The sequence below is a fragment of the Sphingomonas sp. genome (assembly GCF_013816785.1).
Lineage (GTDB): Bacteria > Pseudomonadota > Alphaproteobacteria > Sphingomonadales > Sphingomonadaceae > Sphingomicrobium.
The window spans coordinates 1-51,401 of sequence record NZ_JACDDV010000008.1 but is presented as its reverse complement, the minus strand read 5'-3'; the positions used below and the strand labels follow the sequence as shown (position 1 = coordinate 51,401).

At 63.9% G+C, this 51,401-nt stretch carries 51 protein-coding genes and 1 tRNA gene; 24 read left to right on the top strand and 28 right to left on the bottom strand.

The features are described from left to right. Positions 1-8 precede the first annotated feature (8 nt). The 4 genes from H0W65_RS03500 to yajC all read right to left on the bottom strand — a co-directional run bounded on the left by H0W65_RS03500 (position 9) and on the right by yajC (position 3,772). On the bottom strand, positions 9-797 hold the full coding sequence (locus tag H0W65_RS03500) for an outer membrane protein assembly factor BamD (protein ID WP_294003878.1): 789 nt from the start codon (positions 795-797) through the stop codon (positions 9-11). A gap of 80 nt (positions 798-877) precedes the next feature. Further along, positions 878-1,834, bottom strand: a complete 957-nt coding sequence (gene secF, locus H0W65_RS03495) for a protein translocase subunit SecF (protein WP_294003869.1) — start codon at positions 1,832-1,834, stop codon at positions 878-880. 13 nt (positions 1,835-1,847) lie between these two features. Next, positions 1,848-3,440: a protein translocase subunit SecD gene (gene secD / locus H0W65_RS03490; RefSeq protein WP_294003866.1), complete on the bottom strand. Its 1,593-nt coding sequence runs from the start codon at positions 3,438-3,440 to the stop codon at positions 1,848-1,850. Continuing rightward, entirely contained in the window at positions 3,440-3,772 is a 333-nt protein-coding gene (gene yajC / locus H0W65_RS03485) for a preprotein translocase subunit YajC (RefSeq protein ID WP_294003863.1), read from the bottom strand. Before yajC ends, secD begins: the two co-directional genes overlap by 1 nt. 177 nt (positions 3,773-3,949) lie before the next feature. Here yajC and H0W65_RS03480 point away from each other — a divergent pair. Both H0W65_RS03480 and H0W65_RS03475 read left to right on the top strand, forming a co-directional pair. Beyond that, positions 3,950-4,026 (top strand) — tRNA-Pro (locus H0W65_RS03480). A gap of 60 nt (positions 4,027-4,086) precedes the next feature. Beyond that, positions 4,087-4,779, top strand: coding sequence for a TIGR02117 family protein (locus H0W65_RS03475; RefSeq protein ID WP_294003859.1), 693 nt, complete (start codon positions 4,087-4,089; stop codon positions 4,777-4,779). Here the strand turns inward: H0W65_RS03475 and hslU are convergent. From hslU to H0W65_RS03440, 7 genes are all read right to left on the bottom strand, one after another. Further along, positions 4,767-6,065 (bottom strand): ATP-dependent protease ATPase subunit HslU, encoded by a 1,299-nt coding sequence (gene hslU / locus H0W65_RS03470; protein ID WP_294003856.1) that lies wholly within the window; start codon positions 6,063-6,065, stop codon positions 4,767-4,769. The two genes, H0W65_RS03475 and hslU, sit on opposite strands and share 13 nt — an antisense overlap. After that, positions 6,062-6,616: an ATP-dependent protease subunit HslV gene (hslV, locus tag H0W65_RS03465; RefSeq protein WP_294003853.1), complete on the bottom strand. Its 555-nt coding sequence runs from the start codon at positions 6,614-6,616 to the stop codon at positions 6,062-6,064. Before hslV ends, hslU begins: the two co-directional genes overlap by 4 nt. 59 nt (positions 6,617-6,675) lie before the next feature. Continuing rightward, the gene (locus H0W65_RS03460) at positions 6,676-7,572 is read right to left on the bottom strand and encodes an alpha/beta hydrolase (RefSeq protein WP_294003850.1); all 897 of its coding nucleotides are present in this window, start codon (positions 7,570-7,572) and stop codon (positions 6,676-6,678) included. An 83-nt stretch (positions 7,573-7,655) separates the two neighbouring features. Continuing rightward, entirely contained in the window at positions 7,656-7,850 is a 195-nt protein-coding gene (locus H0W65_RS03455; protein WP_294003847.1) for a type II toxin-antitoxin system HicA family toxin, read from the bottom strand. 2 nt (positions 7,851-7,852) lie between these two features. After that, positions 7,853-8,119 carry a DUF1902 domain-containing protein gene (locus H0W65_RS03450; RefSeq protein WP_294003844.1) on the bottom strand — a complete coding sequence of 89 codons (267 nt, stop codon included), beginning with the start codon at positions 8,117-8,119 and terminating at the stop codon, positions 7,853-7,855. A 241-nt stretch (positions 8,120-8,360) separates the two neighbouring features. Beyond that, positions 8,361-8,774 (bottom strand): holin family protein, encoded by a 414-nt coding sequence (locus tag H0W65_RS03445; RefSeq protein WP_294003841.1) that lies wholly within the window; start codon positions 8,772-8,774, stop codon positions 8,361-8,363. Between the two features lie 45 nt (positions 8,775-8,819). Next, complete coding sequence (locus tag H0W65_RS03440) at positions 8,820-9,383, bottom strand: glycosyl hydrolase 108 family protein (RefSeq protein ID WP_294003838.1); 564 nt, start codon at positions 9,381-9,383, stop codon at positions 8,820-8,822. Between the two features lie 265 nt (positions 9,384-9,648). On the opposite strand from H0W65_RS03440, the gene H0W65_RS03435 reads away from it, so the two are divergent. Further along, a complete protein-coding gene (locus H0W65_RS03435; RefSeq protein WP_294003835.1) occupies positions 9,649-11,493 on the top strand; it encodes an autotransporter domain-containing protein in 1,845 nt (614 codons plus the stop codon). Positions 11,494-11,508: 15 nt separating this feature from the next. On the opposite strand, the gene H0W65_RS03430 is transcribed toward H0W65_RS03435, so the two are convergent. The 5 genes from H0W65_RS03430 to H0W65_RS03410 all read right to left on the bottom strand — a co-directional run bounded on the left by H0W65_RS03430 (position 11,509) and on the right by H0W65_RS03410 (position 18,250). Next, positions 11,509-12,117 (bottom strand): hypothetical protein, encoded by a 609-nt coding sequence (locus H0W65_RS03430; protein ID WP_294003832.1) that lies wholly within the window; start codon positions 12,115-12,117, stop codon positions 11,509-11,511. Between the two features lie 56 nt (positions 12,118-12,173). Next, positions 12,174-13,244, bottom strand: coding sequence for a L,D-transpeptidase family protein (locus H0W65_RS03425; RefSeq protein WP_294003829.1), 1,071 nt, complete (start codon positions 13,242-13,244; stop codon positions 12,174-12,176). 412 nt (positions 13,245-13,656) lie between these two features. Continuing rightward, entirely contained in the window at positions 13,657-13,983 is a 327-nt protein-coding gene (locus H0W65_RS03420) for a hypothetical protein (protein WP_294003826.1), read from the bottom strand. Positions 13,984-14,020: 37 nt separating this feature from the next. Beyond that, entirely contained in the window at positions 14,021-16,216 is a 2,196-nt protein-coding gene (gene uvrB, locus H0W65_RS03415; protein ID WP_294003823.1) for an excinuclease ABC subunit UvrB, read from the bottom strand. An 87-nt stretch (positions 16,217-16,303) separates the two neighbouring features. Continuing rightward, complete coding sequence (locus H0W65_RS03410) at positions 16,304-18,250, bottom strand: TonB-dependent receptor (protein WP_294003820.1); 1,947 nt, start codon at positions 18,248-18,250, stop codon at positions 16,304-16,306. 237 nt (positions 18,251-18,487) lie between these two features. Between H0W65_RS03410 and H0W65_RS03405 the strand changes: the two genes are divergently transcribed. The 3 genes from H0W65_RS03405 to H0W65_RS03395 are packed head-to-tail and all read left to right on the top strand — an operon-like array spanning position 18,488 to position 21,136. Continuing rightward, positions 18,488-18,976 carry a DUF3617 family protein gene (locus H0W65_RS03405; protein WP_294003817.1) on the top strand — a complete coding sequence of 163 codons (489 nt, stop codon included), beginning with the start codon at positions 18,488-18,490 and terminating at the stop codon, positions 18,974-18,976. Positions 18,977-19,020: 44 nt separating this feature from the next. Continuing rightward, positions 19,021-19,902 (top strand): diacylglycerol kinase family protein, encoded by an 882-nt coding sequence (locus H0W65_RS03400; protein WP_294003815.1) that lies wholly within the window; start codon positions 19,021-19,023, stop codon positions 19,900-19,902. A 31-nt stretch (positions 19,903-19,933) separates the two neighbouring features. Then, entirely contained in the window at positions 19,934-21,136 is a 1,203-nt protein-coding gene (locus H0W65_RS03395) for a serine hydrolase (RefSeq protein WP_294003812.1), read from the top strand. Here the strand turns inward: H0W65_RS03395 and H0W65_RS03390 are convergent, their stop codons facing one another. Next, complete coding sequence (locus tag H0W65_RS03390) at positions 21,137-21,799, bottom strand: dihydrofolate reductase family protein (protein WP_294003809.1); 663 nt, start codon at positions 21,797-21,799, stop codon at positions 21,137-21,139. It lies immediately after the preceding gene. A 98-nt stretch (positions 21,800-21,897) separates the two neighbouring features. Here H0W65_RS03390 and H0W65_RS03385 point away from each other — a divergent pair, with 98 nt between their 5' ends. From H0W65_RS03385 to H0W65_RS03350, 8 genes are all read left to right on the top strand, one after another. After that, a complete protein-coding gene (locus H0W65_RS03385; RefSeq protein WP_294003806.1) occupies positions 21,898-22,377 on the top strand; it encodes a helix-turn-helix domain-containing protein in 480 nt (159 codons plus the stop codon). 370 nt (positions 22,378-22,747) lie between these two features. Continuing rightward, on the top strand, positions 22,748-24,580 hold the full coding sequence (locus tag H0W65_RS03380) for a ribonucleoside-diphosphate reductase subunit alpha (protein WP_294003875.1): 1,833 nt from the start codon (positions 22,748-22,750) through the stop codon (positions 24,578-24,580). An 88-nt stretch (positions 24,581-24,668) separates the two neighbouring features. Further along, complete coding sequence (locus tag H0W65_RS03375) at positions 24,669-25,067, top strand: endonuclease domain-containing protein (protein WP_367120116.1); 399 nt, start codon at positions 24,669-24,671, stop codon at positions 25,065-25,067. After that, entirely contained in the window at positions 25,064-25,267 is a 204-nt protein-coding gene (locus H0W65_RS03370; RefSeq protein ID WP_294003800.1) for a hypothetical protein, read from the top strand. The genes H0W65_RS03375 and H0W65_RS03370 overlap by 4 nt, the downstream gene beginning before the upstream one ends. Further along, positions 25,260-25,532: a hypothetical protein gene (locus H0W65_RS03365; protein WP_294003797.1), complete on the top strand. Its 273-nt coding sequence runs from the start codon at positions 25,260-25,262 to the stop codon at positions 25,530-25,532. The genes H0W65_RS03370 and H0W65_RS03365 overlap by 8 nt, the downstream gene beginning before the upstream one ends. Next, positions 25,529-25,660, top strand: a complete 132-nt coding sequence (locus tag H0W65_RS03360; RefSeq protein WP_294003794.1) for a hypothetical protein — start codon at positions 25,529-25,531, stop codon at positions 25,658-25,660. Before H0W65_RS03365 ends, H0W65_RS03360 begins: the two co-directional genes overlap by 4 nt. 3 nt (positions 25,661-25,663) lie before the next feature. Then, positions 25,664-26,719, top strand: coding sequence for a ribonucleotide-diphosphate reductase subunit beta (locus H0W65_RS03355; protein WP_294003791.1), 1,056 nt, complete (start codon positions 25,664-25,666; stop codon positions 26,717-26,719). A gap of 48 nt (positions 26,720-26,767) precedes the next feature. Then, positions 26,768-28,525, top strand: a complete 1,758-nt coding sequence (locus H0W65_RS03350) for an ATP-binding protein (protein WP_294003788.1) — start codon at positions 26,768-26,770, stop codon at positions 28,523-28,525. A 43-nt stretch (positions 28,526-28,568) separates the two neighbouring features. Here the strand turns inward: H0W65_RS03350 and H0W65_RS03345 are convergent, their stop codons facing one another. The 3 genes from H0W65_RS03345 to H0W65_RS03335 form a co-directional block, all read right to left on the bottom strand. Then, positions 28,569-29,189: a thermonuclease family protein gene (locus H0W65_RS03345; RefSeq protein ID WP_294003785.1), complete on the bottom strand. Its 621-nt coding sequence runs from the start codon at positions 29,187-29,189 to the stop codon at positions 28,569-28,571. A 176-nt stretch (positions 29,190-29,365) separates the two neighbouring features. Beyond that, complete coding sequence (locus H0W65_RS03340; RefSeq protein WP_294003782.1) at positions 29,366-29,623, bottom strand: hypothetical protein; 258 nt, start codon at positions 29,621-29,623, stop codon at positions 29,366-29,368. Between the two features lie 261 nt (positions 29,624-29,884). Further along, positions 29,885-30,037 carry a hypothetical protein gene (locus H0W65_RS03335; RefSeq protein ID WP_294003779.1) on the bottom strand — a complete coding sequence of 51 codons (153 nt, stop codon included), beginning with the start codon at positions 30,035-30,037 and terminating at the stop codon, positions 29,885-29,887. Positions 30,038-30,305: 268 nt separating this feature from the next. On the opposite strand from H0W65_RS03335, the gene H0W65_RS03330 reads away from it, so the two are divergent. Both H0W65_RS03330 and H0W65_RS03325 read left to right on the top strand, forming a co-directional pair. Beyond that, a complete protein-coding gene (locus tag H0W65_RS03330; RefSeq protein ID WP_294003776.1) occupies positions 30,306-30,980 on the top strand; it encodes a hypothetical protein in 675 nt (224 codons plus the stop codon). Positions 30,981-31,251: 271 nt separating this feature from the next. Then, complete coding sequence (locus tag H0W65_RS03325) at positions 31,252-31,449, top strand: KTSC domain-containing protein (protein ID WP_294003773.1); 198 nt, start codon at positions 31,252-31,254, stop codon at positions 31,447-31,449. A 7-nt stretch (positions 31,450-31,456) separates the two neighbouring features. Here H0W65_RS03325 and H0W65_RS03320 read toward each other — a convergent pair whose 3' ends face one another. The 4 genes from H0W65_RS03320 to H0W65_RS03305 form a co-directional block, all read right to left on the bottom strand. Further along, positions 31,457-32,104 (bottom strand): MOSC domain-containing protein, encoded by a 648-nt coding sequence (locus H0W65_RS03320; protein WP_294003770.1) that lies wholly within the window; start codon positions 32,102-32,104, stop codon positions 31,457-31,459. A 4-nt stretch (positions 32,105-32,108) separates the two neighbouring features. Beyond that, complete coding sequence (gene ppk2 / locus H0W65_RS03315; RefSeq protein ID WP_294003872.1) at positions 32,109-32,906, bottom strand: polyphosphate kinase 2; 798 nt, start codon at positions 32,904-32,906, stop codon at positions 32,109-32,111. Positions 32,907-33,037: 131 nt separating this feature from the next. Beyond that, a complete protein-coding gene (locus tag H0W65_RS03310; protein ID WP_294003767.1) occupies positions 33,038-33,289 on the bottom strand; it encodes a DUF2171 domain-containing protein in 252 nt (83 codons plus the stop codon). Positions 33,290-33,342: 53 nt separating this feature from the next. Further along, complete coding sequence (locus H0W65_RS03305; protein ID WP_294003764.1) at positions 33,343-33,957, bottom strand: hypothetical protein; 615 nt, start codon at positions 33,955-33,957, stop codon at positions 33,343-33,345. 135 nt (positions 33,958-34,092) lie between these two features. Here H0W65_RS03305 and H0W65_RS03300 point away from each other — a divergent pair, with 135 nt between their 5' ends. The 3 genes from H0W65_RS03300 (at position 34,093) to fahA (ending at position 36,963) form a co-directional block, all read left to right on the top strand. Beyond that, positions 34,093-34,296, top strand: a complete 204-nt coding sequence (locus tag H0W65_RS03300) for a hypothetical protein (RefSeq protein ID WP_294003761.1) — start codon at positions 34,093-34,095, stop codon at positions 34,294-34,296. 88 nt (positions 34,297-34,384) lie between these two features. Continuing rightward, positions 34,385-35,671 carry a homogentisate 1,2-dioxygenase gene (gene hmgA, locus H0W65_RS03295; RefSeq protein ID WP_294003758.1) on the top strand — a complete coding sequence of 429 codons (1,287 nt, stop codon included), beginning with the start codon at positions 34,385-34,387 and terminating at the stop codon, positions 35,669-35,671. Next, positions 35,668-36,963, top strand: coding sequence for a fumarylacetoacetase (fahA, locus tag H0W65_RS03290; RefSeq protein WP_294003755.1), 1,296 nt, complete (start codon positions 35,668-35,670; stop codon positions 36,961-36,963). The genes hmgA and fahA overlap by 4 nt, the downstream gene beginning before the upstream one ends. 69 nt (positions 36,964-37,032) lie before the next feature. Here fahA and H0W65_RS03285 read toward each other — a convergent pair whose 3' ends face one another. The 4 genes from H0W65_RS03285 to H0W65_RS03270 all read right to left on the bottom strand — a co-directional run bounded on the left by H0W65_RS03285 (position 37,033) and on the right by H0W65_RS03270 (position 45,236). Continuing rightward, a complete protein-coding gene (locus H0W65_RS03285; RefSeq protein WP_294003752.1) occupies positions 37,033-39,048 on the bottom strand; it encodes a response regulator in 2,016 nt (671 codons plus the stop codon). 4 nt (positions 39,049-39,052) lie between these two features. Beyond that, on the bottom strand, positions 39,053-40,555 hold the full coding sequence (locus H0W65_RS03280) for a response regulator (RefSeq protein WP_294003750.1): 1,503 nt from the start codon (positions 40,553-40,555) through the stop codon (positions 39,053-39,055). An 87-nt stretch (positions 40,556-40,642) separates the two neighbouring features. Further along, positions 40,643-43,072, bottom strand: a complete 2,430-nt coding sequence (locus H0W65_RS03275; protein WP_294003748.1) for a HAMP domain-containing protein — start codon at positions 43,070-43,072, stop codon at positions 40,643-40,645. A 133-nt stretch (positions 43,073-43,205) separates the two neighbouring features. Beyond that, positions 43,206-45,236 (bottom strand): TonB-dependent receptor, encoded by a 2,031-nt coding sequence (locus H0W65_RS03270; protein ID WP_294003746.1) that lies wholly within the window; start codon positions 45,234-45,236, stop codon positions 43,206-43,208. 63 nt (positions 45,237-45,299) lie between these two features. On the opposite strand from H0W65_RS03270, the gene H0W65_RS03265 reads away from it, so the two are divergent. The 5 genes from H0W65_RS03265 (at position 45,300) to H0W65_RS03245 (ending at position 51,350) form a co-directional block, all read left to right on the top strand. Then, positions 45,300-46,478, top strand: a complete 1,179-nt coding sequence (locus tag H0W65_RS03265; RefSeq protein ID WP_294003744.1) for an acetyl-CoA C-acetyltransferase — start codon at positions 45,300-45,302, stop codon at positions 46,476-46,478. Between the two features lie 253 nt (positions 46,479-46,731). Further along, a complete protein-coding gene (locus H0W65_RS03260; protein WP_294003742.1) occupies positions 46,732-48,159 on the top strand; it encodes a S41 family peptidase in 1,428 nt (475 codons plus the stop codon). Between the two features lie 664 nt (positions 48,160-48,823). Further along, positions 48,824-49,678 (top strand): sterol desaturase family protein, encoded by an 855-nt coding sequence (locus tag H0W65_RS03255; protein WP_294003740.1) that lies wholly within the window; start codon positions 48,824-48,826, stop codon positions 49,676-49,678. Continuing rightward, positions 49,675-50,463 (top strand): DUF1499 domain-containing protein, encoded by a 789-nt coding sequence (locus H0W65_RS03250; protein ID WP_294003739.1) that lies wholly within the window; start codon positions 49,675-49,677, stop codon positions 50,461-50,463. The genes H0W65_RS03255 and H0W65_RS03250 overlap by 4 nt, the downstream gene beginning before the upstream one ends. 11 nt (positions 50,464-50,474) lie before the next feature. Continuing rightward, the gene (locus tag H0W65_RS03245; protein ID WP_294003738.1) at positions 50,475-51,350 is read left to right on the top strand and encodes an S-methyl-5'-thioadenosine phosphorylase; all 876 of its coding nucleotides are present in this window, start codon (positions 50,475-50,477) and stop codon (positions 51,348-51,350) included. The last annotated feature ends 51 nt before the right edge of the window (positions 51,351-51,401 follow it).

Below are 51,401 nucleotides of genomic sequence, written 5' to 3'. Positions count from 1 at the left end.
CGCTCGGGTCAGCTTTGCGGCGCCGCCGGCGCGTGCCGCGAAATCAGACTGTAGCTGCGCTTGTACCATTTGCTGCCAGGATAGTTGGCGCCGAGCACTGCGGCCGACTTCTTCGCCTCATCGGGCAAACCGAGGTTCAAATAGGTTTCGACCAGCCGCTCGAGCGCTTCGGGCGTGTGGCTCGTGGTCTGATATTTTTCGACCACTTCGCGGAAGCGCGTTGCCGCAGCGAGCCAGTTTCCCGAGCGCTGGTAAAAACGTCCGACCTCCATCTCCTTGCCGGCGAGATGGTCGTTGATGAGGTCGAGCTTCAACCGCGCGTCGCTGGCGTAACGGCTTTGCGGATAGCGGCGGATCAGCTCGTTGAAGCTGTCGGACGCCTGTTGAGTGATCTTCTGGTCTCGCGAAACATCCTCAATCTGCTGATAATAGCTCATCGCGATCAGATAGTTTGCGTAGGGCGCGTCCTTGTTGCCGGGGTGGATCGTCAGGAAACGCTGTGCCGAGCTCGTCGCGTCGGGATATTTCTGCGCCATATAATAGCCGAAGGAACTCATCAGCTGCGCGCGCCGCGCCCACACCGAATAGGGATGCTGCCGCTCGACCTCGTCGAACAGCTTGGCTGCCTCTTCGTACTGGCCACTGTCGAGCCGCTGCTTGGCAAGGCTGTAGAGCGTGTTGACGTCGCGCGCGACGTAGGCAGTGTCTCCCTTGACCTTGTTGCGTGCGCAACCGGCGGCGGGAAGCAGGATGACGGGCAGCAGCATCAGCGCCGCGAGACGGGTCTTGTTCACCATGGTCACGTTCCTAGCGCGGGGCGGGAGCGAGGCCAAGCGGGCAATCGCCCGGCCTAGCCCCGCATTCGCCGAAAATGCATTTATGCAGGATGAGCGACGGCCTCGTCGTCTTTCTCATCGCCGGTCCGAAGGAAACTATCGGGTTTTAGGCCCATCCAGACGAGCGCCGGCGCCGAAATATAGATCGACGAATAGGTACCGATGAAGGTGCCGAGCAGGATGGCGATGGTCAGGCCGAACAGCACTGGCGGGCCGAGAACCAGCAGCACCGCCAACGCCAGCATGATCGACAGCGAGGTGACGATCGTCCGCGACAGCGTCTCGTTCAGCGAGAAATTGAGCAGCGAGACGATCTCCATCTTGCGATATTTTCGAAGGTTTTCACGAATGCGGTCATAGATGACCACCGTGTCGTTGAGCGAATAGCCGACGATCGCCAGGAACGCCGCGACGATGTTCAAATCGACCTGCAACTGCGTCAATGCGAAGAATCCGAGAACCATCGACACGTCGTGGAACAGGGTAATAAGCGCGCCAACCCCGAACTGCCATTCGAACCGGAACCAGATGTAGATGGCGATGCCGATCATGGCGAAGGTGATCGCCAGCGCACCGTCCCAGGCCAGCTCGCCGCTAACCTTGCCCGACACCGATTCGCCGGCGCTGACCTTGGCGCCCGGGTAGGCCTGGGGAATGAAGGCACGGACCTTGGTTACCACCGCATTGGCCGCCGCGTCGGGGCCGGCCGGCTTGGGCAGGCGGATCTGATAAGTTTTGTTGTTGCCGAACTCCTGGATGCTGGCCTCGCCGACGTCGAGCGTGGCGATGCGTCCGCGCAGCACCTCGATGTCGACCGGCTGGGCGAATTCGGCGCGGACGATCTGACCGCCGACGAAGTCGATGCCGAGGTTGAGCCCGCGCACCCCGACCAGCGCCAGACTGGCGACCGAGGCGAGGATCGACAGGATGAGGGCGATGTTGCGCCACTTCATGAAGTCGACGTTGGTGTTGTCGGGAACCAGCTTCAAAAGCTTCATCGTGTCGATCCCGTCAGATGTTGATCGCGCGCGGGCGCTTGGATTTGACCCAGATCGCCACCAGCATGCGGGTGAAATTGACCGCGGTGAACACCGAAGTGATGATCCCGATCAGCAGCACGACGGCGAAGCCGCGGATCGGGCCGGATCCGAAATACATCATCAGCGCGGCGGCGATGGTGTTGGTGATATTGGCGTCGAAAATCGCGGTGGAGGCTTCGCGGTAGCCGGTTTCCAGCGCGTCGAGCGTCTTTCGCCCGCGCCGCAATTCCTCGCGGATGCGCTCGTTAATCAGCACATTGGCGTCGACCGCCGCGCCGATCGTCAGGACAAAACCCGCAATGCCCGGCAGCGTCAGCGTCGCGTTGAAGATGGCCATGATGCCGAGAATCATCAACGCATTGACCAGCAGCGCGGCGGACGCATAGACGCCGAAGCGGCCGTAGGTGACGATCATCAGGCCGATCACCGCTAGCGTCGCGAAGATCGAGCCGATCGTCCCGGCTCGAATCGAATCGCGGCCGAGCTCGGCGCTGACCGTACGCTCCTCGATCACGTTCAATTTTACCGGCAGCTTGCCCGACGCCAGACTGACCGCCAGCGCATTGGCGGTTTCGACGGTGAAATTGCCGCTGATCTGCGCTTGCCCGCCTAAGATGGGCTCGTTGATGTTCGGCGCCGACAGCACCTTGTCGTCGAGAATGATCGCGAACGGCTTGCCGACATTTTCCTGGGTCACCCGGCCAAAGCGGCGAGCGCCGGCGGCGTTGAAGGTGATCGACACGACCGCCCGCCCATCCTGGTCAAACGCCTGCTTGGCGCCGACCAGCTGGTCGCCCGAGACCATGACGCGGCGCTGGACCGCGATCGCGCCGGTGCCGTCGGCCATCGGCAGCACCTGGCTGCCGGCGGGCGCGATGCCCTGCGCCACCTGGTTGGGATCGGCCGCCAGATCGACCAGCTTGAATTCGAGCCGCGCGGTCTGGCCGATGAGCAGCTTCAGCGCTTCGGGATCCTCGACCCCCGGCACCTGGACGAAGATGCGGTTGGCGCCTTGGTTGATGACCGTGATTTCCTTGGTGCCGCCGGGATCGATCCGGCGCCTCACCACGTCGCGCGCGACGGTCAGCGAATCCTTCAGGGCCTTGGCGTTGCCGTCCGCGGTCGGGGTCATGACCACTCGCGTCGAATCCGCGACATTGACGTCCCAGTCGCGCGAACCGGTCAGGCCAACGCCCTGGGTCAGCGGACGCAGCCGCTCGACCGCGGAGTCGACCTGAGCCGGGTTGCGGACCAGGAACGCCAGCCGCCCGCCCGAGGTCGACACGTCACCGATCTCGATCTTGGGATCGCCGCGGCGAAGCTCGGTCGTGACCTGGTCTTCCATCGCCTGTAGCCGCTGCTTGGCGGCGTCTACGGTGTCGGCTTCGAGAAGCAGCTGGCTGCCCCCGGCGATGTCGAGGCCCAGGCTGATCCGTGCCTTGGGCGCCCAGCTCGGCCAGGTGGCGACCTGGTCCTTTGGAAACAAGCTGGGGATCGCCAGCAAGATGCCGATCAGGATGATGAGGCTGATGCCCCAAATCTTCAGCTTTGAGAACTCGAGCATCAGTCGTTGGCCGGCTTCGCAGTCGTATTGTCGCCGACCTGCGTCAGCGTCGATTTCACCGCGCGGACCTTGATGCCCTGGGCCAATTCGACCTCGACCTCGGTATCGCTGACCTTGGTCACCTTGCCGATCAGCCCGCCGCCGGTGACCACCCGGTCGCCCTTCTTGACGGCCGCGATCGCCGCCTGATGCTCCTTCGCCCGCTTCTGCTGCGGCCGGATCATCAGGAACCAGAAGATGACGAAAATCAGGACCAGCGGGATCGTCTGGACGAAGAAGCTGGTGCCGGCCGAGGGAGCGGCGGCGGCGGCGAGGAGGGGAGTGATGGTCATGAGGCTTGGAAATCTCTTCTTCGATCGCGGCGCGGGGAGGAGCGCGCGGGCAAGTCGCGCCGCGCCTATCACGGCCCGGCCTCCCTTGCCAAGCGTGCCCGCCTTGCCAAGCGATGCGCTGAGCCGTAGAGGGCCCGCTCTCGCGCCGCCGCCCTCGAAGTCGGCAGTGCGACCGGTCGGGGCGTAGCGCAGCCTGGTAGCGCATCACACTGGGGGTGTGGGGGTCGCAGGTTCGAATCCTGTCGCCCCGACCACTTTTGCTGGCAGTCCGGGTTTTGCTGGCAGTCCGGGGGACTGCCTGCGAAAGAAGACCCATGGCACGACGCAGACGCAAAACTCGCTGGCCCCGGCGCCTGGCCCTCGCCCTGATCGCGATCCCCGCCCTCTATCTGCTCGCCGCGCTGATCGGCGCCCTGATCCCGGTCAACGCCGGGTGGCGCGAGCCCGACCAGGGCGTTACCGTCTATCTCGCCTCAAACGGCATCCACGTCGACCTGATCCTTCCCGCCAAGGCAGATGGCCTCGACTGGCGGTCGATCCTGCCGACGAGCGACGCCACCGACGTCCCCGCCGACGCCAACTGGATCGCGTTCGGGGCGGGCGAGCGGCGGGTCTATCTCGAAACCCCAACCTGGGGCGACATTACGCCAAGGACGATTTGGGCGGCGACCAGCGGCGGCGATCGGGTGATGCATGTCGAATGGACGAATGACCCAACCTATGCCGCCCGCGTCATTCGCCTGACCCCCTCGCAATACCGCCGCCTGTGGGCCGCGATCCGCGCCGGCTTCGCGCTCGATGCGAACGGCCGCTCGATTCGCGTCGACCACCCCGGCTACGGCCCGCGCGACGCTTTCTATGACGGAGTCGGCAAGGCCAGCGCGATCGACACCTGCAACCAGTGGGTCGCCAGCCGGCTACGCCTCGCCGGGGTCAAGGCGCCGCTATGGAGCCCGTTCGTGCAAGGGTTGGTGTGGCGGTACCGGGAGGCTGATCAAAGCACGTAACGACTCAAATCCGTATCCTTGGCGATCCCGCTGAGCTGCCCCTCGACGAACGCACGGTCGATCAGCAGCGTCTCGCCGCCGCGGTCCTCGGCGGTGAAGCTGATTTCCTCGAGCAATTTCTCCATCACCGTCGACAAGCGCCGCGCGCCGATATTCTCGAGCGCGTCGTTGACCTCGGCGGCGATCCGGGCGAGCGCGGCGATGCCGTCGTCGGCGAAGTCGATGGTCACGTCCTCGGTCTTGAGCAACGCGCGATATTGCTCGGTCAGACTGGCCCGCGTCGCCGACAGGATACGGACGAAATCTTCTTCGGTCAGCGCCGCCAGCTCGACCCGGATCGGCAGCCGCCCCTGCAACTCGGGCAGCAGGTCGGCCGGCTTAGCGACATGGAACGCGCCCGACGCGATGAACAAGATATGGTCGGTCTTGATCGGCCCATATTTGGTCGCGACCGTGGTGCCTTCGATCAACGGCAGCAGGTCGCGCTGGACGCCTTCGCGGCTGACCGATCCGCCGCGCACGTCGCTGACCGCGATCTTGTCGATCTCGTCGAGGAAGACGATGCCGTTGGCTTCGGCATCGGCCAGCGCGACGCGGGTGACGTCGTCTTGGTCGACGCGCTTGTCGGCCTCTTCCTCGACCAGCTTGGCGAAAGCGTCGCCGACTTTCAATTTGCGGCGCTTCTTCGGCGCCCCACCCATCGCCTTCGACATCATTTCACTAAGGTTGATCATCCCGACCCCGCCCTGTCCGGGGAGATCGAACGGCATCGCCGGCGCCTCAGTCACCTCAATCTCGACCTCGGCATCGTCGAGGCTGTGCTCGGCGAAGCGCTGGCGGAAGCTGGCGCGGGTCGCTTCGGACGAGCCCTTGCCGGTCAGCGCGTCGAGCAATCGCTCCATCGCCGCGGCTTCGGACGCCTCGCGCACCCGCTCGCGGCGCCGCTCGCGCTCCAGGCGCACCGCCTCCTCGACCAAATCTCGAGCAATCTGCTCGACGTCGCGGCCGACATAACCGACTTCGGTGAACTTGGTCGCTTCGACCTTGACGAACGGCGCATCGGCCAGTTTCGCCAACCGCCGGCTGATCTCGGTCTTGCCGCACCCGGTTGGCCCGATCATCAGGATGTTCTTGGGCGTCACTTCCTCGCGCAGCTCGGGCGACAAGCGCTGCCGCCGCCAGCGGTTGCGCAGCGCCACCGCGACCGCTTTCTTGGCGTCGACCTGCCCGACGATATGTTCGTCCAGCGCGGCAACGATCGCCTTGGGGGTAAGCGCGTCGTTCATCCGCCAACTTCCTCGATCGTCAGCCGGTCGTTGGTGAACACGCACACCTCGGCGGCAATGGCCATGGCCTTGCGCGCTAGCACTTCGGGGTCGGGTTCATACTCATCGAGCGCCTTGGCCGCCGCCAACGCATAGTTCCCGCCCGACCCGATCGCCGCGATCCCGCCCTCAGGCTCCAGCACGTCGCCGTTCCCTGTCAGGATCAGCATCGTGTCGGCGTCGGCGACGATCATCATCGCTTCCAGATTGCGCAAATATTTGTCGGTCCGCCAATCCTTGGCCAGCTCGACCGCGGCGCGAAGCAACTGGCCGCGGCTGGCCTCGAGCTTCTTCTCCAGCCGCTCGAACAAGGTAAAGGCATCCGCGGTCGCGCCGGCGAAGCCGCCGATGACCGACTTGATTCCATTTTGGCCTTCCGCGCCCAGCCGCCGCACCTTCTTGGCGTTGGGCTTCATTACCGTATTGCCCATCGATACCTGGCCGTCGCCGGCGATGACCGTGCGCCCGCCCTTCTTCACGCCGAGGATGGTCGTCCCGTGCCAGCTCTCCAAAATGGTCGCTCCCTTCGCTCGACCGCTGAGGTGGGGAGCGCTGGCGGCGGGCGCAAGCGTCAGCGGCTATTGGCCTTGAGGAAGGCGACGCTGTCGGCCAGCGCCGAGGTCGATCCACGGAACAGCGGCGACAGCGACTTGACCGTGTCGATGTGGCTCTTGCCCGGATAGAGGCGAAGCTCGACCGGCGCGCCGAGCTGGCGCAGCCGGGCCGCCAGCGCCTTGGCGTTGCGCGGCCGGACGACGGTATCGGCGGTGCCGTGGATTAGCAGCAGCGGCGGCGCGTCTCGTCTTGCATAAGTGATCGGCTGGGTCTCGGCCGGCCGCGGCCAGCCGCCGAGCGCGTCCCGGCCGCGCTGTTCGGTGAACGGGTAAAAGTCGTAAGGGCCCGACAGCAGCGCGCCCGCGCGAACGATCTTCGGATCGACCCCGACATCGGTCAGATAATGGCGATCGAGCGCGAGCATTGCCGCGATGTACGACCCCGCCGAATGGCCCGCGAGACTGATCCGCCTGGAATCGCCGCCGAACTCCGCCGCATGATCGCGCGCCCATTTGATCGCCAGCGCCCCGTCCTGGGCGAAGGTTGGAAAGTGCGCGCCGGGAACCAGCCGATAGTCGGGGACGATGGCGATGAAACCTTGCGCGGCGAAGGCGCGGCCGGCGAAACCATAGTCGCCCCGCTCCCCTGCCACCCAACCGCCGCCGTAGAAGAAAACGACGACCGGCAGCGGCGTGGTCGAGCGTTGGCGCGGCGCCCATACATCGAGCTTCAAGCGCGGGTCGGGGCCGAACGACACGCCGGACGCGGCCAGACTCGCCCTGTCGCCGCTTACCCGACTGACGCCGTTGAGCAGGCCTGCGGGGCTACACGCGAACAGCGCCAACACCGCGACCACGGCCAGCGAGGCGCCAATTGCTGCGCGGCGTGAAAAGCGCTTATCCAGAATGATCATGTCTAGCCATCCGATCAGTAATCTACTTCCGCTGTCCTGCGGGCCCAGGAGTTTTGGCCAGGGCAAACGCAATCTCGGTCGAATTAGAAGGCTTTGGGCAAACCGGCATCCTCTAGCGTTCCGTTCGCCGTGTGCCGCGACTTGATGTTTCCATCGATGATAAAGTAGCGCTTGGAAATGGGGCTGTACCACTTCTCGTGGTCGCCTTTGCTCTGCTTATGAAGATAGCAGCCAGCGTCTTTGAGGAGACGTTTAACGTCCTTCGTGAAGCCCGCCATTTTTAGGCGTAAGCGGCCGCAGGCATTGAATCCTCAAAGATGGGCGTGAACCGCACGGTCGGCCTCGCGGCCCGATTGGATTTGCGCGCCAGTACTTCATCCTCGTTCAGCGCGATCAACTCTGCCACATTTTCCGCGATCCGCCGAACGAGATCCATTGGATCGCCAGCTTCGAGGCGAAGCCCGGGCACATCCGATTCACGGACGTACCACACCGACGCCTCCTCATCGAAGGCCAGATGAACTTTGAGCTCAATGTCTTCGGGCACGATTGTTTCCTTCCGGCGGAGCCCCTGCCGCACGGTATTGAAAATCGGTTGAGGAATGGTTTTCGAGCGCGACGAACGTTTAGTCATATGGTCTCGGTCGAAGCGCGTTCAACGTCGGGTTCATGCGCTATCCCCTTTTTCGACCCTCAACTGAATATCCTACTTTCGATCAAACGCAAACGCTCGCCATCCAGGCCACACTCCACATCGGCCGCGAACCATGGCCGGCATCTCATAGCAGTCACTTCTCCACGCCTTTCACTTTGCCCCACGTCCGCGCTGCGGTGTAGCCAAGGTAGCCGGTGCCGAACAACGCATAGAGTTCCTCGGGGATACCGCGAAGATACGCCGTCATCCCGCCAGAGATGCCGAGCGCCATCTTCGGATCGACCGCGGCGATCAAGCCCATCGGGATCGACCACAGAATCAGCGTGTACATCATGTAGAGGAAGCTCGGCCGCGCCCGGCTGGTCCATGGGTCGGCCGATCGCGCCTCGGCGACGATCGCCTGCATCTGGATCGCGATGGTCGTCATTTCCTGATCGCCCTGAAGATTCAATAATTCGAGTTTGGCACGGTCTCGCGCCTCCGGCTCGGGAATGATCTTGTCGAGCAGTTTCGAGACGGGCGCAACGATCGTGTCGAGGATGGCCATGTCGCATCTCCTGAGGGAAAGTTGATGAAGTTGATGGTGCAAACTTTATCCGCGCGTGCCGATCCGGTTCGCCAGCCATCCGTATAGGAACGCCTCGTTGGCGGGTCGCTTCTCGGCCAGTCGGAGGTAGCGTTCGCCCTGCAGCGCTTCCAATGCGCGCATCAGCACGGTCTCACCGCCTCGCCGGCTGCGCGCCTCGAGGAAGGCGTCGAGCGCTGCCAGCGTGGCCGGGCCGACGCGTCCGTCGGGAACCAGGTCGGGATAGTCCTTGCCGTTGCGATTGAGCGCGGTCAGCGCCCGCTGCAGGAAGGTCGCGGCGACCGCCGGGCCCATGTTGGCGCCGGTGTCGAACAGTTCGGCGGCAACGCGCGGCGCGCGCGCGGCGACCTGATCGAAGCGCGGTCGCATCCAGTAAAGCCGGCGGTAGATCGCCGCCGCCTCGTCGCGCGGCAAGTAGGACATCGCGCCGCGATAGCCATGCGCCCGGGCCACCGCCTCGGTGATGCCATAACAGGTCGGCCCGCCGCGATCAGCGGCATGGCTGACATAGCCGCCCTCCCGATCGATCAATCCTTCAAGCAATCCTTCAATGTCCCAATCGTCGTTCATGCTTATCCTCCCGTCGAGTCGCGGGATACATAACCTATCAGGTTATAGATAGGACAGTCATTCCAACCAGGGCTGTCAACTGCCCCTGCGTGCCGGGGCCGAGAAATTGGATTAGATCATCCACAATTCATTCCTAGCGAATAGCATTTTCCTGCATTCCGTAACGTAAGCTGTTGCATTGGCGGCACTTGTCTTGAAACCGCCGGGACGGCATGTTGACGCTGTTACGCGCCGCGCGTTCCGACGCGGCCGGGGGGAATTTCTCATGACCAAGAGCCTGTTCGCCGCGTCGCTGCTTGCCACCAGCGCCTTGACCTTGGCCGCGCCAGCCCACGCCCAGCGTATCGACCGCATCGTCGCATTCGGCGATAGCTATGCCGACGACGGCAATCTATTCCAGCTGCTGGGTATCGCGCCGCCCTCCGCCTACGGCACGGGTCGCTTCTCGGGCGGGTCGAACTACATCGACACCCTCGGTCAGATCCTTGGCGTTCCGATCGACAATTTCGCCATCGGCGGAGCCTTCACCGGCCCCGGCAACACCGGCTTCTTCAACATCAACGGCCCGGGTATCCCCGGCTTCCCGACCGAATATCAAAGCTTCCTCGCCGGCGGCGGCCCGGCAGCGTTCCCGCGCGTCAGCGGCCGCTTCGGCCCCAACGACCTGCTCGCCATCTCGATCGGAGGCAACGACGCGCGCTATTATGAAAAGCTTGCCGGTGCGACGGTCGCCGGGGCTGGGCCGCGCGCTACGATCAGCGTCGCCGAAGCCAAGGTCGGGCTCGATGCGCTGGTCGGAGCGGGCGCTCGCAACATCAGCTTCCTCGCCGGCGATGTCGGCCGCCTGCCCGAAGTGACCGGCGACCCGCGGGCACCGATCGGATCGGCCTATGCGACCGCCTTCAACAGCGGGATTCAGCCGGTGCTGGCCGGCTATGCCAGCAACGGCGTGATCGTCCACTATCTCGACCTCAATCGCGTGGGCGACAATATCATCGCCAACCCCACCGCCTATGGCCTGACCAGCGGCGGGGCGTGCCCGGCGGCGCAAGCGACTCAGTGCGTAACGGACGCCGCGTTCAACGGCCAATATCTCTTCTATGTCGACGGCGTTCACCTGTCCTCGGCGGGATTCGCGATCGTCGCGCGCTACATCGACGCGCAACTGACCGCGCCGCTGACCCTTCAGGCTTCGTCCGACCTCGGCCTGGACGTCGCGCGCCAGTTTGGCCGAACCCTGACGACGCGGATGGACCTCGGCAGCCCGCGCGACGGCGACATGCCCGAGGGGCTGCACGCGTTCGTCGTCGGCGACACGGTCACCCGCCGTCAGGGCGCCGGCGATCGCAATGTCTCCTACCGCGCGACGAGCGTCGGCGGCACGGCGGGCCTCGAATATGGCTTCGGGTCGGGCGTGATCGGGCTCGCCGCAAACTATTCGAAACCAAGGGCGAGTTTCAGTAGCGACGCGGCCGACATCGACGGACGCTCGGTCCAGATCGGCGGTTACGCCGGCTTCGGCTTGGCCGGAATTTTCGCCCAGGCTTATGCGGGCTATGGCAAGGACAAGCACGAGATCGAGCGCACCGGAGTGGTTCAGGACATGGAGGCCAATCCCAAGGGCCGCCACACGCTGGCCGGCGCCAAGGCGGGCTACCTCATCCCCCTCGGAACACTCCGGGTCGGGCCAGTGGTCGGGCTCGACTATGCCAAGGCCAAGGTCAATGGATATACCGAAAGCGGCGACGCGGCGCTGACCCTCAACGTCTCCTCGCTGTCCTATTCCTCTTTGCGCGGGAGCGCGGGCGTCGAACTGCGCGGTGACTTCGGCGGCGGCGGGGTGCAGTTGCGGCCCTATGCCGCGGCGGTGATTGAAAAGGACTTCACCGGCGCCGGGCGCACCGTTCGCTTCGCCCAGACCTCGGCGCCGACGATCGTCAACCACTTCGCCTTCGATGATGCGTCGAAGAAGGCCTATGGGCGCTTCTCGGCCGGCTTTAGCGCGGCGATCCTGACAGGCGTAAGCCTCGACGTCGCCGGGTCGGCCACCGTCGGCAAGGACCAGGGCGAGGAAACCTCGGCCCACGTCGGACTACGCATGGGGTTTTAGATCGGTTAAACCGCGCTATCGCGCAGCGACGGGACCCCCCAAACACTCCGCGAAGACCATCTTCGCTTCGGGCGAGGCGTGGACCGACAGCGAGTCGCCGCCGGTAACACCGACCTGCACCACTCCTTGGCCGGCAAAGGTCCGCGCCACCGCCCGGGCCGTGTCGCCCGGCGCGATCGCGGCCTGCCAACGCCCCTTGCCCGCGGTCAGAGCCACGCCGCGAACCGGCAGCGATGCGGCGATGCCGTTGCCGGTAAAGCTTAGCGTACCGCTCGCCCCGTCGGGTGCTGCCGTGCCGCGAACAATCAGCAATTCCTTGCCGTCGTCGGCCACCTTGCGGCACTGCACCGACAAAGCCGGCTCGGCCCCGGCGGCCCCGTAAAGCGCGGTGCGGTCGGTCCCGCGGAAGCTCCACATCATGCCGTCAGTAGACGGCGGCGTCACCGCCTGGGTGGCGCGCTCCGCTGCAGCGGCGTTGGCCGGCGCGGCGAGGCCCGAGGCGGCGGCATCGCCCAACAACTCGTCGTTCGGCGCGGCGGCATTGTCGGCCACCGGATCGGCCGTGCCGCACGCTAGCAGCAGCATGGCCAACGCGAATGGCGCGATCGGGAGCAACTTCGTCATGCCCGCCCAACGCGCGCGCGCCGTTTCGGGTCCGATTTCCTTAGGGTCGAGCGATCCTAGCCGTTTCGCCCGCCGGCCTGCCCGACCGCCACCTGAGACGTGGGATTGAACATTTGCGGCATCGCCAAAGCGTCGAACCCGTACGGATCGGGGCGGAACTGGACGCCATTCGCTCCGGCCGCGACCGTCAGGTAGGTCATGTAGACCGGAACCGGCCGGGGCAGCTCGAACCGTTGCTCCAACGCCGAAGCCGGCTGCGGCGCCTGTCCGAAGACCCAGGACGCGAACCGACGGTAATCCTGCAGGCGCACGCAGCCGTTGCTGAGCCAGCGATCGTCCTGAGCGAACAACTCCTTGTGGGGGGTATCGTGCAGGTAGATGCCGTAGTCGTTCGGCATCTCGAACTTCATATTGCCCATCGAATTCCACGGTCCGGGAAGTTGACGAACCAGAACCGCCGGCTCTTTCTTACCGGACGCGATCGCCTTCCAATCGACTGTTCCGGGGTCGATCGTTTGGGCGTTCGCCGTCCAGTCGGACAGGACCTCGTAATGGAAGTCCTTGAAGTAGGAGAGACCCTGCTCGCGCACGCGTTTGGCGGTCAGGCTGCGGATCAACTCGGGCGGCACATTCCAATAGGGATTGGCCTTCGCGCTGCGCATGATGACGGCCATCATCGGCGTTTTGGTTTTGGTTGACCCGACCACGACGCGCATGCTGTCCACTGGGCGGTCGCGATCGAACAGAAAGGCTTCGGCGGCGCCGGAATCGACCACCACATAATGATCGAACGTGCGGGTCGTCGGCAGGCGATAGGCACGCTCCATGTTGATGGCGATCCGCCGCGCGTAATAGCTCGCGCCATTGTTGAGGGAAGCGATCGTCGCCTTGCCCGCGATTCCGTCGCCGGAACCCAGGCCGTGGACGCGTTGATACGACGCCACATTCTGCAAAAGCCCCTCGTCGTAGCCGCCGTCGGGCGACAGACCGAAACGGTTCCGCAGCATAGTTACGCGCTTACCAGTCGAACCGCGCTTGAGCGCCGGCCCGACCGGAATCCTGTCCTGCGGCAGGCGCCCCCACGTCGCCTGATATTGCTGCAGCCCGCGCGCCAGATCGACGAACATCGGGTTGGGAGCGCCCTTTTGACCGGCGGATCCCCGGTCGAAACCGAGGGCGCGCTGTAGCCAATTTCGCGGCCGCTGATGCCGTCGCGCCACGCTGTTCATCTGCGGATCGACATAGACGAAGTCGATCCCTTGCCTGATCGAGCCCGGAACCGCGATCGGCTCATCGCCGCGCGGCACGGCGGCCAGCGGCACCGTGGACAAAAGCGCCGCGGCGCCCAAGGCTAGATGAAAAATTCTTTTCATAGACTTTGCCCCGCCTACGCGACGCACTCCTGCTGAGACTCTTATGACCTAACTCCCTGAGGTTGCTAGGGTTGCGCGGGGCTGAACGCCGCGACCAAAAGGAGACAAGCCTTGCTTCCTGCCTAAACCTCACGCCCGCCGAGAAACCCGTCCGGCTCGTCTTGCCTCACTGGGCTTGTTCGCGCTCCCGCGCCCACTGACGAACAAGGCAACCCGTCCAGCCGCCCGGCCCGACCGGACCGCAAGACTGAGTCCCGGCCTCACCGCCTTCGGCCCAGCGCGCACGTTCGCGCATCACGCTTTCGGCATTGCCGGCTGGGTCGAACGGGCCATCGCGACCTGGCAGACGATAGCGTTCGACCGGGTTGCGCCGTCCGCACACGACGACCTCATCGGTCTTCGCCCGGAGGCCGCAGCCTTCCTGCTGACGCACCGCCCGCGAAACTTCATCGCTCAGCGCTTGGGCAGCGACAAGCAGGGCCAGCGTCAGCACTTCGCAGCGCGCCGAAGCTCAAGCCGCCGCGCGGGAATCATTGACGCGCACCACCCCACTTCGTCCGGCTTTGCTTCCCGAACCGCCCCTTCCGCGTCCCCGGCTTGCCTTCGGTCGAGTTGCCCGTACGCGGGGCGCGGCGTTCCTGGACTGGAAGCCCCAGCTCATCCTCCTCCAACCGCCGGATTTCGTCGCGCAGCCGGCCGGCTTCCTCGAATTCCAGGTCCGCAGCGGCGTTGCGCATGCGCTGCTCGAGGTCGCCGATATAGGCGCGCAGATTATGCCCGACCAAATGCGGACGCTCGTCGTCGCCGGTCTCAACCAGCACGCCATCGCGCAACGACACGTCGCTCATGATGTCGTTGATACGGCTTTTGATCGACTCCGGGGTGATTCCGTGTGTGGCATTATATTCGACCTGCTTTTCGCGGCGTCGATCGGTCTCGTTCAAGGCGCGCTCCATGCTGCCGGTCACCCGGTCGGCGTAGAGGATGACTCGACCGTCGATGTTGCGCGCAGCGCGGCCGATAGTCTGGATCAGCGAGGTTTCGGAGCGCAAAAAACCTTCCTTATCGGCATCGAGGATCGCGACCAGCCCGCATTCGGGAATATCGAGCCCCTCGCGCAACAGGTTGATCCCGACCAGCACGTCATAAACCCCAAGCCGCAAGTCACGGATCAGCTCGATCCGCTCGAGCGTCTCGACATCGCTGTGCATGTAGCGGACCTTGAGGCCGGCCTCGTGCAGATATTCGGTCAGATCCTCGGCCATTCGCTTGGTCAGCGTGGTGACCAAAGTGCGGTAGCCCTGGGCCGCGACCTTCTTGGCCTCATGAACAAGGTCGTCGACCTGATCCTCGACCGGCTTGATCTCGACCGGCGGATCGATCAGCCCGGTGGGCCGAATGACCTGTTCGGAAAAGACGCCGCCTGTCGCCTCCATTTCCCACGGCCCCGGTGTCGCCGAGACGAACGTCGTCTGCGGTCGCATTGCGTCCCATTCGTTGAAGCGCAGCGGCCGGTTGTCGATGCAGCTCGGCAGGCGAAAGCCATATTCGGCGAGCGTGATCTTGCGGCGATGGTCGCCGCGCGCCATCGCCCCAATCTGCGGCACCGTCTGATGGCTTTCGTCGACGAACAGCAATGCATTGTCCGGCAGATATTCGAACAAGGTCGGCGGCGGCTCGCCCGGCAGGCGACCGGTGAGGAAGCGCGAATAATTCTCGATCCCCGCGCAGCTGCCGGTCGCGGCGATCATCTCGAGATCGAAATTGGTGCGCTGCTCGATCCGCTGCGCTTCGAGCAATTTCCCTTCGGCGACCAGCTCCTTGAGCCGTTCGGCGAGCTCATGGCGGATCGCCTCCATCGCCTGCTTGAGCGTCGGCCCGGGCGTCACATAATGCGAATTGGCATAGACCTTTACATAATCGAGGCTGGCGACCTTCTTGCCCGTCAGCGGGTCGAACTCGACGATCTCTTCAATCTCGTCGCCGAAGAAGGACACGCGCCATGCGGTGTCCTCATAGTGCGACGGAAAAATCTCGAGATTGTCGCCCTTGACCCGGAAATTACCGCGCGCAAAGGCGGCGTCGTTGCGCTTATACTGCAGCGCGACCAGTTTGCGGATGATCTCGCGCTGGTCGGCATGCTCGCCCTTTTTCATGGTGAAAATCATCGCCGAATAAGTCTCGACCGAGCCGATGCCGTAGAGACACGACACCGACGCGACGATGATCACGTCGTCACGCTCGAGCAGCGACCGGGTGGCGCTATGCCGCATCCGGTCGATCGCCTCATTCACCGAGCTTTCCTTCTCGATGTAGGTGTCGGACCGCGGCACATAGGCCTCGGGCTGGTAGTAATCGTAGTAGCTGACGAAATATTCGACCGCATTGTCGGGGAAATAATTCTTGAACTCGCCGTAAAGCTGCGCCGCCAATATCTTGTTCGGCGCCAACACCAACGCGGGCCGTTGCAGCGTGTCGATCACCTTGGCCATGGTGAAGGTCTTGCCCGAGCCGGTGACGCCGAGCAGCACCTGGTCCTTCTCGCCCGCCAGCGCCGCCTCGGTCAGCTCCAGAATCGCCGTCGGCTGGTCGCCAGCCGGCTCATAGTCAGATTTGAGCACGAACGGCCGGCCGCCCTCGGCCTTGTCGGGGCGCGCCGGGCGGTGGGGAACGAAAGTCTCGCCGTTGTCGGGTTCGGCCAGGCTGGTGCGGATTTGTATTGCCATGGCGGCGATATGGTCGTCCGCGTTCTCGCTAGCAATGCTCGTGCGGATAGAAGCTGTCGCCAATCTTTGCCGTTCGTTGAACCCGACTCATAACTCTGACGTCAGGGCCAGCCTGAACTGACGTCCCGGGATATAGGCGATGGTTTCGGAGCTATCGACGTCCCATGCGAAACGGCCCGTGACGTTGAGCAACTGGGCACGCAGCGTCAAAGGCATCCCCGCCGTGCTGAAACGATAGCGCAGACCGGCATCCAGGGTGATGATCGCCGGAACGGACAGCTGCGCGCCCGTTGCATCGAGGATTGAACGGGCCGGTCGCGAGCTCACGTGCGTTACCCCTGCATCGACACTAAGACCGGGGATGCCCGGCAGCGCATAGTCGACATTGGCGACGGCGCGCAGGCGTGGAACGCCGACCGGGCGATCACCGATCTGTCCGGTCCTGACTAGTGGCCCGTCGATCTTGGGATCAAGGTAGACACCCCCGACAACGATCGAGAACCCTCGCGCAATCTTGCCCGATAGCGACAGTTCGATCCCGCGATGCCGGACTCCGCCAAGAGAGCCGTAGATCCCGGAACGAGCGTCGAGGCCGATATAGGGTTTGCGCGTGTCGAACCCGCCCAGCGAAACCATCAACCCGTCCCGGATACGGTACCGCAGGCCGATCTCGCGCTGCGTCGCGGTGATGGCGTCGAGCACGGCGTTGCGGTTGATCGCGTTGATGGGCGCTACGCCCGCCTCCTCCAGCCCGCGGCTATAGGCGGCATAGAGATCGAGTCCCGGCACCGCTCGCCATGAAACAGCGACATTGTAGAGCAGCGGCCGCGCCGATGTGCGACCCCGTGCGCCCCGCGCGGTCGCGAAGCTCTTGCGGTAATCGGTCAGCAGCAGGCCGCCGTTGACCGTCACCCGGTCGAGGATGACAGCGCGATAACTGACGCCCGCCCCCCATTGATCGACCCCATCGTGCACCTGGGCTTGGCTAGCGGTAAGGTCTGGCGCGGGCACCGCCGAAGGCTGCTCGCCAAACGGCATGCGGCCGAGGTCGACCGAGACGGCGCCGCCGAGCCGTGCCCTCGAGCGACGACCGCGAAGCATCAGGTCGATGCGCTGCGTGATCGCGCGGCCGGTCCATTGGCGATGCCCGCGCGCCTCGCCGGACCAGCTGGTCGAACGCTGCTGGGGCAGGCCGACGATCGTCGCGTGGGCGGTACCGTCGCTGCGCACATCATCGAAAAATTGACGGAACGTACGGGTCGGGTCCTCTTGCGAAAACACCAGCGTCAAGCCTCCGCCGAGCGCCGCTTCCTCTCCGACATCCATCAGCACTCCGGCAATGCGCCGCTGCCCTTTCTCGACCGACCAGCGTTGCCCGAGGTCGCGCCCTCGCTCGATCGCCGGCGGCAATGCACCCGGCCCGGGAACGACACGAAAGCGTCCCGGACGGCGATACTGATATTCACCGCCAAACAGGCGGACAGTCGCCGCGCCCAGCGTCTGACGTGTCGCACCGGCAATCAGAAGGGACCGGCCACCGTCGCCTCCCTGTTCGTTACTAAGGTTCGCAACAAGGCCGACGCCTAGCGAGTAGCTCGCCCGTTCATCGGCTCGACGATGTTTGAAATGCAGGTCGGCGTGAAATGCACCATCGGCATCGCGCTCGATCGTCAGCAGCGAAGGCTCACCATGAGCTGGATCGCGCAGCCGATAATCGACGACTCCCAATGGACCAGGCAAAACGCTTCGAAGCGTGTTGAAACCGATCCTGATCGTGGTCGAATCGATGAAAAAATTGCTGACCCCGGAATTCTTGACGAAATAGGTCCCGTTGAATCGGTAGTTCCCGGCCGCTTCCAGGTCGAAACCCCGGACCGAGGCCGCACCATAAATGCCGACGCTCTCGTCGCCGACGCTGAAACCGAAGGCGTCCTCGGCCCCTGTCGTCGCGTTGGCGGTCGCCTGGGCATTGGCTTGCACCGACCATCCGAACGCGAGGACGCCGATCGGGCCCGACAACCAACTGCACCGCATCAAATTCCCCCTATTGCCCGGAAAGAAGGCCATTGCCTTGACGGTCGCGGGCTAGCTTCCCGTAAGTTGCGCCCAAACGGAGACTACCGATCCCCCGCAGCGCGCGGCTTGCTTCGGCGCCGCTTGAGCATAAGGTGGTCCAGAACCAACGGGGCGACGCCATGAAAATGCAGACCATGACCTGCCCAGGCGAGGACCGCCGCCAACGCTGACGGTCATGGCAAAAGGAGGGATGCGATGCGGACTTTGGTGATGGCGGCGGGGGCAATGCTGCTCGCCGGATGCGATGCGACCGAGACGCACAAGGCCGCGGATGAGATGGCCGTCAAGCTCAAGGGCGGGCTGTACGAAGTGAGCAGCGATGTCACCAAACTCGCCTCGGCCGACAACGCGGCCCCCGCGACCAAGCTCAAGCAGGGCGAGAAGCTGGTCACCCGAGGCTGCGTTACCGACGACGGCAAGGCCGATGTCGCGCTGTTCGCCGAAGCGGGCGACCAGTGCACGCCGCAGACCAGCTACATCCGCAACGGCCGGATGAGCGTCCAGGTCGCCTGCGCCCGCGCCGGCCATAGCGGCAACATTTTGATCACCGTCGACGGCAAGTTCGCTGCCGAGACCTTCGACGGGGTCGCCCAGACATCGACCCAATTTGCCGGCGCCGGAGACTATAAGCTGTCGCGCAAGCTCACCGCCAAGCGGATCGGTGCCTGCCCCAAGGCGGCCTGATACCTGGCGGAGCGAGCGGGCCCGCCGTTCGTTCGGCGGGTGAGATGGACGCGGTCATCCTTATCAACCAAGGCGGCGGAAGCGCAGGCGGCGATGCGCGCGAGCGGGTCGAGGCGGCGCTGGCGGAGGCCGGGATCGGCGGCGAGATCGAGCTGATCGACGACCAGATCGAAAAGCGGGCCAAGGCGGCTGCCGACTCCGGCGCGCCGCTGCTGATCGCCGGGGGCGGCGACGGCACGATCAGCGCGGTCGCCGGCGCCATCGCTGGTAGCCGCACCGCGCTCGGCATTCTGCCGATGGGCACGCTCAATCATCTCGCGCGCGATCTCGCCATCCCGTTCGATCTGGCCGAAGCTGCGGCCGTCATCGCGGCGGGCCATCGGCGCAAGATCGACGTCGCCGAATTGAATGGCCGCATCTTCGTCAACAATAGCGCGATAGGTCTCTATCCGCTGATGCTGGTCGATCGCGACAGCCAGCAGAAACGCCTCGGCCGGTCGAAGCGGCTAGCGATGCTGGTCGCCTCGTTGCGCACGCTGGCCCGCTTCCATGACCACCGGCTGACCCTGCGCGCCGACGGCGGTAGCGAGGGCGTCGACACGCCGCTGCTGTTCGTCGGCAACAATGATTATCGGCTCGCCTTCCCGGCGGCAGGCCGGCGCGAGGCCCTTGACGATGGCCATTTGTGCGTGCTGGTGATGCGCAAGAAGGGGGTCGCCGGAATGATCGCGGCCACCCTCCGCGCGCTGGTCGGGCTTGCCCGCGAAGACGACATGGTGCGGCTCGACTCGGTCCGCCATTTGCGGGTCGAAAGCCGCCGCACCCACCTCACCGTCTCGGTCGACGGCGAAACTTGCAGCATGACCCCGCCGCTCGACTATCGCATCCGCCCCGGCGCACTGACGGTCATTGCGTCTGCCGCTTGATCGGCACGCATCTAGCGGGCAGCGTGCCATTATGCGGTCTCTCGCCCTCCTCACTCTGCTTCTCACCGCCTGCGCCACGGTAACGGCGCCAAAGCGGGACGGGGTGCGAGTGGCGGTGTCGTTCGACGTGGCGGGAGAACGCGGCGCTTCGGCGGAGGGCATTGCCGACCCCGCCAGCGGCCGCCGCGTGACCCCCGACGATCCGGTCCGAATCGCCTCGATCAGCAAGCTGGTGGTGGCGATCGGCGTGATGCGGCTGGTCGAGCAGGGCCGCCTCGATCTCGACCGGCCGGTCGGCGACTGGCTCGGCTACCAGGTCGAAAACCCGGCGTTTCGTGGGCAGAAAGTTACGCTTCGGCAGCTGCTCGGCCATACTTCGTCGCTGCGCGACCATGACGATCAATATGCGATCCCGCTCGGCGGGTCGCTTCGTGCCGTGCTCGCCGACTCGGCCAGCTGGGACCCGGCGCATGGTCCCCATGCCGCTTATTTCGCCTATGCCAACATGAATTTCCCGGTCGTTGCCTCGGTCATGGAGCGCGCCACCGGCGAGCGGTTCGATAGGCTGATGCAGCGCCTCGTCATCTTGCCGATGAGGCTCGATGCCTGCTTCAACTGGCCGACCTGCACCGATGCGCGCGTGGCCCGGGCGATCGAACTCGACCAGGACGGTAAACCGGTCAAGGACGACCTCCATGGCCGCCGTCCGGCCTGCCCGGTGCAACCCGCGGCCGACGGTAGCTGCGAGCTCGACCGCTGGCACGCCGGCGACAATGGTTCGTTGTTTGCTCCCCAGGGCGGCTTGCGTATTTCGGCGCGCGACCTGGCGCGAGTTGGGCGAATGCTGCTTGGCCAGGGCACGATCGACGGAGCGCGGATTCTCACGCCAGCCTCGGTCGCGGCGATGATCGGTCCGGCATGGCGCTACGATGGCCGCAACGGATCGAACGACGGCGAGAGCGAGGGTGTGTGCGCCTACGGTCTGGCGATTCACCACTTGGCTTCGGGCGCGCCCGGCTGCGCCGACGATCCCGAAGGAAAGAACCGCCGATGGATCGGCCATTCAGGCGATGCCTATGGCCTGCGCTCCGGACTGTGGATCGACCGGGACAGGGGCGTCGGCGTCGCCTATTTCACCACCGGCCTTCCCGCCGATCCGCGGCGCGGCCGAAGCGCTTTTACGGCCGCCGAGGAAGAAGCCTTCCATCGTGCCGTGAACCTGATCGGCCGCTGACTATTTTCTGGCGATCATGACATGTAGCGCGGCTTCCCCAAGCTGCTTCTCGATGATCTGATAGCCGACCTCGGAAAGGTCGAGCCCTTCGAACAGGCTTTCGCCCGCCCCCAGCAGGATAGGCGAGATGGCGAGATGCATCTCGTCGATCAGTCGGGCCTGCATAAATTCGCGGACCGTCGAAACTCCTCCGGCGATCAGCACGTCCTTGCCGCCGGCCGCTTCGCGCGCTTGGCTGAGCGCGGCCTCGATGCCGTCGGTGACAAAATGGAAGGTCGTGCCGCCCTCCATTTCAAGCGGGTCGCGGGCATGATGCGTCAGCACGAACACTGGCCCATGATAGGGCGGATTGTCGCCCCACCACCCCTTCCATTGGTCGTCCGGCCATTCTCCGCGAACCGGGCCGAACATGTTGCGGCCCATGATCCAGGCGCCGATGTTGTCGACTCCGCGCGCCGCGACATCATTGTCGATGCCCGTCGTCCCCTCGCCTTCGCCCTCGCCCTCGCCCTCGACGTGCTGCTGCTGAAACGTACGGGTGGCGACGAACCAACCGTGCAGTTCCTTGCCGCCGCGGCCGAGCGGATTCTCCTGGCTCTGCTCGGGCCCCGCGCCATAGCCATCGATCGACACGGTGAAATTTGCGACTCGAACCTTGGTCATTTCATTTTTCCTGGAGCTTGCGGTTGCAATCGGTTCGCCGCCGCTAAGTAAACCGATTTCACATTGCAAGCGGTTATTTGGGCGCCTAACTCGATCTCATGACCGGCCGGCGTTCTGGATGCCCGATCAACCTGACGCTCGAAACGCTCGGCGATCGGTGGAGCCTGATCGTCATTCGCGACATGATGTTTGGAAATCGCCGTTACTTCCGCGTGCTGCTCAACCAGTCGGACGAAGGCATCGCCTCCAACATCCTCGCCGACCGGCTGAAACGGCTGGTCGCGGCCGGGCTTTTGTCCAGGGCGCCAGATCCGACCCATAAGCAGAAATGGATTTACAGTCTGACCGAAATGGCGATCCAGCTGGTTCCGCTGTTCGTTCAAATGGGCGCGTGGGGCCGCCGGCACCTGCCCGTGACCCACCAACTGTCGGTCCGCGCTCAGTTGTTGGAGGAAGGCGGGCCGATATTGTGGGATGAATTTATGAGCGAGCTCCGCCATCTCCATCTCGGCGCGGCAGCCAAGCCTGGCAGGGGCGTGATGGAGCGGCTCCGGAAGGCCTTCCGCGACGCGGTCTAGGCTGTCCGAGAGAAAGCCGTGGCGCACGGGCAACATTGGCTATCCCATCCCCAATTTTTTCGTGCCTCGTCAATTTAATCTCTTGCGTCTGACGCAGGTTTAGCCACTATATGTCGTGTTCTGAGGGGGAGCTTGTTCAATCTATTGTGGTTGGAGCGGAAGATGCTTATCTTTCGTGTAGGCCCGCTTATGCCCTGTGGATATCGGGGACGGGCCGGAGAAAAGCCCCCGCTCGAGACGAAAATGCGCTAGTCTCGGGGCCATGGCGCCGAGTCGAACAGAAACAGAACAAGCCGTCGCAGAACGGCCAGTGAGACGGGAACAGACGATGGATTTTGCAAGCTCGAGCGACGTGACCGCGGACGATGTTATGGTCCCCACGGCCAAGCGGACCAGCAAGACGATCGATGCCCGTGCCTTTGCGGTCGTGACCGACCAGTCGCGCGATGCTTTGCTGACCGATTTCGGCAGGGAAACGCTCAAGGACCGCTATCTGCTGCCCGACGAAGGCTATCAGGATTTGTTCGCGCGCGTCGCCTCGGCCTATGCCGACGATCAGGACCATGCCCAGCGGGTCTACGATTATATCTCGAAACTGTGGTTCATGCCGGCGACGCCCGTGCTGTCGAACGGCGGCACCGGCCGCGGGCTGCCGATCAGCTGCTATTTGAACAGCGTCAGCGACAGCCTCGACGGCATCGTCAACACCTGGAACGAGAATGTCTGGCTGGCGTCGAAGGGCGGCGGCATCGGCACTTACTGGGGCGCGGTGCGCGGCATCGGCGAGCCGGTCGGCCTCAATGGCAAGACCAGCGGGATCATCCCGTTCGTCCGCGTCATGGACAGCCTGACGCTGGCGATTTCGCAAGGCTCGCTGCGCCGCGGGTCGGCGGCAGTCTACCTCGACATTTCGCACCCGGAGATCGAGGAATTCCTCGAAATCCGCAAACCCTCGGGCGATTTCAACCGCAAGGCGCTAAACCTTCATCACGGCGTGCTGATCACCGACGAATTCATGGAGGCGGTGCGGAGCGGCGACGACTTCATCCTCCGCTCACCCCGCGACGGCACCGAGCGCGGCAAGGTCCATGCGCGCAGCCTGTTCCAGAAGCTGGTCGAAACCCGCCTCGCCACCGGTGAGCCCTACATCGTGTTCAACGACACGGTGAACCGCACCATGCCCAAGCATCACCGCGACCTCGGCCTCAAGGTTTCGACCTCCAACCTGTGCAGCGAAATCACGCTGCCGACCGGCCGCGATCATCTCGGTGCCGATCGCACCGCGGTCTGCTGCCTGTCCTCGCTCAGCCTTGAGACCTGGGACCAATGGAACGGCGACAAGCGCTTCATCGAGGATGTCATGCGCTTCCTCGACAATGTCCTTAGCGACTACATCGCCCGCGCCCCCGACGAGATGGCGCGCGCCAAGTATAGCGCCGAGCGCGAGCGGTCGGTCGGGCTCGGCGTGATGGGCTTCCACAGCTTCCTCCAGGCGCGCGGCCTGCCGTTCGAGGGCGCCATGGCCAAGTCGTGGAACCTCAAAATCTTCAAGCATATCCGCAGCCAGGTCGACCAGGCGTCGATGATGCTGGCGCAGGAGCGCGGCCCGTGCCCCGACGCCGCCGACATGGGCGTGATGGAGCGTTTTTCGTGCAAGATGGCGATCGCGCCGACCGCGTCGATCTCGATCATCGCCGGCGGCACCTCGGCCTGCATCGAGCCGATTCCCGGCAACGTCTACACCCACAAGACGCTGTCGGGCAGCTTCTCGATCCGCAACCCGCACCTTGAAGCGCTGCTGACCGAGAAGCACAAGAATAGCGACGCGGTGTGGAATTCGATCCTCGAACAAGCCGGCAGCGTCCAGCACCTCGACTTCCTCACGCCCGAAGAAAAGGACACGTTCAAGACCAGCTTCGAGATTGACCAGCGCTGGCTGATTGAGCTCGCCGCCGACCGCACGCCCTACATCGACCAGGCGCAGTCGCTCAACCTGTTCATCCCCGCCGACGTCGACAAATGGGACCTCGCGATGCTCCACTTCCGCGCCTGGGAGCTCGGCATCAAGTCGCTCTATTACCTCCGTTCGAAGAGCGTCCAGCGCGCCGGTTTCGCCGGCGGCGTCGAAGCCGACAACACCGCGGAGCCAGCCAAGTACGAGCTGCCAACGACCGACTATGACGAGTGTTTGGCGTGTCAGTGAGCAATGTCACCCTCACCCCTTCGGCGCTGCGCATCTCTTTCCCTCTCCCTGAGGGAGAGGGAGGGCCCCGCGAAGCGGGAGGGTGAGGGTGCGAACCTACGACCATCAGCCGTCGGGAACGATCGATCGCGCGCGAACGCTACGGCGCGATTCAACCGATGCTGAAAAGAAAATATGGAGTGCCCTCCGCGAGGCGAGACTTGCTAAGTTTCGCCGCCAGATGCCGGTCGGTCCCTATTTTGCCGACTTCGCCTGCTTTGCTGAACGACTAATCGTCGAGATCGACGGCGGCCAGCATTCCCCCGAAGGGGACGCCGCGCGTACCCGCTTTCTGGAAGCCCAAGGCTATCGCGTCCTTCGCTTCTGGAATCACGAGGTTATGGAGAATGTCGGCGGGGTGATTGAGACGATTGCTCAGCAACTGTCGCCCTCACCCTCTCGCGGCATTGCCGCTCATCCCTCTCCCGACGGGAGAGGGACGCCATGACCACCGCCAACCTCATCATGCTGGCGCTCGGCGTCACTTCCTTCCTCCTCGGCGTCGCGATCCTGCTCAGGCGCGGCGGCAGCGAGGGCGCGCGCGTTGCCCGCCGCATGGTCGGCACGATGTTCGCCGCATTGGGCCTTATCCTGACCATTTTCGCGCTAGGCCTGTCCGGCGGCGCCAGGGGTTTCGCCAATGCCTAACCGTCGCCTCATCGCCATCGCCGCCGCCGCCCTGGCGCTCACCGCCTGCGTCGCGGTGCAGCAATCGGGCTCGATCGCGCCCGCCGCCCCCGGTTTCTGGCTCGGCGTATGGCACGGCTTCATCTTCCCGGTCGCGTTCGTCGTCTCACTCTTCAGGCACGACATCGCGGTCTACGCCGTCCCCAACAGCGGCACCTGGTATAATTTCGGCTATTTCGTCGGCATCGTCTTCCTCGGTATCGGCGCGCGGAGTTCGAAGCGATGAGCCCGATTGCCACCATCCTGCTCGTCGCCGGCACCACCGGCCTGGTCGTCTATCTGGTCACCCGCCGCCGCGGCCCGCGCGTTACCGTCATCGAAACCCGCCCCACAGATCACAGCGATCCGGAGTAAGCCATGCCCCTTCTCGAAGCCCGCAAGCAGTATAAGCCGTTCGAATACCCGTGGGCGTTCGACTTCTGGAAACGGCAGCAGCAGATCCACTGGATGCCCGAGGAAGTGCCGCTCGGCGAGGATTGCCGCGACTGGGCGCAGAAGCTGTCGGACCACGAACGCAACCTGCTGACGCAGATCTTCCGCTTCTTCACCCAGGCCGATGTCGAGGTGCAGGACTGCTACCACGAGAAATACAGCAGCGTGTTCAAACCGACCGAGATCAAGATGATGCTCGCCGCCTTCTCCAACATGGAGACGGTGCACATCGCCGCTTACTCGCACCTGCTCGACACCATCGGCATGCCCGAAAGCGAATATGGCATGTTCCTCCAGTATAAGGAGATGAAGGACAAGCACGACTATATGGCGACCTTCAGCGTCGACACCGACGAGGATATCGCCCGCACGCTCGCCATGTTCGGCGGCTTCACCGAGGGGCTGCAGCTGTTCGCCAGCTTCGCCATGCTGATGAACTTCCCGCGCTTCAACAAGATGAAGGGCATGGGGCAGATCGTCAGCTGGTCGGTCCGCGACGAGAGCCTCCATTGCGAGGGCATCACCCGCCTGTTCCACGCCTTCGTCAAGGAACGCGATTGCCTGACCAAGGCGGTCCGCGACGACATCATGGACGTCTGTCAGAAGACCGTGCGACTGGAGGATGCGTTCATCGACCTCGCCTTCGAACAGGGCCCGGTCGAGGGCATGACCCCCAAGGCGATCAAGAAATACATCCGCTACATCGCCGACTGGCGGCTGGGGCAGCTGGGGTTCAAGCCGATCTACATGATCGACGAACACCCGCTGCCGTGGCTCGCGCCGCTCTTGAACGGCGTCGAACACGCCAACTTCTTCGAGCAGCGCTCCACCGAATATTCCAAGGCCGCGACGCGCGGGAATTGGAACGAAGTGTGGGACAATTTCGACCGGCGCCAGAAGGCCAAGGCGAGCAATGATGTCGTCGCGGAAGAAGAGGGCGGCGAGGATATGTTTTCGCGGGCTGGGGTTGCGGCGGAGTGACCACTCGGCGTCACTTCGCGAGCCAATTCGGGACTGCCATCACGTAGTATGGACGCGCGGGTCGAAAGTGTTCGCCTAGAAAATTTTCGCGGCTTTCGCGATCACACGGTATCGCTTCTTCCTACTACCGTGCTGGTTGGCCAGAACAATGCAGGCAAGAGCACCCTGATTGACGCTCTGCGAATCCTGGCGATTGCCGTACGACGTGCCGGAATGGCCCGCTACGATGCAACGCCTGACTGGCTCGATGCACAAGTAATCGGGGTCGGCTACCGCTTACTATTTGACACCATCGACTTTGACTTTACTAATCTGCAATACAACCACGATCGTGCAGATCCCGCACGGCTCACCCTTACGTATGATAACGGTGTCCAGGCACGTGTTTGGCTTCGAGAGTCTCGATCCGAGAGTTTTGCTCAAATGTATCATTCGGATGGCGGGCTGGTGACGAACCACGCCGCTGTAAGTCATCTCCAAGTCCCGTCAATTTACGTGATGCCGCCAATTGAAACGTTCCATGGACATGAAAAGAAGATTTCAAAGGCCAGGGTTCACGAATTTATGTTCGGTCGGCTCTCCGCTCGGCATTTTCGTAATCAACTTGGCGAACGCGTCCCGGAATATGTGCAGTGGAAAAAATTATTAGACGAAACGTGGCCCGGCGTATCGATTGTTGCATTCGATGGGGTCAGTGGAAGCGTGGGTGAGGAGTTGTCTTTAATCGTTAGAGACGGTCCGAACTCCAACGAAATAGCCTTTGTTGGCGGCGGATTGCAGGCGTGGATGCAGATACTCTGGTTCCTCTGCCGCGCTCCAAGCAATGGCGTCATCGTGCTTGATGAACCCGACATTTTTCTCCATGCTGACATGCAAAGGAAACTCATAAAGGTTCTCGGCCTAAGGAAGTACCGGCAGACGATTGTTGCCACGCATTCGTCGGAAATCATTTCGGATACGCCTGCTGAAACAATATGTGTGGTGAGAAAAAGGGAGAAGCGTTCTTGGCGCCCTCTTACCCATTCAAAATTGCAGAGCGTAATCGACAGCCTCGGTAGTCGCCATAATATTCAGCTCAGTAAATTGGCATCTGCCCGCAAGGCTGCCGTTTTTGAAGGTGATGACCAGAAATTTCTCTCTGAAGTGGCGATCAAGATTAGCGTTAGTTGTTATGATCGCTTTATAGCTGTTCCGTCTTTTCAGCTAAATGGAGTCAATAATTGGCACCAGGCTATAGGCGCAGCGAAGGTAATCTCTGTGGCCAGCGAGAGCACGATGCCCGTGCACCTTGTGGTCGACAGGGATTTTCGATCCGACACTGAGATGAAGAAACTCCATGACGATGCTGTAAAATTTGGACTCACTCTTTCGATCTGGGACAGGAAAGAGGTAGAAAACTACTTCGTTCATTCTGACGCGGTGGCTCGGCTCATTTCTCGTCGCGGCAAAATCGAGGTCACGGCAGACGAAGTGGAGCAACTCATTACCGAAGCCTGTGAGAGACTTACGGAAGAGAGTGTTGGTACGATAGCTGATCGCCTACATCAGATCTGCAAGAGTGATGCTCATTCAACTGTTCATAAAAAGGCGGGAAAAATATTCCGGGGAATGGTAAATGCTCGTGGAGCTCGTAACGTCGTTTCAGGAAAGCGTCTTCTGGCGAAACTCTCCGAACAATCGAAGAACGATTATGGTGTTTCGTTTGGCGCTATGGCTGTTTGTAAAGAGATGCGCGCCGATGAGTTTGACCCTTATCTCATAGCAGTTGTTAAAAGCTTGTCTCAATCTGCATCCCCCGTCGCCTGACCCGTTTGCAGATCCCCATGGAATTTCGAGCAAGTATCACCAATCAGCACCACCCCACCTTGAACCCGCCCAGATACCGCCGCGCCAGCCCGCTCGCGCGCATGTCGTCGGCGATTGACTGAATGCTGCCGTCCGCCCGTCTCCTTGTGATCGCGCGCAAGTCGCGGCCGTAGCGGTCGTGGTCGTTAAAGACGCGGCCAGTCATGTCGAACGCCCCCTGGTTGAGCAGCCGCTGCAGCTCGGCGGTCGCCGCCTCGCCCAGCCGGGCTTCCTCGGCGCAGCGCGCCGGGTGCGTCTCGGGCGTGTCGATGCCGATGATCCTCACTTTGCGCTGGCCGATCTTGATCGTGTCGCCGTCAATCACGCAGGCATGGCCGCGCCCCGGGCCGCAGCGCGTGAAATGGTCGTTGACCCGCTCCGGGTCCGCCGACAGGAAGCCCGGCGGCTCGACCAATGCCGGGTCCAGTGTCGGCCAGGCGCTGAGCAGGATCGCGCCAAGGATGAACGGACGCAGCTTGCCAAGCCATTCGACCGTCTCCCGCGCCACCCCGCGCAGCGTGACCCGATCATCCTCCGGCCAGAAACGCAGTTTCGGACCGGGCGCGCCAAAATCCTTCGGCCGCGTCCAGCGTCTCCGGCGGCGAAATGGCAAGAGCTTGCCCATTGGGTCAGACTGTCATTGCGAGCCGCCCGAAGCAACCGAGGCCAAAGAAGGTGCCGTCACGGAGTAATCCGTGACGTCGATCCGGTCGCTGCGCGCCGGTCGGCCGTGCCTGCGCCGTCTCTTTGCCCAGGCTCCCGATTGCTTCGCAATCGCTCCCTTAGGCTCGGCGGCTTGGCTCAGCTGCTCCGTCGAATTTCGATCGTATATTGGCTGGGCGACCAGCCGGCGGCCTGGCCGAAACCGAACAGGATGATGACGAAGGCAAGCGCGAAGGTGACGATGCCGATGACAATGGTCTGCGCGTCGCGTTCCTCGATCTCACCGGGGGCGATCTCTTTCACGGGAGGCGGCGGATCGCGGCGAATCCGCGACCCGCGTGACACGGGCGCGGCCAGGTCGACGGCTTTTTTTCTGGTCTGGAACGGACTGGCCATGGCGACCATACCTAAGGCAAAGCGGTTATCATCGGGTTAGCGACTGAGTTGCTGAGCGTAGCTCCGCCGACCCGAAGCGTCGCCGAAGCAGCGCGAAAAGACAACGAAGTCGGCCGACGACCCGCAAAGCGGTGTCGATCGACGTCACGGAGGGAGCGTCAGCAATGCGCAGCATTGCGAGAGCGAACCGGCCGTGACGGCCACTCCCGGCCGCGCGTGGCCGCCGGCGCTGACCCAACTAAAGGCAAAGGCGGGTGAGGGTCAGTCGTCGGGCTGATCGGATTTCAGCGTCCGCTTATGCTTTTTAACCAGCTTCTCGGCCTTCTCGGCCAGGTCCTTGGTAGCATCGATGCATTGCCGAAGCGCCTTCTGCGCCGCTTCAATCTCTTCAACTTGCTTATCGTGCTTATCCACGGCCCGCCCCTATGTCGGGCACCCAACATATGCAAGCGGATGAAGGTTCCCCAAACTTGACTACGATCGCTAATTCATTGCCCGCTTGCTGATATGGCCGTCCGCAGGACCTTCCCCAGCCCCCTCCGCGCCTCCGCGCGAACCGAATTTCCTCCGAGCCGCCGCACGACCTTCCTCGCGCATTTTGACTGTAACCGGCGCTTTTTAATCTTTACTACACAACCTATATGGTTCATAGACCTGTTGCAAAGCAAAATGGAGACGGATCATGGCGCGGGCGGGGCGGGAATGGACGATGGAGGAGTATGAAGCTTGGGTCGCGGCTCAACGGAAGGTCGACAAGGTCCACGCCGCCGCCGACGAGCGCGGCGGGCCTGGCCTGTCGCTGGTGCCCGTGATCGAGCAGGAGATCGCCTGGCCGACCGACCTGCTCGCCCCCGACGCCTCGCCCGAGGACGGCACCCAACCGATGGCCGCCATGCCCATCGACGGGGTCGAGCTCCCCGAAAGCCGAAACCGCCTCGCCGGGTGGAGCGCCTATCGCCAGCGTCTATTTCTCTCCACCCTGGCCGAAACCGGATCGGTCCACCTTGCCAGCGACGCCGCGCGGCTGTCGGCGCGCTCGGCCTATCGGTTGCGCACGCGCTCGCCGGCGTTCGCCCGGGCATGGGACACGGCGCTCCAGCTGTCGGTCGGCCGGCTGTCGGCGATCGTGTTCGACCGCGCCATCAATGGCCGGGTCGAGCAGGTCTTTAACGAAGGCGTGCTGGTCGCGGAGAAGCGCGTGCCGAGCGACAAGCTGTTGACCTGGCTGCTCGCCCGGCTCGATCCGAAGCGCTTCGCGTTGCCATGGGAGCAGCGGGGCAACGCCGATCCGCAGGCGGAAGCCGTCACCGCCTTCCCCGCCCAGCTCGACGACCTCGCCGACGTGGCTAGCGACTAGCCGCCGAAGCACGTCGTTACCGCGAACATTGGGACCATTCGCGCCCAAGCGCCCCAGCGCAGGTGAGCGATTGCAAGGCAATCGGGAACCAGCGCAGAGAGCGCGCGGGCCGGCCGACGGGTCGGGCGAAGCGCGCAGTCATGCCGGGGGCATGGCGAGCATTGGAGGCCGAACCCGATCGACGTCACGGGATTCACTCCCGTGACGGTAGCGACCCAACCCACAGCCGAAGTTCCAAGAATCCAATCCCGCCCTCGCGCGTTTCCACCTCATGCCGTCGACCGTCATCCGCTGGTTCGCCTATCACCCCGACCGCGCCGAACTCGAAATCCTGTTCGTGACCGGAAGGCGGTACATCTACTCGAACGTCCCCGAGCAGGCCGCGGCCGAATTCGGCGCGGCCTCTTCCAAGGGCCGTCATTTTAACGCCCACATCCGCGACCATTACCCCTGCCGCGAGCTGGTGTAGACCGCGTCTACCGCGCCAGCTTCGCCGCCCGCGCTCGCCATCCCTCGGCCAATTGCTCGACCCGCGCCAAATCGCGCAGCGCCGCCGCTTGCCCCTTGTGTTTGCCGCCGATGATCAGCCCGAACACCCGCGCTACCGGCCACTCCGAATGCACCCGCTCGACCAGTGCGATGTTATCGCCCGCAGCGACCGCACCCTCTTCGATCACGCGATAATACCAGCCGCTGCGCCCGCTCTTGACCATCGCCGCGACGATACCCGGCCGGCCTAGATGATGCGCCTGTTTCCAGCACGGCTGACGACCCTCCGACACTTCGACCAATGCGCTCCCCAACCGCAGCCGGTCGCCGATGCAGACCTCGGTCTCGGTCCAGCCGGTGGTCGAGATATTCTCGCCGAACGCGCCCGGCGCGTCGAATTTGGGATGCGGGCCGATGCTCGCTTGCCAGCCGGGATAATGGTCGCGCGGATAATGATGGATCGCCTTGTCGCGCCCGCCGTGGACCGTGAGGTCGGCCTGCTCGTCGCCCTCGACGCCGAGCCAGCCGACGCGGCGCGGCCCCTCGACCGGCGCCTTGGCGATCGCGCTCCTCTCGCCCCGCTCCGTAAACCGCACGGCGCGCCCAGTCAGCAACGCCTCAACCGTCGCTTCCATGTGGCTAGTCGCCTTTGCGGATCGGGAAGTCGGCGATCGGTTTGACCACGCCGAACTCCTCGGCGACCGGCTCATGGCCCAGCGGCGGCCAGTCGATCGGCTTGTCTTCGCACGCGGTCTCCGGCAGCCGGTCGAGCAGGTCGCGGACCAGCGTCAGGCGGCCGTGCTTCTGGTCGTTGAAATCGACCAGCGTCCACGGCGCATGTTTCTTGTGCGTCGCCTTCAGCATCGCCTCTCGCGACGCGGTGTAGTCAACATATCTGTCGCGCGCCGCCTGGTCGATCGGCGACAGTTTCCAGCGCTTAAGCGGATCTTCGACCCGCTCGGCGAAGCGCTCCTCCTGCTTCTCCTGGTCGCAGGATAGCCAATATTTGAACAGCAAAATGCCGTCGTCGACCAGCTGCTGCTCGAACAACGGTGCCGCCTTCAGGAACGCGGCAACTTCGTCCGGGGTGGCGAAGCCCATCACCTGCTCGACCCCGGCGCGGTTGTACCAGCTGCGGTCGAACAGCACGATCTCGCCCTTGCCGGGCAGGTGCGGGACGTAGCGCTGAAAATACCATTGCCCCTTCTCCGCCTCGCTCGGTTTCGACAGCGCGACGGTGCGGCATTGGCGCGGGTTGAGCTTCTCGGCGACGGCGCGGATCGCCCCGCCCTTGCCGGCGGTATCGCGTCCCTCGAACAGCACGCACAGCCGCTGCCCGGTCGCCGCGACCCAACGGGCCATGCTCACCAGCTCTTCCTGAATCGGAGCGATCAGCTTCTCATAGCGTTTGCGCTTCAGGGCCTTCATCCGCACCATCTCCGTTTCGATCAAAAGGTAGCGATGAGCCAGCCCGTCATCGATCAACCGGTCGCCGATCGACGTTCCGCTTTGGCGGACGACCACCGGCGCCGAATGCGCCAGTCCACCTCGTACTGCCGGCAGGAGGCCTAGCGGTCGCTCTCTTCTTCCTCCAACGTCACGGCAACGTCGGCGTTGGCCGAGAGCCGTACCTGGTCGCCCTCGACATCGGCAACAAGGCCGCGCGCAATGAAATGATGATGGCCTTCATGGCTGCCCTCGCCGCTGTCGGCCTTGGTCAGTTTGATGCGGTCGCCCACCACCCGGTCGACGGTGCCGAGATGCACGCCATCGGCGCCGATCACTTTCATATGTTCTTTTATATCTTCAAAACCGCTCATGTTTTCCTCCTTGGAATATGAGGGCGCAACGAACGAGCCGGGCGTAGGATGCGTCACGGCCGCGGCTTCAGCCCGCTGCGGTAAATGTGCCAGCGGCGCTGCTCCGCGGTCGACCCGGGAACGTCGTTGACCCGCCGCAGCGTCACCGGTCCGACGAGGTTGAACGGCTTGCCGGTCCTGAGCGTGCCATAGAGGCGGAAGGGAATATCGACATAGATCGATCCCGCCGCGCCCTCGGTGGCGCCGGGCCGGCCTACTTCGGAGTGAATCTGGGCATATTTGTCATAAGCGGCGACGAACTCGGCTTCGGTCAGCCCGCTGGCCTTGCCGCCGTCGGACCACAGGCGCCGCGCGTCGGCGAGGCGGCGTTGCTCAAGCAGGCCGCCGAAGCGCTGCAGAACCTGCCCCGCGCCCTGCCCGCTTTTCGGACCGATATTGCCCTCGTCGATCGGGGTGCGGTCGTCGGGCAGTCCGCCCGGCTCACCCGGCTTTATCGTATCCGGGGAGGGAGCAGTATTGGCTGGCGGAATGGGGGCAGCCGGTGGAGCTTGCTGCGCTTCGTTGATCGCCGGAACAACCGCGACATTCTCGTTGGCGGGCGCATTTTTCTGAACCTCGCAACCCGAAAACGCGATTACCAGCGTCAGCGAAATCCAAGCCCGTGCCATCCCCATGCTCCCTGGCGTCAATTTCCCCTCAACCACGACGCGCCCGCCTTCGTTCCATTCGCGACCCTAACGGGAACCGACTCGCACAGCGCTCGTTTGTTACGCCAACGAAAGTAGACCATCAGGGAGAGTGACATGGACGATGACAATCAGCCGGTCGATCGCACCACGATCATCGAAACGGGCAATGGCGGCGGCGGCGGCGGCGGGGTGCTGGCGGTGGTTCTGCTGATCATCGTCGTACTGGTGCTGCTGTTCCTGTTCCGCGACCAACTCGGGTTCGGATCGAAGAAGACCGAGATCAGCATTCCCGACAAAATCGAGGTCAACGTCAACTAACCTGACAAGCCGGGCGGCATTTGATTGTCACCGCGGACGCGCGTAACCACCCCTCGCTTCCTATGCGGAAACGAGGGGTTTTGCGCCTGTGACGACGACGCCTGATTATCTGACTGGCTTCGGCAGCCATTTTGAGACCGAAGCGGTCGCCGGCGCGCTGCCGAAGGGACGCAATAGCCCGCAACGGCCTGCCTTCGGCCTTTATGCCGAGCAGCTGTCCGGAAGCGCCTTCACCGCGCCGCGCCACGAAAATCGCCGAAGCTGGCTCTACCGGATGCGGCCGACTGCCGATCATCCGCCTTTCGTCCGCTATAAGGGCGCATCATTGCTGGCTCCCGGTACGGTCGAGGAACCTGTGGCGCCCAATCGGCTGCGCTGGGATCCGCCCATGGATTTGCCTGGCAATTGCGATTTCATCGACGGACTGGTGACGATGATGGCCAATCGCGGCCCGGCCAGCCTGGAAGGTGTCGCGATCCACCTTTACCGCGCCGCGAAGTCGATGGAGCGACGGATATTCGCCAACGCGGACGGCGAAATGCTGATCATTCCGCAGTCCGGCGCGCTACGCCTTTTCACAGAAATGGGCGGCCTCGACCTTGCCCCTGGCTGGATCGGCCTGATCCCGCGCGGCGTTCGGTTCTGCGTCGAAGTCGATGATGAAGCGCGCGGCTATGTCGCCGAAAATCACGGGCCATCATTCCGCTTGCCCGAGCTTGGCCCGATCGGGTCGAACGGTCTCGCCAATCCGCGAGATTTCGAGGTTCCGACCGCGGCGTTTGAGGACGTTGATGGCGAGCATCAACTGGTCCAGAAATATCTTGGCTCGCTATGGATGACGACCCTCGACCATAGCCCGCTCGACGTCGTCGCCTGGCACGGTAATTTGGCGCCATGCCGGTATGAGCTGGCTCGGTTCAACACCATCGGCTCGATCAGCTTCGACCATCCGGACCCCTCGATCTTCACCGTGCTGACTTCGCCCAGCGACACGCCAGGGCGCGCTAACGCCGACTTCGTTATTTTCCCGCCGCGTTGGATCGTCGGCGAAGACACGTTCCGTCCGCCGTGGTTCCACCGCAACGTGATGAGCGAGGCGATGGGGCTGATCCATGGCGCCTATGACGCCAAGGCCGAAGGCTTCGCGCCGGGCGGGCTGTCGCTCCACAACATGTTGAGCGGCCATGGTCCCGACGTCGCCAGCTGGAACGCGGCGAGCACGGCCGAATTGAAGCCGGTCAAAATCGACGGGACAATGGCATTCATGGTCGAATCCTGTTGGCCATACGTCCCGACCCGCTTCGCACTCGATCGGGCGCAGCCCGACTATGACGCCGCCTGGGCCGATTTTCCCAAGGCGCAGCTGCCCCAATGATCCTGATCGACGAGACTCATGATGCAGCGCGTCGGAGCTGGGTCGACAGCGCCAACGGGCATCCGGACTTTCCGGTTCAAAACCTGCCGCTCGGCGTCTTTGCCGGCGCCAACGGCCCCCGCATCGGCGTCGCCATCGGTGACCTCATCGCCGACGTGCGCGGGCTGGCCGAGTCCGGGCTGCTCGACGACCGCTGGCTGCCGGCGCTGACGCAATCGACACTCAACGCCTGGTTCGCGGGCGGCCCCGAGGATTGCCGCGCGCTTCGCCGCCTGCTGTCGGACCTGCTGTCGGGCGAGGCCCAACGCGCGGCGGTCGAGCCGCACCTAGTGCGCATGCCCGACGCGACGATGCACTTACCCTGTGCGATCGGCGACTACACCGACTTCTATGTCGGCATCCATCACGCGAACAATGTCGGCAAGCAGTTCCGACCCGACCAGCCGCTGCTGCCCAACTATAAATATGTGCCAATCGGCTATCATGGGCGGGCGTCGAGCGTGCGCGTGTCGGGCGAGCCCGTCGTCCGGCCGAAAGGCCAGCGCAAACCGCCCGACGCTGACGTGCCGGACTATGGCCCGTGCCGGCGGCTCGATTACGAGCTTGAGCTGGGCATGTTTGTCGGCCGCGGCAATGCGTTGGGCGACGCTATCCCGATCGGTCAGGCGGCAGAACATATCGCCGGCTATTGCCTGCTCAACGACTGGTCGGCGCGCGACCTTCAAGCGTGGGAATATCAGCCGCTCGGGCCGTTCCTCGCCAAGAATTTCCTGACCAGCATTTCGCCTTGGGTGGTTACGCCCGACGCGCTCGCCCCATTCCGGCGTCCGATGTCGCCGCGACCTAAGGGCGATCCGGCGCCGCTGCCCTATTTGTCCGACGCGACGGACAGCAGCAACGGCGGGCTCGGCATCCAGCTTGAGGCGACCCTTCTGACGCGGAAAATGCGGGCGGCCGGGCTTCCCCCGCACGTCCTGAGCCGGGGCGAGGCGGCCGCAGCGATGTATTGGTCGGCGGCGCAGATTGTCGCCCACCATGCCTCCAACGGCTGCAATCTGCAGCCCGGCGATCTGATCGGCACCGGCACGCTGTCGACCGCCGATGCCGACGGCCTCGGCTCGCTGCTTGAGATCAGCCAGGGCGGCAAGACGCCGATGCTCCTCCCCAGCGGCGAAACCCGTAGCTTCCTAGACGATGGCGACGAGATGCTGATGAGCGCGCGCTGCGCTGCGAATGGCGCGGTGCCAATCGGCTTCGGAAGCGTTAGCGGAATCGTCACCGCGGCGCGCTAGACCATTGATGAGGGCCTGATTCACGGCATCGGCGGAAGCGCGAAGCGCTTTCACCTCGACGATCAGGCTCTAGGCGGCGCGGGCCAGCTTGCGTTCGAGGTCGAGTGTGTCGATCGGCTTGCGCAGCGTCAGGATCGAACCGCGCTCGGCTACGAAATCACGGTCGTCAGCATATCCGGTCATCAGCACCGCTCGGATGTTGGGCCTGAGCTTACGGACCTGGCTGATCGTCTCGACCCCGTTCATTCCCGGCATCGCGAAGTCAGACAAGATAAGGTCAAATTCGCCCCCTTCCCGTTTGAGCAACTCGAGCGCCTGTTGCCCGCTTTCGACCGAACGAACGGTCAGGCCCAATTCGCGCAATTGCTCGCCGACCACGGTACGCACCGCGTCATCGTCATCGACCAGCAGCACCGTGTTGAGCGACAGCGTTTCGCGTTCCTGATCCGCGTCGTCCGGCGCTACGCGCTCCGCGCTCTGCGCGGTGGACGGGAGCAATATCTGGACGCTCGATCCCTCGCCGGGGACGCTGCTGACTTCGAGCATTCCGCCGGATTGCTGGACGAAGCCGAGCACCATGGAGAGACCCAGCCCGGTACCCTTGCCGGCTTCCTTGGTCGTAAAAAACGGCTCCATGATTTTACCGAGCATTTCGGGCGCGATGCCGTGGCCCTGGTCGGCGACGCAGATCCGCACGAACGGATCGGCGCCTGCGTCGAAAGCCGGCGCCTCGTCGATCGTCACGCCGACTTTGCCACCATCTGGCATGGCGTCGCGTGCATTGAGGATCAGATTGACCAGCGCGAGCTCAAGTTGGGATCGGTCGACAAACAGGTTGCGCGAGGTTTCGACGCAGTTCCAGTGGATGGTCACCGTCCCGCCCAGCGTATGCTCGACCAGGCCCGCGACCGACTGACACAGGCTGTTGGGATCGACGCTGGACGGGCGCAAATCCTGCTTGCGCGCGAAGGCCATCATCCGCCTCACCAGCTCCGCCCCCTGCTCGGCGGCATGGCGCATCTGTTGCATGATCTGCCGCTCGCGATCGCCGAGCTCGAGACGTCTGTCGAGCAGGAGGATTCCGCCAAGTACCGCCGACAATAAATTGTTGAAGTCGTGCGCGATGCCGCCAGTCAGCTGACCGATCGCGTCCATCTTGCCGGCTTGCACCAGCTGTGATTCGAGCTCCCGTTGGGTCGTGACGTCAAGCAATGTGCCAGCAAATTCGATAGGTTCGCCCGCCGGTCCGCGGAGCAGAACCGCCTGGTCGTGGAAATGCCTGTAGGTGCCGTCGGCGCATTGCCAGCGATACTCGATCGACAGCTGCCCGGTCGAATTGCGGTCGGCAATCGAGGTCAGCACCCGCTCGCGATCTTCTGGGTGGATGCGCTGTTGCCACAGCTCGGGGTCGGCCCGCACGGCGTCGAAGCTGAAGCCTGTCATCGCCTCCAGGTCGCCGCTGACGAAGGCCGGACAGCGCGGCTCCGTCTGATGCGGCTCGAGGTAGAGGATGATCGGCAGCGACTGGATGATCGCCGCCTGGCGCATGCGGCTCGCCTGAAGCTCACGCTCGATTTGCAGCTTTTCCAGCTCAGCCTTGAAATTGGCGTCGCGCAGCGCTTGTTCGGCCCGGCTCTTGGCCTCGAACTGCGCGCGCATCTTGTAGAGGTCGACGAACACGCTGACCTTCGATGTCAGGATCAGCGGGTCGACCGGCTTGAACACATAATCGACCGCGCCCATCGCATAGCCGCGCATCAGATGTTCGGTTTCCTTGTTGACCGCAGACAGGAAGATGATTGGAATGTGGCTGTTGCTCTTACGCTCGCGGATCAGCTGAGCGGTCTCGTAGCCGTCGATGCCCGGCATGAATACGTCGAGCAGGATGACCGCGAAATCGCCGTTCAACAAATGGCGCAGCGCCGCGCGGCCCGAGGCGGCGGTGACGATGTCGGCGATGCCGTGGAGCACTTCGGACAAGGCGAGCAAATTGCGCTCGTCATCGTCGACCAGCAATATGCGGGCACGCGGGACGCGCGGCTTGGACGGCTTGGTGGCGCGCATCGCCGACGGGGCGTCATTCATCGGCTCAGGCCGCCTTTCCTGATTTGCACCGTGGGCGGGCCGCCGGCGCGACACCGCGCGCGCGGCCGATCCACACGCGCATCAGCGCCAGCAGCAAATCGACGTCGACCGGCTTCGAAATATAGTCGGAGGCGCCGGCGTCGAGGCATTTCTGCCGGTCGCCCTTCATGGCCTTCGCGGTGACCGCTACCAGCGGAATCGCGCCGATACTCCGTTTGCTTCGTATCTGCCGCATCGTCTCATAGCCGTCCATGTCGGGCATCATGATGTCGACCAGCGCTAGGTCGATGCCCGGCGTCGTCTCGAGCAGTCGGATGCCCTCCGCCCCGCTTTCGGCGTGAAGTACGCGGACATCGTGCGCCTCGAGCACGCTGGTCAGTGAGTAGATGTTGCGGATATCATCGTCGATGATCAGCACGCGGCTGCCGGCGAGTCCCGCCAGCCGGTCGGGATCGCCAACCGCGTGCGGCACGGCCCCGGCCGGCCGGCGATCACCCGACTTGGCCTTCTTGCGGCGAGTGCGCGCATCCTCCGCAAGGCCTGTAAACAGCTGGGCCAGCACGTCGCGGTCAGCGGGCTTTTCGATGATCCCCGAGGCACCGATGGTGAGCGCGTGGCTGGCCTGCTCGGCGCCCGAAATGACGTGGACCGGAATGCCGGCGGTATCGGGGTCGTGGCGGAGCAGGTCGAGCAGCACGAAGCCGTCGATGTCGCTGAGCCCGAGGTCGAGCGTCACCGCGTCGGGTTTCAGCTTGCGCACCAGCGCGACCGTCGCCGACCCGGCCGAGGAGATCACGCCCTTGAGGCCCGCGTCGTGCGCCAGTTCGAGCAGGATGGAGGCAAAGGTGGGGTCGTCCTCGACGATCAGCACGAACGGCTGCCCCTTCAAGTCATCGCGGTCGTCGGGCAGCGGATAGCTGGCCGTGACGAGCTCGCTCGCGCTGTCCACCACCAGCGCGGCCGCCGGCGAGGCAAGGCTCAGCTGACCGGCCGGCGGCTGCACCGGTACGTAGAGAGTGAAGGTCGAACCCTCGCCGGGGACCGAGCGGACCTGAAGCTCGCCGCCTAGCAGGCGCGAGATTTCGCGGCTGATCGACAGGCCAAGCCCGGTGCCGCCATATTTGCGGCTGGTCGTGCCGTCGGCCTGCTGGAACGCCTCGAAGATCAGCTTCTGCTTGTCGCCGGGAATGCCGATGCCGGTGTCGCTGACCGCGATCTCGATGGCATCCTGACCTTCCTTGAGGAAGGAGTGATTGGCGCTCCACCCGCTTCTCGCCGGCCCCACCCGCAACGTAACGCCTCCGTCCGAGGTGAATTTGAAGGCGTTGGATAGCAGGTTGAGGACGACCTGCTGGAGCCGCTTTTCGTCGGTGCGGATGGCGACCGGCAGTTCCTCGGCGAAATCGACCTCGAACGCCAGATCCTTCTCCGACGCGAGCTGGCGGAAGGTCCGCTCCATATGCTGCTTCAATCCCGCCATCGGCATTTCGCTGACCTCGATCGACACGGTCCCGGATTCGACCTTGGACAGATCCAGGATGTCGTTGATGAGATTGAGCAGGTCGGTCCCGGCGCCGTGGATGGTGCGCGCGAACTAGGTTTGCTTCCCGTTCAAATTGCCCTGCTGATTGTCAGCCAAAAGCTTCGACAGGATCAGCAGCGAATTCAGCGGTGTGCGCAATTCGTGGCTCATGTTGGCCAGGAATTCGCTCTTGTACTTCGATGTCAGGGCGAGCTGCTCGGCCTTTTCCTCGATCGCCCGGCGGGTCATGTCGATCTCGAAATTCTTGGCTTCGACCTGGCGCTTCTCATTCTCGAGCAGCTGCGCTTTTTCCTGCAGTTCCTCATTGGTGTTGTGCAGCTCCTCCTGCTTCGTGGTGAGTTCGGTCTGCCGTGCCTGCAGCTCCTGCGTCAGTAGCTGAGACTGTTTCAATAGCCCCTCGGTCCGCATCGTCGCGGCGATGGTGTTCAGGACGATGCCGACGGTTTCCATCAGCTGGTTGAGGAAGCTGTGGTGAGTCTCGTTGAACTCCTCGAACGACGCCAGCTCGATCACCGCCTTGACCTCATCCTCGAACAAAGCGGGCAGGATGTTGATGTTGGCCGGCGCGGCCTGGCCGAGGCCCGATCCGATCTTGATGAAGTCGCCCGGCACATTGGTCAGGCGCATGGCGCGCTTGTCGGCCGCTGCCTGGCCGATGAGGCCCTCGCGCAGGCCGAATTGCTTCTTCAGATCCTCGCGGCTGTCGGCACCGTAACTGGCGACCAACTCCAGCTTGGTTTCTTCCTCTTCGCGGTTGGTGACGTAGAACACGCCGTACTGCGCGTTCACCAACGGCGCGAGTTCCGACATGATGAGGTTGGAGATGGTAGCAAGATCGCGCTCGCCCTGGAGCATGCGGCTGAACCGGGCGAGATTGGTCTTGAGCCAGTCCTGCTCGGCGTTCTTGAGCGTCTGATCCTTCAGGTTGAGGATCATCTCATTGATATTGTCCTTGAGCGCCGCCATTTCGCCGGAGGCCTCGACCGAGATCGAGCGGGTCAGATCGCCCTTGGTCACCGCGGTTGCGACATCGGCGATCGAACGCACCTGATTGGTTAGATTTGTAGCCATCGCGTTAACGTTATCGGTAAGGTCTCGCCACAGGCCAGCGGCGCCCGGGACGCGTGCCTGGCCGCCGAGGCGCCCTTCGACGCCCACCTCGCGGGCCATGTTGGTGACCTGGTCACCGAAGGTAGACAGCGTCTCGATCATGCCGTTGATCGTCTCGGCCAGCGCGGCGATTTCGCCCTTGGCGTCGAACGTCAGCTTGCGCTTCAGATTGCCTTGCGCAACCGCGGTGACAACGTCGGCGATACCGCGCACCTGGTTGGTCAGGTTGGTCGCCATCAGATTGACGTTGTCGGTCAGATCTTTCCACGTCCCGCCGACGCCCGGCACCTTTGCCTGCCCGCCCAACTTGCCTTCGGTGCCAACTTCGCGCGCCACGCGGGTCACTTCCGACGCGAAGCCGTTCAACTGATCGACCATCACGTTAATGGTGTTCTTCAGTTCGAGAATTTCGCCCTTCACGTCGACCGTGATTTTCTTCGACAGATCGCCCGAGGCGACGGCGGTGGTAACCTCGGCGATGTTGCGGACCTGGCCGGTCAGGTTCGCCGCCATCGAGTTGACGTTCTCGGTCAGATCGGCCCAGGTGCCTGCGACGCCCGGCACCTGGGCCTGGCCGCCCAATTTGCCCTCGGTGCCGACTTCGCGGGCGACGCGGGTGACTTCCGACGCGAACCCGTTCAATTGATCGACCATCGTATTGATGGTGTTCTTCAGTTCCAGAATTTCTCCCTTCACGTCGACCGTGATCTTCTTCGACAAATCGCCGAGCGCCACCGCGGTCGTCACGTCGGCGATGTTGCGTACCTGGCCGGTGAGGTTGGCGGCCATCAGGTTAACGTTGTCGGTCAAATCCTTCCAAGTGCCGGCGACCCCCTTCACATTGGCCTGTCCGCCAAGCTTCCCTTCTGTGCCGACTTCTCGCGCCACGCGGGTGACTTCCGACGTGAACGACGCGAGCTGCTCGACCATCGTGTTGACGACCTTGCCGATGCGCAGGAATTCGCCCTTCAGCGCGCGGCCCTCGATTTCGACTGCCATTGACTGCGACAAGTCGCCCTTGGCGACCGATCCGATCACGCGCGCGACTTCGGTGGTCGGCTGGACCATGTCGTCGATGAGTTCATTGACCGCGCGCAGCTTGGTATCCCAACCGCCTGTCGCGCCGCGCACCTTGGCGCGATGGGTGATCTTGCCTTCCTTGCCGACCACTTTCGAAAGCCGCTGGAATTCGTCGGTGATCTGCTGGTTGAGGCTGACAACCTCGTTGAACAGCACGGCGATTTCATTGTCCTCGTCGGACGATTCTTCGTCCAGCCGGACGGTGAAGTCGCCGCGACGCAGGCGTCGAAGGGCAGCGACTAGTTGCCGGCGTGTCGTCCCAAACTCGGACCGCGGAACTTGACGATTCATGTGCGCACGCCTCCACCACCCACAGGTAATAGGGAGTACGATACGCAGCTCCCCCCGTCGGTTTAATCACCAAATGTCAGGAAGGTTCCAGAGGGCTGGCGCGAATATCCTGTGGATTGTTGAACCCGGCCGATCAGCGGAAGGCCACTCCAATCCAAAGGGTCCGGGGATTGGCCCGTTCGGTCTCGCCGCGCTCGCTTAACGCCGCTTCCACCCGGGTGCCGAACAGGTTTTCGCCTCTAAACGTCAGGGCCAGATGCCGGTCGATTCGGCGCATGGCGAAGGCGTCAATCGTCAGCGCCCCCGACAGGTGGCGGCGATTGGCGTCGTCTTCAAACTGTCCCGAAACAAAACGCGCGGTGACCCCCGCGCCGATCGCGTCGGCGCGCGTCCAATCAACCGACGCGGCGAGCTGGTGGCGCGGCACCTGCGCGGGGCGGAGGCCATCGACGTCGGCGAACGTCCGATCGCGAACGCGCGCGTCAGCTAACGCGTAGGACAGCCGCGCCGAGAGCGCGCCGAACGTCGCGGAGAGAGCTGCCTCGACGCCCCGGCTGCGGATCGCATCGAGATTCTCGCGCCGTCGGTAACTGCCCGCCGCCGACACGAATCCGACCCCGGAAAAGACGCCTGGCCCATGGGCAATGGTGACATTGGCGATGGCGTCTTCAAGCCGCACACTGAAGGCGGTCAGGTCGAGCCGGATCGCCGGCGTGAGGCGCGCCGCCAGGCCGACCTCCGCGCCGGCCGCAGTTTCGGGATCAAGCGCGGCGTTGGCGGCGGTCGCGTCGGCGCCGATCCGAAACGGGCGGTAAAGCTCATTGAGAGTCGGCAGCCGCCAGCCGCGGTAGGCCGAAGCTCGAAAGGTTAGTCCATCGCCTGCCCGCCAAGCAGCAGCGACCCGCCCGGTCGGCTGCCAGCCCGAACGATCGGCGAACCATGTTTCGGTCAGCCCAGTGCCGCTGAGCAGCGCCTCCTCAACCCGTCCGTCACGGATCGCCCATCGATCGAGCCGGGCCGATGCATTGAAGGTCCACGCGGGCCGAGAGACCGTCGCGTCGGCAAAGGCGCCGACCGTCATGCTTCGGCCGCCAGCGATCCTGTTTCGCGTCGGCGATCCGGCGACGAACTGATAATGCTCATCGGTCTCGCCTTCGGTTCCGCGCAGATCGAGGCCGGCGCGGAGTTCGACCGGGCCCGCCCGCGATACTTCGCCCCGCGCGCCCCATCCCGTCGCCGGCACGCGATATTGGTCGAGCGTCAGCGTGCTGGTGGTTCGCGCCGCGTCGATAGCAGCGAACTGGCTGGCGAAGCGCCGCTGTTGGACATAGCCGAGCAACGACCAGCCGGCGCGCCCGCGCCCGACCAGCCGAACCGAAGCATCCGCCCCGCGCGAACGGTTGTCGGTCTTCGCCACGCCCCGATCGCGCCGATCGTCGAAGCCCGACAGGTTTAATTGCAGTTCGGTCCGGGACGCGACCTCAACTACGCCGCGCAGCACGGCCGAAGCCTGGCGATAGGAGGCCCGCCGGTCGATTGGGCCGCGATCCTCGCGCACGATCGGGACGAAGCCGTCGCCGCGACTGAACGAGGCTGAACCGGTTACGAAGCCCCTGCTAATCGAACCCAGCATGCTCGCATTCGCCTCGACCGATCGCCGCGAGCCGGCCATCAACGACCCCTCGACCGGAGCTAATTGGTCCGGCGTCGCGCTCTCCAACTCGACCGTCCCCGCGAGCGCGCCCGCGCCCCAAATTGCGCTGCCCCCGCCACGCGCCACCCTGATCGATCCGATCCGGTAGAGTGAATAGGCCGGAAAGCTGACCCAGCCGCCGAACGGGTCGGCCTGCGGCACGCCATCGAGGATCAGCAACGCGCGGCTGCTGGCGTTGCCGCCCAGCCCGCGCATGGTGATCGACTGGCTGGTCGGGTGCGACGAGCGCGAGTCCGAGCGGCGAAACCCCTGCACCCCAGGAACGGCTTTAAGCAGGTTCTCGAGCCGCCCGCTGGCCTCCCGCCGCGCATCGTCGCGGGTCAGCGTCACAAGGTCGAAGGTCTCATCGCTCGCCGACCGGTCGAGGCCGCGGCCGGTGACGATGATCTCGGCCGGGTCGGTCGTCGCGCTAACTTCAGCAGCGATCAAAAGCATCGCGAGGCCGATCATGATAGGCTAGCGCGGCATGGCATCGGACGCTTCTAGGCGGAATGTGGTCGAAGAGGAACGAAGATGACGGACGCTTATATTGTCGAAGCCCTGCGCACGGCCGGCGGCCGGCGTGGCGGGGCGCTGCGCGACTGGCACCCGGCCGATTTGGGCGCGGCGGTACTCGATGCGCTGGTCGGGCGCAGCGGGATCGACCCGGGGGCAATCGACGACGTCATCGCCGGTTGCGTCGGCCAGGTCGGCGAGCAGAGTTTCCATATCGGCCGCAACATGGTGCTCGCCTCGTCGCTGCCCGACAGCGTTCCCGCGGTGTCTATCGACCGACAGTGCGGCAGCTCGCAACAGGCGCTGCACTTCGCCGCCCAGGCGGTGATGTCGGGCACGCAGGACGTGGTCATCGCCGCCGGGGTCGAAAGCATGACCCGCGTGCCGATGGGCAGCCCGGTCATCCTTGCCGCTCAGGCTGGGGTCGGTACCGGCCCGTGGCCGCCATCGATCAAGCAGCGCTACGGCGTCGAGCAATTCAGCCAGTTCACCGGCGCCGAAATGATGGCCGGCAAATATGGATTTTCGCGCGAGGAGCTCGACGCGTTCGCGCTCGACAGCCATCGCAAAGCCGCCGCGGCCAGCGATACCGGAGCATTCGACCGCGAAATTCTGTTGCTCGACGCGACCGACAAGGAGGGCAATCCGATCGTTCACGCCCGCGACGAGGGCATTCGCCGCGACGCCAGCCGCGACGGCCTCGCTGAGCTGAAAACGCTGGTCCCGAACGGGGTGATCACTGCCGGCAATGCCAGCCAGGTGTGCGACGGTGCGTCAGGCGTGCTGGTGGTCTCGGAACGAGCGCTCCAGGAACATGGCCTGACCCCGATCGCGCGGATCGACCATCTGACGGTCACCGCCGGCGATCCCGTCATCATGCTGGAGGAGCCGATCCGGGCAACCCGGCGCGCGCTCGAGCGATCGGGCCGCGCCCTAGCCGACATCGACTTGTACGAAGTCAATGAGGCGTTCGCGCTGGTCCCGCTCGCCTGGCTCAAGGAAATCGGCGGCGACCCGGCCCTTCTCAACGTCAACGGCGGCGCGATCGCGCTTGGCCATCCGCTAGGCGCAAGCGGGACCAAGCTGATGGCAACCCTGGTCCACGCCTTGCGCGCTCGCGGTTTGCGCTTTGGATTGCAGACCATGTGCGAGGGCGGCGGCATCGCCAACGTCACGATTGTCGAGGCGCTAGGCTAGACATCGTGCTGTAGCCCCAGGCCCGAATGCAGATAAATGTTGTGAAAATATGGTGGCGCCCACAGGCGTCGAACCTGTTTTTGCACAAAGCGCGGCGCCGCACGCTCCAAGGACGTAATGTTATAATTCGGGTTTGGCCCTTCAACCCGGGATACGAACCGCCAGATTTCCGCCGCTTGATCAGCTGGCGTAATTTTTTGCTGTCATTGCTGGTCTTACGGCTTAAGTCTCTCAAATCGGGAGGATAGTTGTAATGCGTGCGACTCGGTTTACGACCCTGACAAGTATTGTCGCCTTACTCGCAGCCTGTGGCGGAGGAGGGAGCGACAGCGGTGGCAGTGCACCTCCGGTGGCCGTCGCTCCGACCCCGACCCAGACGACTGCCGGTTGCTCTCTTCGCGAGCGCCAGGACTGGGCTGCGGGTCAGTTGCGCGAATGGTATCTGTTTCCCGAGCTCTTGCCCGCAGCGCTCGATCCGGGGGCCTATACAACGGTAGGAGCTTATATCGACGCCCTCACCGCCACCGCTCGCGCCCAATCGAAGGATCGCTTTTTCACCTATCTCACGTCCATCGCGGCCGAGAACGCTTTTTATGAATCGGGCTCCACCGCAGGATTTGGAATCAGGCTGTCCTATGATGCCGGCGCTGGCCGATTGTTCGTCACCGAAGCGTTTGAAGGCGCGCCTGCGCTGGCCGCCGGCATCGATCGCGGCACCGAAATTATAGCGATTGGCACGAGCGTGGCTTCACTTCGCACCGTCGCGTCGATCTTCGCCTCAGAAGGTGCGGCCGGCGTCAATGCGGCGCTTGGTTCGTCGGAGGCAGGCGTCACTCGCGTTTTGCGGGTCAGCAGCGGTGGGGTCGAGCGTGACGTTACCGTGACCAAAGCGACTTACGAAATCTCGCCAGTGTCGGCGCGTTATGGCGCAAAGGTGATTGACGATAATGGTCGCAAGGTCGGTTATCTCAATCTGCGCACCTTCATTTCCACTGCGGATCCGCAACTGCGCATGGCGTTCGACACGTTCCGGCTGCAGGGGATCAATCAGGTCATCGTCGATTTTCGCTATAACGGAGGCGGGTTGGTCGCGATCGCCGATCTGATGGGCAATCTTATGGGCGCCGGGCGTATCAACAATGTCTTCAGTTACACCAGCTTCCGGCCGGAAAAGGCCAGCAACAATTCAACCACCTTGTTTACGCCGCTGTCGCAGTCGATCGCGCCGGTGAAGATTGCGTTTATCGGCACTGGCGGCACCGCTTCGGCGAGCGAACTCGTCATTAACAGCTTCACTCCCTACCTTCATGCCAATTCGGCCCTGATCGGCTCCAACACATATGGCAAGCCCGTCGGCCAGATCGCGCTCGATCGGAGCCAGTGCGATGACCGTTTGCGGGTGGTGGCCTTCAAAACTGAAAACGCCAATCGCCAGGGCGACTATTACAACGGCCTCGCGACCAAAGTAGAAGCCAGCTGCCAGGCGGCCGACGACATTATGCGGCCGCTTGGCGATCCCTCCGAAGGCTCGGTCAAGGGGGCGCTGGATTTCTTGGCCGGGCGCACCTGCACGCCCATTTCGGTCGGCGGAACGCAGACGAGCCAGTCACTGCGCGGTCGTGAGATCCTTCAAAGCAGTCAGCCCGACACTGCCGAACGCGAAGTTCCGGGGCTCCATTGATCGGCACTCGGGAATTGACGCTGGCGGCGATCACCATGCTGACACCCGCGCAGGGCAGCAATCCCCCACCGTCGCCAGCGCCGGTCGTAGCGAAGCCCGCAACGCCGCCGCCAGCGCCCAGGCTAGAAATACTCCGACCGCAACGTCCGACGCCGGCACAGCAAGTCGTGCCAGGGCTTTTCTAGGTCCGGCGGAGATAAGCACCAGCAGTCGTAAGTAGGACTTACAGCGAGCGCATCAGTCTCACTGAATCGCTCTAAGAAGGTGATGCCGATACTAGTTCCGAGCCCCAAACCTTACCCAAGCGGCGCACCAAGGTTTCCATTCCCAGCGCAGGAAAGCCAGCGATTGCCCACTGAAGGCATGGTGCGGGACGCAGACTTCGGCGAACCCCTCTCATGCCCTCAATTCCCTAATCGGCCTGTTTTTAGGGAATCAGCTAGCCCTTCCGGGTCACCGTGACAGAATTAAGGTCCGGAATTCGGGACCTTAGGCGCCTCGCTTCCCTGTCGTGAGGCTTAGGGAATTTGCGTGCCCCTTATAGGGATTCGAGCGTCAGTCGTACCGAATAGCTCACAGACGCGTAGACAACCGCGGCAGGGGGGGCTTGCGGGGTTAACAGCTCGTCGCGCGCGCTGGAAAAGTTACGGCATGCCGGCTCGCGATGCGCTATTCGGCCTTCATGACTGGCCTCGACACCACGAGCGGCGGCCTCGCTGCCGAGCCGCTGATCCGGCTTGGTGTCTTCGCCGCCGCGCTGGCGTTCCTCATGGCGTGGGAGCTGCTCGCGCCGCGCCGCCAGCTAACGGTCGGCCGGTGGCGGCGCTGGCCGGGCAATGCCGGGGTGGTGGCAATCGACACCTTGCTGGTGCGAATTCTGTTCCCGACCGCGGCAGTCGGGCTCGCGCTGATTGCTGACGCCAAAGGATGGGGTCTGCTCAATCTTGTGAAAGTGCCGGATTGGCTCGCGATTCTCACAACCATCATCCTGCTCGACCTGATCATCTACGCCCAGCATTTGCTGTTCCACGCCGCTCCGTTGCTGTGGCGGCTGCATCGCATGCACCATGCCGACCTCGACATCGACGTGACGACGGGGGTCCGCTTCCATCCGGTCGAGATCCTGTTGTCGATGGGCATCAAGCTCGGTACGGTAGTGGTGCTCGGCGCGCCGGCGTTGGGAGTGATCATCTTTGAAGTCCTCCTCAACGCCACTTCGATGTTCAACCACAGCAATGTCCGGCTGCCCGCAGGTGTTGACCGCTGGTTGCGCCGGATCCTGGTCACGCCCGACATGCACCGCGTCCACCATTCGATCGTGGCGCGCGAGACCAATTCGAACTTTGGCTTCAACCTGCCGTGGTGGGACCGGCTGTTCGGCACCTATCGCGCCCAGCCGGCGGCGGGGCATGAGGCGATGACGATCGGGCTTCCCCAGTTCCGAAGCCCTGGCGAACTTCGCCTCGACCGGATGCTGCTGCAGCCGCTAAGGCGCGGGCGCACCGAAGGCAGAGCATGATGATCGACACGACAGGGAATGGTGATTGGGGGCGGCGACTGTCGTGGGTGGCGCTTGCGCTTAGCCTCGGCGGACTGGCGGCGGCGCTCATCGCTGCGGCCGGGAGCGGCGCCGGGGCCTGGTCATTTGGAATCGGCTTCACCATCCTGCGTTACGCTTTTTACGCCGCCATCGCCGGCGGGCTATTGGCGATCGTCGCTTTCGTTGTTTCGCGGCGTGGCGGAGTCCGCACCGGCCGGCTCAACCTGGTCGCGTTCGTCATCGCGGGCGCGTTTGGCGCTTATTTGATGAGCCATATCGCGACCGCGCGCCGCGTTCCCGCGATCCACGACGCGACCACCGACCTCGCCGATGTGCCGCATTTCAAAACCCTGACGGTCCGCACGGACAATCTTGAGGATATTCCCGACGATGGCCGTCCCGACCTTGCCGCGCTCGATCCCGAGAGTCGGTGGAAGACGATCCACCGGGAGGCCTATGGCGACGTTCGTAGCTTGAGCTTGGCGCTGAGCCCAGCCGATGCCATTCAGCGCGCCGAAGCGCTTGTTCGGGACCGCGGCTGGCAGGTTGCACGCGTAGATCGGCAAGCCGGGATCATCGAGGCGACCGCCACGACGTTGTTCTTCCGATTCAAGGACGATGTGGTGGTGCGCGTGCGGCCCGATCCCAAACGGCCGGACGGGTCGATCGTCGACATGCGCTCGATCAGCCGAGTCGGGGGCAGCGATATCGGCGTCAACGCCGCGCGCATCCGGGCATTTCTCGCCGACCTGCAAGCGGACTGAGGTTGCATCGCATGCCTGGCTGGAGGATCGGCGTCATCGGCGGCTCGGGGTTGTACGAGATCGATGCGCTCGAGAATCCGCGCTGGATCATGATCGACACGCCGTGGGGGGCACCATCGGACCAATTGCTGACCGGCCGGATCGGCGCCTTCGAATTCGTATTCCTGCCCCGCCACGGGCGCGGGCATCAGCTACCGCCTTCCGACGTCAATGCGCGCGCCAACATCGATGCGCTCAAGCGCGCCGGCTGCACCGACGTCGTCGCCATTTCGGCGGTCGGGTCGCTCCGCGAGGAGCTGGCGCCGGGCCAGTTCGTGGTTGTCGACCAGTTCGTCGACCGGACATTCGCACGCGACAAGAGCTTCTTCGGCCCCGGGATGGTCGCGCATGTGTCGATGGCCGATCCGACGTGCCCGCGCTTGTCGGGGCTATGCGCCGACGCCGCCAGCGCGGCCGGGGCGACGGTGGTGCGGGGCGGCACCTATCTGGCGATGGAAGGCCCGCAATTTTCGTCGCGCGCCGAGAGCCTGCTCTATCGCGAGTGGGGCTGCGACGTGATCGGAATGACCGCGATGCCCGAGGCCAAACTCGCGCGCGAGGCCGAGCTGCCCTACGCGCTCGTCGGGATGGTGACCGACTATGACTGCTGGCGCGGCGGCGAGGACGCGGTCGAGGTCGCCGCGGTGATCGCCCAGCTGATGGCCAATGCCGAGGTAGGGCGCCAATTGGTGGTTCGCCTGGCCGGGTTGCTGCCCGCCGAGCGGGGGGCGTCGCCAATCGACACTGCGCTCGACAGGGCGATCATCACCGCGCCCGACGCGCGCGATCCGGCCATGCTCGCCAAGCTCGACGCGGTGTGCGCGCGAGTGACCGCGGCTCAGCGGTAAAAGCGAGCGAGCCGGGTCGGCGCCATTCCCAAGGCATAGAGCGCGAGACAG

Bases quoted from the DNA above. Each gene is read 5' to 3' on its own strand.
- H0W65_RS03500 (WP_294003878.1), bottom strand. From the start codon at position 797: ATGGTGAACAAGACCCGTCTCGCGGCGCTGATGCTGCTGCCCGTCATC.
- secF (WP_294003869.1), bottom strand. From the start codon at position 1,834: ATGAAGCTTTTGAAGCTGGTTCCCGACAACACCAACGTCGACTTCATG.
- secD (WP_294003866.1), bottom strand. From the start codon at position 3,440: ATGCTCGAGTTCTCAAAGCTGAAGATTTGGGGCATCAGCCTCATCATC.
- yajC (WP_294003863.1), bottom strand. From the start codon at position 3,772: ATGACCATCACTCCCCTCCTCGCCGCCGCCGCCGCTCCCTCGGCCGGC.
- H0W65_RS03475 (WP_294003859.1), top strand. From the start codon at position 4,087: ATGGCACGACGCAGACGCAAAACTCGCTGGCCCCGGCGCCTGGCCCTC.
- hslU (WP_294003856.1), bottom strand. From the start codon at position 6,065: ATGAACGACGCGCTTACCCCCAAGGCGATCGTTGCCGCGCTGGACGAA.
- H0W65_RS03460 (WP_294003850.1), bottom strand. From the start codon at position 7,572: ATGATCATTCTGGATAAGCGCTTTTCACGCCGCGCAGCAATTGGCGCC.
- H0W65_RS03455 (WP_294003847.1), bottom strand. From the start codon at position 7,850: ATGGCGGGCTTCACGAAGGACGTTAAACGTCTCCTCAAAGACGCTGGC.
- H0W65_RS03445 (WP_294003841.1), bottom strand. From the start codon at position 8,774: ATGGCCATCCTCGACACGATCGTTGCGCCCGTCTCGAAACTGCTCGAC.
- H0W65_RS03440 (WP_294003838.1), bottom strand. From the start codon at position 9,383: ATGAACGACGATTGGGACATTGAAGGATTGCTTGAAGGATTGATCGAT.
- H0W65_RS03435 (WP_294003835.1), top strand. From the start codon at position 9,649: ATGACCAAGAGCCTGTTCGCCGCGTCGCTGCTTGCCACCAGCGCCTTG.
- H0W65_RS03430 (WP_294003832.1), bottom strand. From the start codon at position 12,117: ATGACGAAGTTGCTCCCGATCGCGCCATTCGCGTTGGCCATGCTGCTG.
- H0W65_RS03425 (WP_294003829.1), bottom strand. From the start codon at position 13,244: ATGTTCGTCGATCTGGCGCGCGGGCTGCAGCAATATCAGGCGACGTGG.
- uvrB (WP_294003823.1), bottom strand. From the start codon at position 16,216: ATGGCAATACAAATCCGCACCAGCCTGGCCGAACCCGACAACGGCGAG.
- H0W65_RS03410 (WP_294003820.1), bottom strand. From the start codon at position 18,250: ATGCGGTGCAGTTGGTTGTCGGGCCCGATCGGCGTCCTCGCGTTCGGA.
- H0W65_RS03405 (WP_294003817.1), top strand. From the start codon at position 18,488: ATGCGGACTTTGGTGATGGCGGCGGGGGCAATGCTGCTCGCCGGATGC.
- H0W65_RS03400 (WP_294003815.1), top strand. From the start codon at position 19,021: ATGGACGCGGTCATCCTTATCAACCAAGGCGGCGGAAGCGCAGGCGGC.
- H0W65_RS03395 (WP_294003812.1), top strand. From the start codon at position 19,934: ATGCGGTCTCTCGCCCTCCTCACTCTGCTTCTCACCGCCTGCGCCACG.
- H0W65_RS03390 (WP_294003809.1), bottom strand. From the start codon at position 21,799: ATGACCAAGGTTCGAGTCGCAAATTTCACCGTGTCGATCGATGGCTAT.
- H0W65_RS03385 (WP_294003806.1), top strand. From the start codon at position 21,898: ATGACCGGCCGGCGTTCTGGATGCCCGATCAACCTGACGCTCGAAACG.
- H0W65_RS03380 (WP_294003875.1), top strand. From the start codon at position 22,748: ATGGTCCCCACGGCCAAGCGGACCAGCAAGACGATCGATGCCCGTGCC.
- H0W65_RS03370 (WP_294003800.1), top strand. From the start codon at position 25,064: ATGACCACCGCCAACCTCATCATGCTGGCGCTCGGCGTCACTTCCTTC.
- H0W65_RS03365 (WP_294003797.1), top strand. From the start codon at position 25,260: ATGCCTAACCGTCGCCTCATCGCCATCGCCGCCGCCGCCCTGGCGCTC.
- H0W65_RS03360 (WP_294003794.1), top strand. From the start codon at position 25,529: ATGAGCCCGATTGCCACCATCCTGCTCGTCGCCGGCACCACCGGCCTG.
- H0W65_RS03355 (WP_294003791.1), top strand. From the start codon at position 25,664: ATGCCCCTTCTCGAAGCCCGCAAGCAGTATAAGCCGTTCGAATACCCG.
- H0W65_RS03350 (WP_294003788.1), top strand. From the start codon at position 26,768: ATGGACGCGCGGGTCGAAAGTGTTCGCCTAGAAAATTTTCGCGGCTTT.
- H0W65_RS03345 (WP_294003785.1), bottom strand. From the start codon at position 29,189: ATGGGCAAGCTCTTGCCATTTCGCCGCCGGAGACGCTGGACGCGGCCG.
- H0W65_RS03340 (WP_294003782.1), bottom strand. From the start codon at position 29,623: ATGGCCAGTCCGTTCCAGACCAGAAAAAAAGCCGTCGACCTGGCCGCG.
- H0W65_RS03330 (WP_294003776.1), top strand. From the start codon at position 30,306: ATGGCGCGGGCGGGGCGGGAATGGACGATGGAGGAGTATGAAGCTTGG.
- H0W65_RS03325 (WP_294003773.1), top strand. From the start codon at position 31,252: ATGCCGTCGACCGTCATCCGCTGGTTCGCCTATCACCCCGACCGCGCC.
- H0W65_RS03320 (WP_294003770.1), bottom strand. From the start codon at position 32,104: ATGGAAGCGACGGTTGAGGCGTTGCTGACTGGGCGCGCCGTGCGGTTT.
- ppk2 (WP_294003872.1), bottom strand. From the start codon at position 32,906: ATGGTGCGGATGAAGGCCCTGAAGCGCAAACGCTATGAGAAGCTGATC.
- H0W65_RS03310 (WP_294003767.1), bottom strand. From the start codon at position 33,289: ATGAGCGGTTTTGAAGATATAAAAGAACATATGAAAGTGATCGGCGCC.
- H0W65_RS03305 (WP_294003764.1), bottom strand. From the start codon at position 33,957: ATGGCACGGGCTTGGATTTCGCTGACGCTGGTAATCGCGTTTTCGGGT.
- H0W65_RS03300 (WP_294003761.1), top strand. From the start codon at position 34,093: ATGGACGATGACAATCAGCCGGTCGATCGCACCACGATCATCGAAACG.
- fahA (WP_294003755.1), top strand. From the start codon at position 35,668: ATGATCCTGATCGACGAGACTCATGATGCAGCGCGTCGGAGCTGGGTC.
- H0W65_RS03285 (WP_294003752.1), bottom strand. From the start codon at position 39,048: ATGAATGACGCCCCGTCGGCGATGCGCGCCACCAAGCCGTCCAAGCCG.
- H0W65_RS03275 (WP_294003748.1), bottom strand. From the start codon at position 43,072: ATGAATCGTCAAGTTCCGCGGTCCGAGTTTGGGACGACACGCCGGCAA.
- H0W65_RS03270 (WP_294003746.1), bottom strand. From the start codon at position 45,236: ATGATCGGCCTCGCGATGCTTTTGATCGCTGCTGAAGTTAGCGCGACG.
- H0W65_RS03265 (WP_294003744.1), top strand. From the start codon at position 45,300: ATGACGGACGCTTATATTGTCGAAGCCCTGCGCACGGCCGGCGGCCGG.
- H0W65_RS03260 (WP_294003742.1), top strand. From the start codon at position 46,732: ATGCGTGCGACTCGGTTTACGACCCTGACAAGTATTGTCGCCTTACTC.
- H0W65_RS03255 (WP_294003740.1), top strand. From the start codon at position 48,824: ATGCGCTATTCGGCCTTCATGACTGGCCTCGACACCACGAGCGGCGGC.
- H0W65_RS03250 (WP_294003739.1), top strand. From the start codon at position 49,675: ATGATGATCGACACGACAGGGAATGGTGATTGGGGGCGGCGACTGTCG.
- H0W65_RS03245 (WP_294003738.1), top strand. From the start codon at position 50,475: ATGCCTGGCTGGAGGATCGGCGTCATCGGCGGCTCGGGGTTGTACGAG.